Here is a 55,733-nt window from a genome sequence, read left to right on the forward strand (position 1 = left end):
CCATCGTCGTATCGGGACGGTTGCACTCGTCGCGCGAGACGACATAGTCGACGATGCTCTCCGCCTTCGTCGCCTTGTCGACCACTTTCATCTTGGTCTTCATCGGGACGATTTCGTCCTTGAACTTGTTGGCCTGCTGGGCGGCGGCCATGCGGCGCTGCGATTCCAGCGAAAACTCGTCCTGGTATTCGCGGCTCAGCTTGTAGCGCTCGGCGACGATGTCGGCGGTGTCGATCATCGCCATGAAGATGTCGGGCGCGGCCTTCAGGAGATCGGGATCGATCGAGTCCTTCGGCGAGCCGCCGCCGGGAATCGAGATGCTTTCGACGCCGCCGGCCACGATGCAGTCCGAGCCATCGGAGCGGATCGAATTGGCCGCCATCGCAATGGTCTGCAGGCCCGACGAGCAGAAGCGGTTGACCGATACGCCGGCGGTCGATTTCGGCAGGCCCGCGAGCAGCGCGGCCTGACGGCCGATATTCGGCGCGCCATGGGCGCAATTGCCGAGATAGCAATCCTCGACATATTCCTTGTCGACGCCGGCGCGCTCGACGGCGTGCTTGATGGCATGCGCCGCCATCGACATCGGCGGGGTGATGTTGAATCCGCCGCGGCCGGATTTTGCGAGCCCGGTGCGGGCATAGGAAACGATGACGGCTTCACGCATTTTTTTGGATCTCCCTCTGGGCCGGCCGATGTCGGGATTGGCCGATGTTGTCGTTCAAGAAACTGTAATCGTACATAATCATCGCCGGGGCAATGAAAATACCCTTGGTCCGGGCTTTCCGGCTGCCGGAATTACCGGCCGGGTTTATCCAAGACCCGGCCCCTGGAAACGCCTGGATTGCGTCAAATATGGCACGCGTCATACAATCCGCGAATTCTTGTTGCCCCAATAGCGGTCGCGCAGCAGGCGCTTGTAGAGCTTTCCGGTCGGCAGCCGCGGCAACGCGTCCTCGAAATCGATCGAGCGCGGCACCTTCTGGCGCGACAGCGACTGGCTGCAGAACGAAATCAATTCCGCGGCCAGCGCCTCGCACGGTTCGATCCCCGGCATCGGCTGCACCACCGCCTTCACCTCCTCGCCGAGATCGGCGTTGGGGACACCGAACACGGCGGCGTCGGCGATCTTGGGATGGGTGATCAGGAGGTTCTCGCATTCCTGCGGATAGATGTTGACGCCGCCGGAGATGATCATGAAGGTCGCGCGGTCGGTGAGGTAGAGATAGCCGTCGGCATCGACATAGCCGACATCGCCGACCGTACTCATGCTGCCGTCCGGCGAGCGCGCCTCCCTGGTCCTGTTCGGATCGTTGAAATATTCGAACGGGGTCGCGGTCTTGAACCAGACCGTGCCCGGCGTGCCCATGGGGCAGGCTTTCATTTCTTCGTCGAGAATATGCAGGTCGCCGAGCAGTACGCGACCGACGCTGCCCCGGTGCGCCAGCCACTCCTCGCTGTTGCAGGCGGTGAAGCCGAGGCCTTCGGTGGCGCCATAATATTCGTGGATGATCGGTCCCCACCATTTGATCATGTCTTCCTTGACCGCGGCCGGACACGGCGCCGCGGCGTGGATCGCAATCTCGAGCGACGACAGGTCGTAGCGGCTTCGCACCTCCTGCGGCAGCTTCAGCATGCGCGAAAACATCGTCGGCACCAGCTGGCTGTGGGTGACGCCCCATTTTTCGATCAGCGCGAGATATGCTTCCGGATCGAAATGCTCCATGATGATGACGGTGCCGCCCTCGCGGATCGTGAGATTGACCGCGGCCTGCGGCGCCGAATGATACAGCGGCGCCGGCGACAAATAGATCATGCCCTCACGGTAGTGCCAGAGCTTTTGCAGGAAGTCGAAGATCGGCAATTGCTGCGCCGGCGGCAGTTCCTGCAGCGGCCGCAGGATGCCTTTCGGTCGACCCGTGGTGCCCGAGGAGTAAAGCATCGCGGTGCCGTTGCATTCATCCGCTATCGGCGTTTTGGGCAGGCCGCGCGTGGCCTCCTGCAGGCCGACGATGCGCTCGCTCTCGCCCTCGCCGTCGGCGACGATGCAGAGTTCGACCTCGGGACATTGCTTGAGCGCCTCGCGGGCGACATCGAGCTTCGCTACCGAGGTGATGAGGACACGCGACTGGCTGTTGTTGACGATGTAGGCGAGCTCGCCTGATGTCAGGTAGGAATTGACGCAGGTAAAATACAGCCCGCTCCGCTCGCCGGCGCCGCAGGCCTCGAGGTAACGGCTGTTGTTCTCCATGAAAACAGCATAATGGTCGAGCCGCTTCAGCCCGAGCTTGCGCAGCAAATGCGCCAGCCGGTTGCTGCGCGCCTCCAGCTCGCGATAGGTCACGGCCTCGCCGGTTCCAGCCATGATGAAGGCGGGCTGCAGCGGACGAAGGTTGGCGTGCTTGCCGGTATACATTGCGTCTCCCGTGTCGTTATGCGGCCAGAATGAGGATCTCGCGCACCTGCGCGGGGCCATCGATCTTGCGCGGATTGCGCGGCACCCATGGCGTTTTCATCGCCTGCTGCGCGATGCGGTCGAAATGTTCCGGTCCAACCCGCACATCTGCCAGGCTGCGCGGCATGCCGAGCCCGGCAATGAAAGCGTCCAGAACATCGCCGGCATCTTGGCCGGGATGGCCCATCGCCGCCGATACCAGCGCCTGCCGCTCGGCATTGGCTGATTTGTTCCAGCGCATCACCGACGGCAGCATCACGCAGGAGGTATAGCCGTGCGGCACGTTGAATTCGGCGCCGAGCACATAGCCGATGCCGTGACTTGCGCCCATCGGCACGCCGGAGGAAAGCGAACCCATCGAAAGCCAGGTTCCGATCTGGCATTCCATCCGCGCGTCGAGATCGCCGCCGTCGGCCTTCACCCGCGGCAACGCCTGCACCAGCATCGACAGCCCCTTGAGCGCCTGCGCGTCGGCGTAAGGGTGCGATTCGCGCGCGCAAATGCCCTCGACGCAATGATCGACCGCGCGGATGCCGGTCGACAGAAAAAGCCATTCGGGCGTGTGCAGGGTGATGGCGGGATCGAGGATCACTGCGCGCGGCATCGCCAGCCGATGGCGCACCGCCTCCTTGACCCGGGTCTTCTCGTTGGTGACGCCGGCGCTGGCGCTGAAATCGCCGCCGGCGATGGTGGTGGGGATGCTGATCTGGCGAAAGGTCGGCGCGGCCATCGGTGGCGGCGCGCCACCGACGGCGCGGATCCGGTCGATGCCCTCGACGGTGTCGATGCCGTTGGCAAGGCAAAGCTGCACCGCTTTGGCGCCGTCGGTGATCGAGCCACCGCCGACCGTGACGATGAGGTCGGCGCCGGCGGCGCGGGCCTGCGCGGCGGCGCCGATGACGGCCTCGCGCGGGGTATGCGGCGGCATTGCATCGAAGGTGCCGACGCAGCGGGGTCCCAGCGCTTTGCGAATTTTCTCGATCTCGTCGGTATTGCGGTTGAGGGTGCCGCTGACCATCAGGAAGGCGCGGTTCGCGCGCAATCGGTCGATTTGCTCGACCGCGGCCTCGGCCGCCGGACGGCCGAACACCACCTCGTCCATGGCGCCGAAAACGACACGCCCCTTGTGCACGATTGTCCTCCCGGACGATTTGGCTTTGTTATGGCCTTGCGCGCAATTTAGCGGAGGAGGCGCGGGGAGGGGAACACAAAAATGGCCTCGTCGTCATTCCGGGGCGCGCGTTAGCGCGAACCCGGAATCTCGAGATTCGGGTCTGGTCCTTCGGACCATCCCGGAATGACGGTAAAGCGACTAAGGCGCCGCGCTACGCCGCATCGCGCGCATCCTCCTCGACAATCCGCTGCCACAGCCCCCGCACCATGTCCTTCATGACCAGCGCATCCTGCCAGCGGTCCGACAGCTCGGCGCCGTCGGGGCCGGTGATGGCGTAGGGCGGCGGACCGAGTTCGCACAGGAAGGTCAGCACCGCATCGGGGCCGGCGCGCCTGCGCCAGGAGCGGATGGCGTATTCCCACCAGCCCATGAACAATTCGACCCAGCCCTGGTGCTGCGGAAAGCCGAGCGAAACCTGCACCTGCTCGCGGCTCGCGATGCGGCCGTGAATGCCCCAGCAATGATCGAGGATGCGATGGATCAGCGCGTGGTTGACCTGGTCCACGGGCCAGGCGAATTCGCGGCCGACCAGGTAATGCGAAACATCGGCGGTCAGCCGCAGGTCGGGAAAGCAATCCAGCAGTTGCAGGGTGAAGAACAGGTCCGTGGTCATGCGGTCGCGGTGGGTCTCCACATGCACCGCGACGCCGGCCTCGTCCGCCAGCCGGCGCCAGCCCTCGAGCAAGGGAATGCAGTCCTCGATCCGGTGCGGCCGCACATTGGGCTGCAGGTTGACGTGGTCGGCGCCTAGGCGCGCCACCAGCTCCAGCACCGGCTTGAGATCGTCGACATTGGTCGGGTAGCACTGCGCCTGCCAGATCATGCCGTGTGCGCCGAGGTACGAGGTTACGTCAGCCGCGAAAGCCGGATCGATGAAGCGGACGCCGGCGCCGTCGAAGCCGGCGTCGCGGATCATCGCGAGCTGGGTCTGCAGCGGCCACTCGGCTGCATCGGACCGCCGCCGCTCCATCGCCCACAGCGATTGCAGCACGCGCAATTGCTGCGGCATCGATCAGGCTCGCGCGGGCAGCGCGGCCGCGGCCAGCATGGCGCCATCCGTGGTGTTGTCGGTCGTGATGTTTTCCTCATAGGTCTCCGGACCGAACCAGATCGCGACCACCGTGCAGACCGACAGGAAGATGGCGTAGCATGCCACCGGCCACCAGCTGCCCGACCATGCCACCAGCGCGGTGGCGACGAACGGCGCCGGACCGCCCGCCAGCAGCGAGCCGAGTTCGCGGGCGAAGGCGAAGCCGGCAAAGCGGCGTTGCGGCGGGAACAATTCGGCGAAATACGCCGCCTGCGGTCCGAACATCGCGGCCGTCACTACCGCGCGGGCCAGGATGAAGGCGATCGCGATCCAGATCCACTGCTTGGTCCCGACCATCCAGAAGAACGGAAACGCCAGCGCAATGCCGCAGAGCGCGCCGAACATGTAGACCGGCCTGCGTCCGATGCGATCGGACAGCGCGGCAAAGCCGAGAATGGCGAACAGCTCGATGACAAAGGCCAGCATAAGCGCGCTCAGCGCGTCGGCCTTGGGCACGCCGACCGTGTTGATCACATAGCTCAGGCCGAACACCGGAAAGAAATAGCCGAGGCCGTTCTCCGCCATTCGCGCGCCCAGCACGACAAAGAAGTTTCGCGGATGCCGGCGCAGCGCTTCCATCGCGGGATTGCGCTCGATCTTGCCGCGTGCCAGCACCGCTTCGGTAAACACCGGGGTTTCCGATACCCGCAGGCGAACGAAGATGCCGACCAGGATCAAGAGGAAGCTGGCCAGGAACGGCAGCCGCCAGCCCCACGACATCAGGTCGTCGTGCGGCAGCAGGGTGACGAGCGCAAACGCGGCGGCGGCGAGCAGATTGCCGATCGAGACGCCGAGCGGGGCAAAGCCGCCCCAGAATCCGCGATGGCCTGCCGGGGCATTCTCGACCAGGAAGATCACGGCGCCGCCATATTCCGCGCCGGCGCCCAGCCCCTGGATCACGCGCATCGTGACCAACAGCAGCGGCGCCCAGTAGCCGATCTGGGCATAGGTCGGCAAAAGCCCGATTGCGGTGGTGCCGATGCCGATCATCAGCAGCGTCGCCACCAGCACGGGCTTGCGGCCGAAACGGTCGCCGAGGATGCCGAACAGCACGCCGCCGAGCGGCCGCACCACGAAGCCGACGCCGAAGGTCAGGAACGCCAGCATCGTGCCGATGACCGGATCGCCCTTGGGAAAGAACAGGTCGCCGAATACCAGCGCCGCGGCGGTGCCGTACAGGAAGAAGTCGTACCATTCGAGCGCCGACCCGACGCTGGCTGCAAGGATCACGCGCAGGCTCGGGCGCGTGGCGCTACCGGCTGTTGTCTCCGTCATGGTTTCCCCCGTCATGCTTTTTCATTGTTTTATCTGCTTTGGATCTTGGCGCGCGCGCCCGTTCGGGGCGCGCCCGAAGCTTATGCCGCGCGCGTAAAATACGATTTCTTCGCGATCGACTGGGTTTCGTAGATCGAACCCTGCCGCCTGGCGGGCGGCAGCGGCATCCGCACCGGCACGTCGACGAGCCGCGGCGTCACCACGACATCGCCTGCCAGGAGGCGGCTGTTGAACTCGTCGAAATCCTTGACGCCCATCAGCGGCCAGGCGTCGCTGGCGGCCACTTCGTAGAGCAGCAGGTTGCGTGGCCGGTCGGACGTGTTCTGCGCCGATCCGTGCAGGGCACGAACGTGGTGGAACGACATGCTGCCGGCCTTGCCCATGCAGGGCACCGCGCGATCGATCTCGCCGCGAACCAGATCGGGGTCGACCAGGCCGGCGAAGCTACCGTCCTCGCCATGATGACTCCAGACTTCGCCGGTGTGCGTGCCCGGCGTCACCAGCATCGGACCGTTGGCGAGATCGCAATCGTCGAGCAGCACCCCGATCGCCAGTACGTCGTCATTGGTGTGCGGATAGAACGCCCAGTCCTGATGCCACTCGACCGGCGAACCATATTGCGCCGACTTCATGTTGAGTTTCGAGCCGTGCAGCCGCAGGGCGGGGCCGAGCAGTTTTGTCAGGATGTCGATGACGGGGGCGCTGCGAACGATCTCGTCGAAGATCGGATGCACCTTGTGCGGCGTCTTGATCCGCCGCACCCGCGGATTTTCAGGCGTATGGCCGGGTTCGAGGTCGTAGACGTCGGTATGCTGGGTGACGTTGGCCGCGCCGGCGACCAGTTCGGCGATGACCTGGCGCACCCGCCCGAGCGTTGCGCCATCCAGCACTTCCGGGACCACGATGACGCCGTCGCGGCGATAGGTCTCCACGTCCTTTTCCGAAATCATCACGGGCTCCATTGGTTGCGCCACCACCTCTGACAGCGCTGTCATTCTTGATGATAGCGCTATCATTATGTCTTCGCAAGTGGTTTGATGTATGCAGATTCGTCCCTGATGACAGCGCCCCGAGATGCCGCCCCCTGATTCCGAACTGCAAACCGCGCCCACTTTGTCTGCTGTCGCGGAGCTCGCGGGCGTCTCCGCGATCACCGTCAGCCGCGTGGTGCGGCTGCCCGACATGGTCGCGCCGCAGACCCGCGCCCGGGTGGAAGCGGCGATGCGGGAGTTGGGTTACGTGCCGAACCAACTTGCGGGCGCGCTCGCCGGCGCCCGCAGCAATTCCGTCGGCGTGCTGGTGCCGACCATCGCCAATTCGATCTTCGCCGATACCGTGCAGGGGCTGTCCGACGAGTTGGAGCCGCTCGGCTATGCCGTGATCCTCGCGCAGTCGCGCTACGACGCCGCACGGGAGGACCGGATGCTGTCGGCGCTATTGTCGCGGCGTCCCGAGGCGATCGTCATGGTCGGATCGCCGGCCACGCCGGACGGCGCCCGGCTATTGCGGCGCGCCGGCATTCCGGTGGTCGAGACCTGGGAGTTGCCGCCCGAGCCGATCGACGCGGTGGCGGGATTTGACAATTTTGAAGCTGGCATCGCGGTCGCGCGACACTTCGCAGGCCAGGGCCGCCAAAGCCTCGCCTTCATCGGCGGCGACGACCCGCGCGCCACGCGGCGCTGGAACGGGTTCAATCAAACCGCGCTGCAGGCCGGCCTGAAGGCGCCGCGCCGGCTCACCCTGGACCGCAACGCCTCGGGCAGCGTGGTTGCGCTCGCCAACCTGCCCGGCGTCGATGCGGTGTTCGCGGCCAATGACGCGCATGCCATCGGCTTCATGTCCGGCCTGCGTTCGGCGGGATTGCTGCGCATCGGCCCGGCCACGGAGCAACCGGTCGCCGTCATCGGCCTCGGCGACCTCGAAATGGGACGGCTGATTTCGCCCAGCCTCTCGACCGTCCGCGTTCATGGCGACGCCATCGGCCGCACCGCCGCCAAACTGATGCTGACGCGCGAGGGGCCGCGCCATATCGATCTCGGGTTCGAACTCGTGCTGCGCGACAGCGGCTGACGGGTCAGCTTTCGAGCAGCCTCGCAACATCGGCCATGGCAACCTGCCGCTCCGAGAAAGTGAGGTCCGCTGCCTCGCGCTCCCAATCGCCGGCGTCGGGCTGCAGCGGATCCTGCGCGCTGAGGCGATGCTCGAGCACCAGCCGCGCATAGAGCGCGCGGCGCGCATCCGCTTCGGGACGGGCTCCCTCCCACGTCATCAGGATCGCGCTGGTGATGTGATAGAGGCCGCTCGCAGCCTGCCGGCAGCTTGCTTCCAGCGCCGGCTCGGCCGCGACGCGTTCGGCGAAGGCAAGCGTCCGGTCGAGCGCAAGCCGCAGGCGATCCCGGAATCCCGCCGGGACGCCAGCGGCATTGTCCAGCAATTTCGTCAGCGCGGTGCCCAGCGTGCGATGGGCGCGGCTCTTGCCGACCGCGCGGGTGACGATATCGAGCGCGTTGATGTTGCTGGTGCCCTCCCAGAGCACGCCGACCTGGGCGTCTCGGATCAGCCGCGCATTCACCCATTCCTCGATGTAGCCGTTGCCGCCGCGCACTTCCATGGCGCCGGTCGCCACCGGAATGTTGTCGCGGCAGGCGCGGAATTTCAACAGCGGGGTGAGAATCCGCAACGCGCCTTCCGCCTCCTTCGAGCCGGCATTGGCGCGATCCATGGCGCTGGCGGCGAACAGGAACATCGAGAGCGCTTGTTCCGTCGGCACCGCGATCTTGAGCAGTTGCTTGCGCAGCAGTGGATAGTCGATGATGGGTTTGCCGAACGCTGTACGGCTGCGCGCGCACACCATCGCCTCGTTGACGCAGCGCCGCATCATGGCGGCCGCGCGCACCCCATGCGACAGCCGCGACAGGTTGACCTGTTCCATCATCTGCTTGAGCCCGGCCCCGACATCGCCGACCAGGTAGGCCACCGCGCCCTCAAGCAGGATTTCGCCTGATGCCATCGAGCGGGTGCCGAGCTTGTCCTTCAGGCGAACGATGCGGTAGGCGTTGCGGCTGCCGTCCTTGAGCCGGCGCGGCAGCGCGAACAGCGCAAGGCCTTTTGTGCCGGCGGGCGCGCCTTCGGGCCGCGCCAGCAGCAGCCCGACATCGGCGTCGGCATGCGAGCAGAACCACTTGTCGCCGGTGAGCCGCCACACGCCGTCCTCGCAGCGCGCGGTGGTTTCGATGGCGCCGACGTCGGAGCCGCCGGCGCGCTCGGTCATGAACTGCGTGCCCTTCCACTGCACGGCCGGATCGGCCGACAGCATTTTCGGCAACAAATAATCCTTCAGCTCGGGGCTTGCGAATTTGCGGATCAGATGGATCGAGGTGTCGCTGACGCTGATCGGGCACATCAGGCCGAACTCGGCCTGCACGAACAGATATTGCAGCGCATATTTGGCGACTGCCGGCAGCGGCCGATCCATGCCGAGCGTGCCGGCACGATGGCTCATGGCGTGAAACTGGAAATCGCCGAATGCGATGCTTTCCATTTCGCGATAGGACGAATGATAGTCGATCCAGTCCTCGTCGCGGCCGAAACGATCGCGTGGGTTGAGCACCGGCGCGTGCCTGTCGGCGATCCTCGCCAGTTCATCGAGCCGGCCGCCGGCCAACTCGCCGAGGCGATCGAAGTGCGGCTGCAGCCGCCGGAAATCCGCCGGCTGCAGATAAAGCCCGAGCAGATCGCGCAGGCCGCGATCGAGGGCATAGAAATTCATGCCGGCGCAATCCGGTGCGATGCGATCGGCGCCGCGAGCCTGCACTGCTGCGTCGACGAACGATTTCTGCGATGGAGGTGCGTGCATGTTTGACCTCTTTCCCCGGCCGATCGGCCGGGCAGGCGTTCCCCGTGAAACGCGATATGGCGGCATTTCACCGCTCAATATCGCCTTCCAGCAAATTATTCCAACTCTATCGGTCGGCTCGAAAGGACTTTAGTTGGTCGCATCGCCGCTGCATAATGATTTTGCTTGATCCCGGCAGGTTCTTGAACAGACTGGCCGCCGGTCTCATCTTGATCGGGTCCGCGGATCGGCTGCCGGTTTCGTCAATCGCGGCCAGAGCGCAGGGGAGATGGAATTGAGCGCGACTGAGAAATCGGGGCGTCCGGCTCCAGGATCGAACTTCAATCTCCGGTCGCTCCGCGTGGTTGGCCCGCTGGTCGTCCTGCTCGCCGTCGCCTTGTCCGGCTGCGGTGACAAGCCGCCGCAACCGGCCGCCGCCGCCGCCCCGCCGGTTACGGTGGCACAGCCAACCAGACGCACCGTCACCGACTGGGACGAATTCACCGGCCGGTTCGATGCGGTGGAAGAGGTCCAGGTCCGCGCCCGGGTCGGCGGCTTCGTCACCAATGTCGAGTTCAAGGACGGCGACATGGTTCATACCGGCGACCTGCTTTACCTGATCGATTCCCGCCCCTTCGAAGCCGTCTCCGAGCAGGCCGACGGCCAGCTTGCGGATGCGCGCGCCAAGGCGGAGCTTGCCAAGCGCGACCTCGACCGCGGCCTGACCCTGGTCCAGACCAGTGCCGTCTCTGAACAGGTCGTCGACCAGCGCCGCCAGGCGTTGCAGGCGGCGCACGCCGCCGAGACGGTGGCCGAAGGCGCGTTGAAGGCCGCCCAGCTCAATATCGAGTTCAGTCATGTGCTGGCGCCGATCACGGGCCGGGTTAGCCGCCACCTCATCAGCGTCGGCAACCTCGTGCAAGGCAGCGACAATGGCGGCGGCACGCTCTTGACCTCGATCGTCTCGCTCGATCCGATCTACATCTATTTCGACATGGATGAGGCGACCTATCTCAAATACAACCGGCTGTATTTCGAGGGCAAGCGGCCGAGCTCGCGCGAGAATCCGAACCCGGTCCAGGTGACGCTGACCGGTGAGTCAAAACCGTCGCACGACGGCAAGGTGGATTTCCTCGACAACCGGCTGGATCTTTCGACCGGCACGCTGCGTGCCCGCGCGGTCGTTCCGAACAAGGATCTTTCCATTCTGCCGGGGCTATTCGGCCGGGTGCGGCTGATCGCAAGCGCGCCCTATGAGGCGCTGCTGTTGCCGGATACCGCCATCGCCACCGATCAGTCGCGCAAGATCGTTTTCGTGGTCAACGACGACGACACCGTGGAGGCAAAGCCGGTCGTGCTAGGGCCGCTCGACGAGGGCTTGCGCATCGTCCGCGAAGGTTTGAAACCGGAAGACCGCGTCATTGTCGACGGCCTCCAGCGTGCGCGCGTCGGCGCAAAGGTGAGCCCGCACGCCGCTACAGCCGGTAACAAGACATGAACCTCGGCCGTCTCTCCATCAATCAGCCGATTCTGGCGATGGTGTTGTCCATCGTGCTGCTGATCGTCGGCGCGATCGCCTACACCACGCTGCCGGTCGCGGAATATCCGCAGGTGGTGCCGCCCACCGTCGTGGTCACCACGCAATATCCGGGCGCCTCCGCGCAAACCGTCTCCGACACCGTTGCAGCGCCGATCGAGCAGCAGATCAACGGCGTCGAGGATATGCTGTACCTCTACAGCCAGGCCACCTCGGACGGCCAGCTCACCATCACCGTCACCTTCAAGCTCGGCACCGATCTCGACAAGGCGCAGGTGCTGGTGCAGAACCGGGTCGCGATCGCGCAGCCGCAATTGCCGGACGAGGTGCAGCGCAACGGCGTTGTGACGCAAAAAAAGAGCCCGGACATATTGATGGTCGTGTTCATGCTGTCGCCCGACGACAGTTTCGATCAGCTCTACATCTCCAACTACGCGCTGCTGCAGGTCCGCGACCAGCTGCTGCGGCTCGACGGCATCGGCGACATCACGATTTTCGGCGCGCGCGATTACTCGATGCGGCTGTGGCTCGATCCCGACAAGATCGCCAATCTCGGAATGACCGCGGGCGACGTGGTGGCGGCGATCCGGGCGGAGAATTTGCAGGTCACCGGCGGCCAGCTTGCAGCGCCGCCGATCGCCGACCGCGCGTTCCAGCCGAACCTCACCTTCACCGGCCGGTTGAAGGACGTCGCACAGTTCGAGAACATCGTGGTCAAGGCCGGCGCCGACGGCCGCACGGTGCGGCTGCGCGACGTGGCGCGGATCGAGTTGGGGGCGCTGGACTACACCACCAACAGCTTTCTCTTGCGGAAAACCGCGGTGGCGATGCTGGTGACCCAGCGCCCCGGATCGAACGCACTCGCGACCGCAAAAGGCGTTTCCACCACCATGGCCAAGCTCAAGGCGAGCTTCCCCAAGGGGCTCGACTACAATATCGGCTACAATCCCACCGAATTCATCGCGCAATCCATCAACGAGCTGATCAAGACGATTTATGAGGCGATGCTGCTCGTCGTCATCGTGGTGCTGGTGTTCCTGCAGGGCTGGCGGCCCGCGATCATTCCGATCGTGGCGATCCCGGTGTCGCTGGTCGGCACTTTCGCGGCGATGGCCGCGCTCGGCTTTGCCGTCAACAACCTGACCCTGTTCGGCCTCGTGCTCGCGGTCGGCATCGTGGTCGATGACGCCATCGTGGTGGTCGAGAACGTCGAGCGGCATCTTCGCGACGGCATGGGTCGGCGCGATGCGGCGCTCAAGACCATGGAGGAAGTTGGCGGCGCGCTAGTATCGATCGCGCTGGTGCTGTGCGCGGTGTTCGTGCCGACCGCGTTCCTGGGCGGCATTTCCGGACAGTTCTTCCAGCAATTCGCGGTCACCATTGCGGTTGCGACCGCGATTTCCTGTTTCTGCTCGCTGACGCTGTCGCCGGCGCTGGCCTCGCTGATCCTGCAGCCCCATGACGAGAAGCGCCCGCCGGCAAGCTGGAACGTGATCGGGCGGCTGTGGGAGAAGTTCACCCACCTTTTCAACCGCGGCTTCGATTGGGCCTCCAATCGCTACGCCGCTGCCGCCGACTTCGTGATCCGGCATTCGGCGGTGATGCTGGTGATCTATCTGGCGCTGATCGGCAGCGCGGGATGGCTGCTCGCCACCACGTCGCAAGGCTTCATTCCGGCGCAGGATCGTGGCTACATCATCGTCTCCGTGCAATTGCCCGGCGCCGCCTCGCTGGCGCGGACCACCGAAATCGTCCGGCAGATCGAGAGGATCGCGCTCGACACGCCCGGCATCATTCGGGTCGCGGCGTTTGCCGGGCTGTCCGGTGCGACGCGCACGCAATCCAGCAACGCCGCCGCGCTGTTCCCGGTGTTCGAGGAACCCGAGGTGCGGCTGAAGAAGGGTCTGTCCGCGGGGGTCATCACCGGCGAATTGCGCAAGCGGCTTTCGAGCATCGAGGGCGCCTTCATCATCGTGATTCCGCCGCCCCCGGTTCCCGGCATCGGCACCGGCGGCGGCTTCACCATGCGGATCGAGGATCGCGGCAGCCGCGGCCCGGAGCTTTTGGCTTCGGTCACCGATGAACTGGTGGCGGCGGCGCGCAAGGCGCCGGGCTTGACGCAGGTGTTCTCTCCGTTCAGCGCCAACACGCCGCAGGTGTTCGTCGATATCGACCGGGTCAAGGCGCAGGAGCTCGGCGTGCCGATCGCGAACGTCACCGACGCGATCGAGACCTATTTCGGCTCGACCTATGTCAACGACTTCAATCTGTTCGGCCGCACTTATCACGTCACGGCGCAAGCCGACCTGCCGTTCCGCAAGGAAACCCCCGATCTGGCCCGCCTGCGCACCCGCAACGCCGCCGGCGACATGGTGATGCTCGGCAGCATCGTCGATTTCCGCAATATTTCGGGGCCCGATCGCGTCGCGCGCTACAACCTCTATCCGTCGTCGGAACTGCAAGGTGAGACGGTGCCCGGAACGAGCTCGGCGACCGGCATCGAGATCATGAAGCGGCTGGCGGACGAGATCTTGCCGAGCGGCTTCTCCTATGAATGGACCGACCTCTCCTATCAGCAGGTCACCGGCGCCAGTTCCGGTCTCTACGTGTTTCCGATCTGCGTGCTGTTCGTCTACCTGGTGCTGGCCGCGCAATACGGGAGCTGGAGCCTGCCGTTTTCCGTCATCCTGATCGTGCCGATGTGCCTGCTGGCCGCGACCATCGGCGTGCGGATCATGGGGCAGGACGTCAACATCCTGACCCAGATCGGCTTTGTCGTGCTGGTGGGACTGGCCGCCAAGAACGCCATCCTGATCGTGGAGTTCGCCCGCGACATCGAGCATGAGGGCAAGGCTCGCCTGGCAGCCGTCATCGAAGCGTGCCGCCTGAGGCTGCGTCCAATCCTGATGACGTCGTTCGCCTTCATCCTCGGCGTGCTGCCACTGGTGGTGTCGACCGGCTCCGGATCGGAAATGCGGCAGGCGGTCGGCGTCGCCGTGTTCTTCGGCATGCTGGGCGTCACGCTGTTCGGGCTGGTGTTCACGCCGATCTTCTACGTGATCGTCCGCAATCTGGCCGATGGTTCGCACCGCAAGGCTCCTGCGCCCGAATAGCCGACGGCGATCATTGGTCCCTCGCGGCAGCCTGAAATAGATGGGCACATCCAGGGTTATCCAATATCATGCAGCGAACAAAACCTTTGGGGGAGTCGTCCATGAAATCGGCATTGTTGTCGGCGGCCGCGGCAATATGCGGCCTGTTGCTTGTGGCGCCTGCATCGGCGCAAGGCGTCAAGATCGGAATCCTCAACGATCAGTCCGGCGTCTATGCCGACTACGGCGGCAAGTGGTCGGTCGAGGCCGCCAGGATGGCGGTCGAGGATTTCGGCGGCAGCGTGCTGGGCGCGAAGATCGAGGTGGTCTCCGCCGACCACCAGAACAAGCCGGATCTGGCCACCGCGATCGCGCGGCGCTGGTACGAGGTCGAAGGCGTCGACATGATCACCGAGCTGACGACGTCCTCGGTCGCGCTGGCGATCCACGATCTCTCCAGGCAGATGAAGAAGATCGACATCGTCGTCGGCGCGGCTACATCGCGGCTGACCGGCGATGCCTGCCAGCCCTACGGCTTCCACTGGGCCTACGATACCCATGCGCTCGCGGTCGGCACCGGCGGCGCGCTGGTCGAGGCCGGCGGCGACACCTGGTTCTTCCTGACCGCCGATTATGCCTTCGGCTATGCGCTCGAAAAAGACACCGGCGATCTCGTCAGGGAAAAGGGCGGCAAGGTGCTGGGCTCGGTCCGCGTTCCCCTGAACTCGTCGGATTTCTCCTCGTTCCTGCTGCAGGCGCAAAGCTCGAAGGCAAAGATCATCGGGCTTGCCAATGCCGGCCTCGACACCACCAACTCGATCAAGCAGGCCGCCGAATTCGGCATCGTCAAGGGCGGCCAGAAGCTCGCGGCCCTGCTGATGACGCTCGCCGAGGTCCACGGTCTCGGCCTCGAGGCCGCCCAGGGCCTGGTGCTGACGGAGGGCTATTACTGGGATCGCGACGACAGGAGCCGCGACTTCGCCAACCGTTTCTTCAAGCGCACGGACCGGATGCCGAACATGATCCAGGCCGGCACCTATTCGGCGACGCTGCAATACCTCAAGGCGGTCAAGGCCGCCGGCACCAAGGACACCGAGGCGGTCGCCGCCAAGCTGAAGGAACTGCCGGTCGACGATGATTTCGCGCAAGGTGGCAAGGTGCTGCCCAACGGGCGCATGGTGCACGACCTCTATCTGTTCGAGGTCAAGAAGCCGCAGGAATCGAAGAAGCCGTGGGATTACTACAAGCAGCTCGCGGTGGTGCCGGGCGACAAGGCGTTTCTCTCGGCCAAGGACTCTGGCTGCCCGCTGACGAAGTGATCGCAAGTGAAGCGCTTGCCGGGCACGCTAACCAGACTTAGCCGTATTTGAGCGCGATCCAATGGTCGAGCGAGAGCCAGCCGGGGCCTCGCGCGATCACGACGAGAAAGCAGGTAGCCCACACGCCATGGGTCGGCCATGCGTCCGGATAAACGAATATCTCGATCACCGCCGTCATGCACAAAAGGGCCAGCGCCGAAAGCCGGGTGGCGAGACCAATGACGAGCAGGATCGGGAAAACATGCTCGCAAAGCGCTGACACATGGGCGGCGGTCGTGGGATCGATCAACGGTAGCTGATATTCGTTCTGGAACAGCGCGATCGCGCTGGGCTTGAGGTGATAGCCTGCGACCTTGGTCTGGCCGGACTGCCAGAACACCGCGGCCGGAAAAACGCGCGCCGCCAGCGCGATGAACCAATTGGGAATCCGATCCAGCGCGGCGATGATTGGTTGCACGATCCGTCCCGGAACGGATCGGGAGTGCATGGCCGCGGGCGACAGATTGGTCATGGCTGCTGTCAGCTCCTCATCCCGGAATGACGATGTTCCGCGCCAGGCCCGCGCCGATCAGCCCCGCGATGTTGACGGTAAGGTCGAAACCGGGGTCGTCGGCAAGCGCTGCCTCGGCCGCCTCGCCCAGCGGAAGGCCTTTGGCGAGCGCGAGCAGGAAGGCCGCCCCGCCCGGCAGCAGCGCGCGGACTTCTACGTCGAGATGGGGCCGAGAAACGAGCGCATCCTCGCCTCGCCAATTCTCGATGGGCTCAAGCTCCCGCTCGCCGTTGTTCATTGCCCAGATCGTGACGATCGGATGCGGCGAGCGAACGATTTCGATCGAGGGATGCAGCTCGATACGGATGTGGCCGGCGTCGCGCGCGTCCAGTGCCGCGAACCGGGTGGCGTCGGCCGGTGTGGCGTCGGCCGCATGGTAGGATCGTGTCCGCGCGGCCTCGAGCCCGGCGACGTCGGCGAGATAGGGGAGTTCGCGCGCCGGTTCGAAGGCGGAGATGAAGTCCGCAAGCTCGTTGCCATAGGTTGCAAGCACGGGCGAGCGCGGCGGCTGCTCCAGCACGAAGCGGTGCGCCATCGCCGCGAAAAATTCCGGGCCTACGATTTTCTCGACGACGGGGAAACGGCTCTCCAGCACCTTCACAAGGCCCGCCACCACATTGTTGCGGTAGACGGCAAAGCGCCGCGCCGGAACCGTCGCATTGTGAGCGATAATGCCTGATGGGATCGGCTGATCCGCGCTCAATAGCGCGTCCGCAAACGAGGTCTCGAACGCGCTGAGCAAGGCTTTACTCATGCTGCCGAAGCGCGCGCCGCGCGGCCAAGGATACCCTGTGCCACTACCGCTTCGGCCCGCAATGTCGACCAGTCGGGAACCTCGTTGTCCCACTCGATCAGGGTCGCAATCGGCCCGGTGCGGGCGATGACGTGCGCATAGAGCGTCCAGACCACGTCGGCGACCGGTGAGCCGTGGCTGTCGATCAAGAGCGGCGCGCCTGCGTCGTCGGCTTCCTCGTGATGTCCGCCGAGATGAATCTCCTTCACGGTATCGAGCGGAAACGAGTCGAGATATGGCAGCGGTTCCGTGCCGTGGTTCCTCGACGACACGAAGACGTTGTTGATATCGAGCAACAGGCCGCAACCGGTCCGGCTCGCCACTTCGGCGAGAAAATCGACCTCCGGGATCGTGCTTTCGGCAAAGCGGAGATAGGTCGACGGGTTTTCCAGCAGCATCTGGCGGCCAAGCACAGTCTGCACCTCGTCGACATGTTCGACAACCCGCGCCAGCGTCTGCGACGTATAGGGCAGCGGCAACAGGTCATTGAAGTAGACCTCCCCGTGCGAAGACCACGCCAGATGTTCCGAAAAACTCTCCGGCTGGTAGCGCTCGCACAGCGCTTTCAGCCGCGCGAGATGTACGCGGTCGAGCGGCCGCATCGAGCCGATCGACAGTCCGACGCCATGGACCGACAACGCATGGCGCTCGCGCAGCGCGCCGAGCTGGGCGTGCGGCGGGCCGCCGGCGCCCATGTAGTTCTCGGCATGGACCTCGAAGAATCCGATCGGCTGCGCTGCGGCAAGGATGTCGCGAAAATGCGCCGGCTTGAAGCCGATGCCGGCGGAGGCGGGCAGGCTGGACATTCTCTGCATCGGCGGGTCCGCGCTTAAGGAGAAAGCATGAGGCGCTCGCGCAGACGGCGCGCGCCTCCTTGAGTTCAAGACTTGCAGCTCACGACTTGATCGGTTCGAGCGAACCGGTGCCCTTCGGCGTCTTGATGGTGTCGCAGGTGCCCTTGGCGACGTATTTCCAGGCGTTGCCTTGATAGTCGGCGGCCGCAGTACCGGCGCAGGTGGTGCCGGCGCCAGCCGCGCAGTCGTTGTCGCCCTTCAGTGCGATGCCGAAGCACTTGTCCATGGTGGGCTGCGGCGGTTTCGGCGCGGCGAATACCGGCGTCGCAATCATGGTCAGCGCGGCGGCCAGCGAGCCGGCGATGGTGGCGTTGGTGAAGGCGGTCTTCGAAGTCATCGCAGTCATCCTCTCCCTGGAATATTTGTCCGGTGGTTGAACACGGCTTCCATCATCGGCCGGCGACGGCAAGGCTCAAAGCGGCCCAGTCGATGTTACGAGCGTCCCGCTGCCGCATTACGGGCCGTCCCGTCACGATACCGTGATGGAAATCAGTCCTGGCGGCAACCCTTGGATTCAGGTTTGCGGCGACATCACTTATATTGCCGCGAATGCGTGGAGGGATAATCGACCTCGCGTATCTACTTTGCCTTCATTTCGTTGGTCGCTGCCCAATCGTCTCCCGGCGGCGCCTTGAGGAACTGGCTGCATCGCTCGTGCATCATGCGCGCCGGCTGATCCGACGCGCGCGCATCCAGAACCTGCTGAAAAAAGCCCATGGCGTCGGCAAAATTGCGTGCGCGGTAGGCCGCCAGGCCGCAAGCATACCGCGCCACCCAATCCGGCGGCACGGTCCCGTTTTCGGCCACGTCAAGCAATTCGTAGACGGCTATCCCTCCCGCGCGCCCGTAGACCATCAGCCGGTCCAGTTCGCGCACCTGGATCTTGTCGCCGGCGAGGCGGCGCGTTTCCTCACCGATGATGATTTCGGTGCCATATTCCTTGTTGGCGCCTTCCAGCCGGCTCGCGACATTCACGGCGTCGCCGATCACCGTGTAGTTAAGGCGCACCTCCGATCCAATATTGCCGACCAGCATATCGCCGGAATTGATGCCGACGCGCACCCGCAGCGGCCGGCCGCTGTCATCGGCCAGCTCCGAGGTCCGCAGCGCCCGCTGGCAGGCCAGCGCCGCGCGGCAGGCGTCGACCGCATGATTGGCATTGGCCGCGGGCGCACCCCAGAACGCCATCACCGCATCGCCGATGAATTTGTCGATGGTGCCGCCGTGGGTAGCGACCTCGCGCGACATGGTGTCGAGATAGCCCGACAGCAATGGAATGATCCGATCGCCGAGCCGCTCGGACAACCCGGTAAAGCCGGCAATGTCGGCGAACATCACCGTCAGGGGCCGGATCGCGCCGCCGGGACGCGGTTCGACGCCCTCGCTGACCAGCATCTTCACGAGATCCGCCGGAATGTATTTGCGAAAGGCCGCAAGCCCGCCTGCCATGTCGGCGATGGCATTCGACAGATTCTCGAGCTCGATCACGCGCGAGGCGTGTCGCCGCACCTTTTCGAGATCGAAGCGCGCCACGTGGCGCAGCTCATCGGCCACCACGATGAGCGGGTTGGCGATGGCGTGCCGGGCAATCCAGGCCGAGATGATGCCCGCGGCAAGAATGAGAATCGCAAGTCCGATGAGCAATTGTCGTATCGTCCTCTCGATCGGGCCGAGAAACTCCGCTTCCGGAATCACGGTCGCAAGCGTCCAGCCGGGAAAGGCGAGTGGTGTCAACGTAACCGCATAACCACTGCCCGCGGCGACCAGCCTTACCCGGCGCGCTGCCTTCTTATCGTCGCCGGAAGCGCCGCCGGCTTGTTGCATGGCTTGTTTCATGGCGCTTTGGGCGATCGGCAACAACGGCTGATCCGACCGCTGCATGTTGACCTCGTCGGCATCCGGATCCGGTGCGGCGACCGTCGTCCCATCCTGACGGAGAATGAATGCTGCGCCGGATCTTCCGACCGAAAGCTCTGACAGGAATTGCGCGAGCCGCGTGTATTCGATGATGACGGCGAGCACGCCCTGGCGTTTCTGGTACACGTCGACCGGGCCCGCATAGGCGATCGACGGACGCAATCCCACCGGATGAACCGAGACTTCGAACCAGCGTGGCTCGTCGATGCCCATGCCGGTCCGGAACCATTCCTGTGCGGTGACGTCGTAATCGGTAGGTTCGAAGCGGCGCTTCTCGAACTCGATGTCTCCGACCACCACCTGATATTGATCGACGCGCCGCTTGACGACGCCGTCGACGGGTGCGATTTCCATCATCTCAAGCCCGAGATCACCGAGCTTGTGCGAGGCGAAGAATGTCCCGTCAGGCCAGCCGAACGCGACCCACGATATGTTCGGTTGCGACTGCAGCTGCGACAGGAAAACAAACTCTCGCTTGTCGGCCTCGCGGGTCTCGAGCACATGCTGAACGAACAGCGTGCGGATCGCGGTGTGCGCCGCGCGCGCCTCGGCGGTGATGGTGGAGAGCTGTTTCTCGACCGCGGACACGATCTGTTCGTTGATCGTGTCCGCAAGTTTGTGGCTGTTGGCTTCCGCTGCCCGCCACCACAGCACATGGACGCCGATCGCGCTCACCAGGATCGATGCGAGGACGAGAGCGGAAATCGCCAGGCGAATGCCGATTCGCATGTGTGTTGCAACCTCTCATCCCATGTAGCGAAAAGGCGCCATCGACGCAAAGCAAGTGGCCCTGACGAGCTTCAAGTCAGGCATCGTTCAAGCGTTGCTGCCGGAATTGCAACCATAGGCTACGACGATCATGTGCCGATGAGATGCGAGCCGATCGCATCCGACGTGCCGGGCCGGAGGACGATGCGCACTTTTTGTTGTCGGAGACAGTGCGAACCGCGTCAGCCGCCGAGGCTCTCGCGCAGCCGCTGCAGCTGCGGCCGGATGTGCTCGCAGCCCAGTTCCCGCTCGAATTTCGTGATCGCGGCGATGCTCGGATCGGCACGCAGGCTCGCCAGCCGCGCCGCGTCGCGCGTGCATGGATCCTCGACCGGGACCGGCGCAGCCTGCGCCTGCTGCCTGGCCGCTGCCCCGGGGTCGCCGTCGGGACGAGGAGCCGGCGCCGTGGTGGCGACGCTTTCGTACAAGCGCTGCACCTGCGCCCGCAGCCGGACGCAGGTCAGTTCGCGCTGGAACCTGGCGATTTCGTCCGGCACCGGATCGGCGCGCAGACGTTCCAAACGCTGTTCGTCGCGATTACAGGCCGCGACCGGATCGACCTCGATCGCGGCGACGGCCGGCGCCGCCGGTTTGGCGGGCTCGGCTTTCGCCGCGGCGGGCGGCGCGGCGTTGGCGACGGGCTCGGCCCTCGTCGGCGCGAGCGCAAGGTTCGGCTGGACCGCAGGGGCTGCCGCGACGGGAGGCGACGGGCTCGCGGCTGGATTGGGTTTTGCCGGCTGAACCGCCGGATTCGGCTGAAGCGGGGCAGCCGGCTCCCGCTTGGCGACGATCGCCGGCGGGGCCGGCGCCGGTTCGGGCTTTTTGGCGGGCAGCGGCACCAGCGGAATGGTGGCGCCGCCGAGCGAGCCGTAGATGAACGGCTCCTGCCGTCCGTGGGTCATGCTCAGCACCTCGTCGCGGACCCGCCCCAGCGCAATGCGGATATCGAGGCCGGGCTCGGCGAGATGCCGGAGCAGTGCGGTGGCGTAGGGGCTGTTGCCGCCGTCGCCATCGTAGGAGATCGAGCCGGCTTTCGCGGCAAAGGCCACCAGCGTGTCGGCGCTGACATCCTCGATCTTGGCAAGCCCGCCGGTCACCGTGGCGCGGGTCAGGCCGGCGGAGCGTATCTTGGCGGGAAACGGATTGTCGCGGCAGGCATCGAGCAGGATCAGGCGCAGGCGCTTGACCGGCTGCAGCGCCCAGATGATGCGCTCGAGCGATACCGCCTCGTCTTCGACGTCATAGTCGCGGCCGAGCCTGGCATCGACCGGAATCAGATAGTTGTTGCCGCCGACCTCGATGCCGTGGCCGGCATAATAGACCACGGCGATATCGGCGGTTTCCGCCGTGAGCAGGAATTCGCGCACGCTGCGCTTGAAGTCGACAACGCCGAGATCGTTGCGCGAGATCACGACCTCGAAGCCGACCGACTTGAACAGGTTGGCGATCGCGGTCGAATCGTTGATGGTATTCGACAGCGTCGAGGCGTTCTTGTAGGCGGCATTGCCGATCACCAGCGCGACGCGCCGGTCCGCGGCGGCGGCTGTCGCAAACAGCGCTCCCGCCGCGAGACAGAAGCCGTAAATCAGAAGAGATCGTAATTTCATCTCTGCTTCAGTATCTCATCCCTGCATCAATAATATCTGTTTCGCAAATAGTGATGGTGTCTGATCCGGCGATGCGGCGGGCGGCCGCTCTCGTTCACCGTCACATTGATGACCTCCGAATAGACCGGCGGATCGTGCGGTACATGGTTGGCGTCGGCAAACAACAGGCGCAGCTTGTGCGGCCCGGCCGGGAGCGTGATCTTCGCCTCCGTCTGGCCGGCGCCAAAATGAAGGTGATTGAAATCGTTGGGGATCGGCTGGTCGAGCGGCGGCAGCTCCGCATCGACGAGCAAATGATGATGGCCGGTGTTCGGCTTGTCGAATCCGGCCGGCGCGACGCCCATGTTCAACAGTCCGAACCGGATCACCGGATTGGTCGTGATGTAGGCGCCGTCGGTCGGATAGATGAAATAGACCTTGGCGTCCTTGGGCGAAGGATGACGCGTCGTCGTGGGGGCAGCCGCCTGCGGCGGCGGCGCGGCGGCCTGGTCGACCACCTTGACCTTGATGCGGTCGGAGACCAGCGGCGGCGAATGCGGAATATGGTTCTTGTCGCCGAACACCAGCTGCAGGGTATGCTCACCCGGCGTCAGCGTCAGTTCGGTTTCGGTCTGGCCGGCGCCGAAATGCAGGTGCTGGAAGTCATTCGGGATCTCGGCATTGAGCGGCGGCGTCGGCGCGTCGACGATCAGGTGGTGATGGCCCGAATTCGCCCGGTCAGAACCCGCCGGCGCGACCCCCATGCCACGCAGGCCGAAATGGATGGTAGACTTGGTCGGCAGGGTGTCGCCGTCCTTCAATCCGATGAAATACACCGCCGCGCCGGGCGGGGACGGCGTCGGGCCGCCGGTCTGCGAGAGGGCTGCGTCGCAAAGAATCAGGCAGCCGAACAATGACAAAAATATCGAGGCGAGTACTCTATGCATCGCAATTTGCCCCAGCGGTTGGACCGCGCCTGTGCGGTCGTTCTCAGCCGTCAAACGATATTCGTTTGCCCTGCGATGTAAACCAAAATCCGGCCGACCCTCTCCAATTGGAGGGGGTCCCGGGCGCCTCGTCTTGCCGATGATCGCCAAATGAAGCAAGCTACTTTCCCTGTATTTGCCACCGCGCGTCGGAGGGAGTTTCGGGGATGCCACCGGAAACGACACCATGAAATGGCGGCTGTTGTTTGTGATTTCCCTCACAGTTCTGGCGGGGACGGCGCGCGCCGGAGCCGAGGAACTGCGCGGTTTGAGCACCGCTCCCTCCGCCGAGCGGCCGCCGGCCGCCGCGCCAGGCCTGGTGTTTGCGCAAAAGCAGACCAACCCCGAGCCCGGGGAACTGTTTCGCGATTGTCCCGACTGCCCTGAACTCGTGGTTGTGCCGTCCGGCGACTTCGTCATGGGGTCGAACGACACGCCGTACGAAAAGCCCGAGCGCACGATTTCCATCAAGCGCCCGTTTGCGATCGGCCGCCGCGAGGTGACGTTCGCGGAATGGGATCAGTGCGCCGACGCCGGCGCCTGCAAATATAAGCCGGAAGATCATGGCTGGGGACGCGGCGACCGGCCGGTGATCAATGTGAGCTGGGACGACGCCAAGCTTTACGTCGGCTGGCTGTCGCAAAAGACCGGACAAAAATATCGGCTGCCCAGCGAGACCGAATGGGAGTATGCCGCGCGCGCCGGCACCAAGACCCCTTTCTGGTGGGGCAAGGACGCGGGCTCCGGCCATGCGCAGTGCGACAATTGCGGCAGCCCGATCAAGCAGCAGGTTGTACCGGTGGGTTCGTTCCGGCCGAACGGGTTCGGCCTGTACGACACCGCCGGCAACGCCGCCGAGTGGGTCGAGGATTGCTGGAACGACAATTATCGCAACGCGCCAAAGGACGCCGCCGCCTGGACCACCGGCGATTGCCGTCTGCGCGTCCTGCGCGGCGGCAATTTCAACAGCAAGGTGAACGAAGTGCGATCCTCGGCGCGGTTTCGCTACGACGAAGACGTGCGCTACTACGCCAACGGCTTTCGGCTTGCGCGGGACTTGCAGTGATCATGGAGTGGGCGAGGGGCTCATGAGAGCGCTTGTGGCCGCGATCCTTGTCTGCACAAGCGCGCCGGTGGCGCTGGCGCAATCCTATTCCGCGAGCGGTCAGGTCGGCTATCTCCAGGAGTGGGAGATGAAGGCGAGCCTGAACAAAACCGTGAGCGGAAGCGCGCAGGATTTTGAGGGGACGGTGACGCTGCGCCATGTCGGGCTGTGCAGCGTCAACGGCGTCGAGGAAAAATCCGGCACCATGCGGCTTCAGGTTTCGCGCGGGAATGTCGAGGGAAGATTGGAGATGGCCGACGACAGCTGCAGCATCAAGGCTGCCGCGTCGGATCCCCATACGGGACTGATGAGTTGCCGCAATGGCGAGGGCATCCCGATCCGCATTTCCATCGACCAGACGGACGCGACGGACCGGACCGCACTGGCGGCCGGAAAATAGCGCCGAGCGGGAGCGGCGCTGCGCTATCTCTGGTCCGCGTGAGCTAATCTTGGTGCCCCCGGCTCCTTCCACAGAGCAAGCAGCGCAACGAACAGGGTTCCGGTGACCAGCGTCCCCAGCGCAAGTCCGAGCATATGGCGCCCGGCCACCAAATCTCCGACGACCGTCCCGGCCGCCCTGACCGTCACGATGGTCAGCCAGTAATACGGCAGCGCGCGGAGCAGCCCATTGCGGGCGATCGCAAACAACAGCGCCAGCAGCGGCACCAGCAACAAGCATGCGCCGCCGTCGCCGAGGCCGAGATTATGCGAACAGTAATCGCCGATCACCGTGCCGAGGGTGCCCGCGATGAACATGCTGAGCCAATAGGGCGCATCGGCGCGGAGCACCGAGGCGCCGCCTTCGTCCGACCGGTGGCGCCAGACCAATTGCCAGCCTGCGAACACGGCTGCAATCAGCAGCGCCGTAAGCGCGGCGATCACCAATAGTCTCGGCTGTTTCATGTCACCGCAGGTGAAGTCGGCAAAATTCGTCGCCGCGGTCCTGACGATAATGATCGCCGTCCAGTAGTAGACTTGATGAACGGAGCGGTCGAAGCGCTCGGCCAGTACGACGATGGCCAGCGCGAGCGCGAGATACGGCAGACCTGCGACATGTCCCAATCCCAGATTGTGCGCACAGAAGTCGCCCATGTTCGCGCCGAAAATGCTCGCAAGGCAGAGCGCGGCCCAGTATCGCGCGCCAAGTGTCGGCAAGTGAATTTGCTGCATCGGAACCGTTCGCTTTCGGCTGGGATTCGGTTAGACCGCGGGAACGCGGCCGAGAGCCATCTATGAGGGATGATAATGGCTTGAGCAAGATTGCGCCGTCTCGCTTTCCTGCCGCAAAAGCCCGCTAAGTATCGCAACGAAACCCGGCAGTTCCGGTGGCGACCGGCAGCGATGTTACGGATGTTTAACGGTGGGTAAGGGGAAAATCATCGCGCTTGTGACGGTGTTGCTGGCGCGCCCCGCGCTGGCCGGTCCGCCCTACGTGTCCGATGATCCGGAGCCGACCGACTACAAGCACTTCGAAATATATACGTTCAGCAATGGCACGGCCACGCGCGGCGACATCGGCGGTGCTTCGGGGATCGATTTCAACTATGGCGCGGCGCCCGATCTGCAATTGACCGCGACGTTGCCGGTTGCCTTCGACAATCCCGCGGCGGGCAATGCCGGTTTCGGTCCCGGCAACGTCGAACTGGCCGCAAAATACCGTTTTCTGCATCAGGACTCCTTCGGTCTCGACGTCAGCGTGTTTCCCCGCGTGTTTCTTCCGAGCCCGACCAAAAACATAGGCAACCCCAACGCGTCGCTGCTGCTTCCGGTGTGGGTCCAGAAAGACTGGAGCGGGGGATGGTCCGCATTCGGCGGTGGCGGGTGTGTCGTCAGCGGCCGCACGGCGCAGGACTTCTGCCTGACGGGAGGCGTCGTCACCTATCAGTTGCTGCCGAAACTGCAGCTCGGCGTCGAGCTATTCCACCAGACCGCCGACGGCAGCGGAACGCCGGCGACCACCAGCCTCGGGCTCGGCGCGCGCTACGACATCAACGAAACCTATCATCTGCTCGGGTACATCCGACGGGGAATTGAGAACACCGATGCGACCGACCAATATTCGTGGTACGCCTCGGTACTCTTCACGTTCTGAAATTGCCGGCGCAGCTCAGCCGCGCCGCACGCTGGAGCCGCCGTCCACCGGCAGCGTCACGCCGGTGATGAAGTTGGCCTCATCGGAGGCCAAGAACAGCGCGGCGTTGGCGACGTCCCAGGCGGTGCCCATTTTTCTGCGCAGCGGCACCTTGGCGTCGCGCTCGGCCTCGACCTCGGCGCGGCTCTTCTTGAATTCGCGGGCGCGGGTGTCGACCGCCATCGGCGTGTTCATCAGGCCGGGCAGGATAACGTTGGCGCGGATGCCGTATTGCGCGTTCTGGTAGGCGAGCTGCTCGGTGAAGGCGACCATCGCCGCCTTGGTCGCCTTGTAGGCCACATAGGGATAGGTGGTAATGACGGCCATCGAGGAGATGTTGATGATGACCCCGCTTTGTTGCGCCCGCATGATCGGGATCACGTGCTTGGCGGCGAAGATACAGCTCTTGAGGTTGATCGCCACGCAGCGCTCCAGCGCCTCTTCGGTGAAGTCGAGCAATTCGGCATCGCCGCCGGCGAGGCTGACGCCGACGTTGTTGTGCAGGATGTCGATGCGGCCCCAGCGCGCGTGAGCGTTCTCCACCATGGCCTTGAGTTCGGCATTTTTGGTGACATCGGCCTTGAAGGCCGCGGCCGTGCCGTCCTTGGCGGCGATCATGTCGACGGTTTCCTGGGCCGAGGCCAGATGATGATCCACGCACAGCACTTTGGCGCCCTCGCGCGCAAAGGTCAGCGCGGTGGCGCGGCCGTTGCCCATGCCCTCGCCGGGGCCCTGGCCGGCGCCGACGACGATGGCGATACGATCTTGCAGACGCATGTCAGTTCACTCCCGGGATCGGGTACTGCGCGAGTACCTCTTTATAATAAGGCTCGTTGTCGATCTTCATGGTGGCGAGCACGCGCACCACGGCGCAATAGAAGGCGATGGTGAGCACGAGATCGGTCATGTGCTCGTTGGAGAGTTGCTGCTTGATCTCGGCGAAGGTTGCATCCGACATGGCCAGTTCCCGCACCATCTCGCGGGCGCCCTTCAGGATCGCTTTCGCCAGCGGCTCGAGTTTCGAGGGTTTTCCTTCGGTCTCCGCCATCAGCGCCTCGATGTCGGCGTCGGTGACGCCGAATTCCTTGCCGATCTTGACGTGGTGGGTGAATTCGTATTCCGACTTTTCCATCCAGCCGACCTGCAGGATCGCCAGTTCCCTTAAGCGCGGGTCGAGTTTGCTCTTGAAGCGGATGAAGCCGCCGACGCCGTTGAAGGCGCGCGCCATGTCGGGCGAGTTGACCAGCAATTTGTGCAGGTTGGTGTTGCGCTTGAGCATGTCGCGATATTCGGGCGCGACCTGGTCGGCTTCGAGATAGGGCAGGCGGGCCATTTTGCTGGTTCTCTCTTGCTGAGCCCAAAAATTGGGCGGCTCATTTCAGGGCCATTGGCTGTTCTGTCAATGGCCGGCTTGCGCCGGATGACGCCGCTCGGTAGCAATAAGTCTTCGGAACGAATGGGTAGAGTGACACTGATGTCCCCGAGCGACCGGGTTGAAGCCGCCTCCGTCAAGACAGGCAATCTTTCGGTCTTGCTCGTTCCGATCTTTACCGCGGCGGTTTTCCTCAGCGCGGCATTGTTGTTCGCGGTGCAGCCGATGTTCACCAAAATGGTGTTGCCGCGGCTGGGCGGCTCGTCGTCGGTATGGTCGGTGGCGATGGTGTTCTTCCAGGGCATTTTGCTGCTGGGTTACGCCTATGCCGATATTCTGACCCGCTTCGTACGTGGTCCGTTCGCTTTGCTGATCCACCTTACGGTGATGGTGGGGGGTGCCGCTTTCCTGCCGATCGCCGTCGCGCAAGGCTGGAGCGCGCCGGCAGCGGATCGCGAGCAGCTGTTCCTGCTTTATCTGTTCGGCGCTTCGATCGGCTTTCCCTTCTTCGCGCTGTCCGCTAACGGCCCCTTGCTGCAGGCATGGTTTGCCCGCTCCGGTCTGGCGCGGGCCGAAAATCCGTATTTTCTGTACGCGGCGAGCAATATCGGCAGCCTGCTGGCCTTGTTCGCCTACCCGTTCGTCGCCGAACCGTTTTCGACGCTCGGCTTCCAGAGCAGCATCTGGCGCGCCGGCTATTACCTCTTGATCGCGCTGATCGCATGTTCTGGAAGTCTGGTGTTCCTGCGGCGCGGCGGCGGCGAGGCCGTGTTGTCGCCGGCGCAATCGACCGAAGCCTCCCCGCCGCTCAGTCGGATGGCCTATTGGGTGGCGCTCGCCTTCGTGCCGTCGGCACTGATGATCGCGGCGACCACCCACATCACGACGGATGTGGCGGCGGCGCCGTTTCTTTGGGTGCTTCCGCTGTCGCTCTATCTGATCAGCTTCATTCTGGTGTTCAGCCAGCGCAAATTTGTCGAACAGGCCACCTGGTTGAAACTGCAGCCGTTCCTGCTGGCGCTGCTGGTGTTGACGCTGGCGCTCGACATCCGCACCTGGCTGACCGTCGACGTCGCGCTGCATCTGCTGACGTTCTTCGTCACGGCGATGATATGCCACGGCCTGATGGCGGCCACCCGCCCGCAAGCGGCCTATCTCACGCGATTCTATTTCTGCATGTCGCTCGGCGGCGTGCTCGGTGGAATCTTTTCAGGCCTGATCGCGCCCCATATTTTTTCCTGGACCGCGGAATACCCGCTGCTGGTGGTCGCGGCCGCGCTGGCGCGGCCGGGGCTGGCCTGGCCGAAGGGAAAAGAAGCCCGCTACGTTGCCATCTTCGTCGCGTTGGTCGTGATCGTCGCGCTGCCCGGCTTGCACGAAGGTTTCTCGATCGTTCCGCCCTATAACTGGATTGTTTGGGGAGCGGTGGCGATCCTGGTCGCCTGCGCCGTCGTACTGCGCGACGTGCCGTTGCGGCTGGCCTTGTTGTTTGCCGCGGTCTTCGTCATCGCCCGGATTTACCCGCCGAATGTGAGGCAGCTGGAAACGGTGCGCAGTTTCTTTGGCGTTCACAAGATCGAGGTGACGCCGGATGGCCGCTTTCGCGTGCTGCGCCATGGCATGGAGCTGCATGGGGCGCAGCGATTGACCACCGACGACGGCCTCCCCGTCACCGGCCGGCCGCAATTGTCGACCTATTACCATCCGGATTCCCCGATCGCGGAAGCGATCGACGCGGTTCAGACCAAAAAGAACGGGCCGATCAACGCCGCAGTCATCGGTCTTGGCGCTGGTTCGATCGCCTGCCTGATGAAGCCCGACGACCATCTCGACTATTATGAAATCGACGCCGAGATCATCCGCATCGCCCGGGATCCCAGGCGCTTCACCTTCCTGCGCGATTGCAAACCGGACGCGAACATCGTTCTCGGCGATGCGCGGCTGACGATCGCCGCCGCGACGGAAGCACGCTATGACGTGATCGTGGTCGACGCCTTCTCGTCGGATTCGATTCCGGTTCATTTGCTGACCCGGGAGGCGCTGCGGATTTATGTGTCGCGGCTCAATCCCGGCGGCATCATCGTCACCCACATCTCCAACAATCACCTCGACCTGACGGGCGTGGTGACGGCGACCGCCGCGAGCGAAAAGCTGATCGCGCGGCTTTATGACGAGGACGAAATCCCGGGCGGCGACCCCATGATCAAATTCTCGACCGTCATGGTGCTGGCGAGGAACGACGACGATTTCAGTCTCTTGAAGGACTGGGACTTGCAAACGCCGGAGCCCGACGAACATCCGTGGAGCGACGATTTCTCCAGCCTGTTGGGTCCGCTGATCGCCAAGTTTCGGGAAGACGACTGAGGGCGCGAGCCGATCGGCTCACCCATGAATGAGGCTCCGGATGATCGCGCCGAGTGCGCCGAGCCAGAGGACGCCGGCCGCCAGCGCCTGAATGCCAAAGCCCCGTCCGCGTTTATCGGCGGCCTGCGAATAGCCGGTCATGTAGAGGATGCGGCCGGCAATCCAGACCACGCCAATCGCGGCCGCGACGGGATCGCTGATATAGACCGCGAACAGCCAGAGCGAGGGAAGGAAGATCGGCATCCATTCCAGCGTGTTCATCTGCACGCGATAGACCCGCTCGAAATCGAGATTGCCGGTGACGGCGGGCGCCTTGATTCCGAATTTGGCGCGCGCCTTTCCGACCTGAAAGCCGGTGAAGAAACAATAAGCGACGGCGAGGCAGGTAACGAGTGCCGTGAAATGATACATGCGAGAGATTCCCCTTGATGAAACTGTCATTCCGGGGCGCCGCGTAGCGGCGAACCCGGAATCCAGAGGTAATACCTGACCTGTCATGCCCGGGCTTTGACCCGGGCATCCATCAACTTCGCAAGAGTCTTCACGAAGGAGATGGATTGCCGGGTCAAGCCCGGCAATGACGCCATGCTTCGCGCCCCGGAATGACGCCGTCCTCAATACCCTGTCACCTCCAGATATCCAACGCCTGCGTGGCTGCCCCTAAAACTGATCGGCCCTTCCCAGTAGGGAAAGCTCGTGCCCATCCAGCTTTTCGCATTCAGCGGCGCACATTCGATCTTCAGCGCCAATTCCGGAATCGCAATGTCCCATGCGGTCGGAAGCTTCCGGCCTTCGATCTCCGTCCAGCTTTTCGGCGTCATCGCGATGTCGTCTGATGCGATCAGCCGGGTCTTGCCTTCGGGCGAAATCCAGTTGCCGGAAGCGTAATTGCGGCCGTCGGCCTGGCGCAGCCGGAACAGCATCAGTTTTTCACCCGAATTGAAATGCAGCGACAACCAGTCCCAACCGCTCTGGTCTGAGGCGAGCGGCTGGCTGCTCCATTCGCGGTCCATCCAGGCGAGGCCCGTGACCTCGACCGGCTTGTCGTCGATGATGATGCGGCCCGCCGCCTTGAAAAACGGCTGGCTGTAATAATACGAGGCCTGGCCGCGTTCGGATTTCCGGCTGTAGCCGGCTTCGCCCTGCAGCACCAGCGGCCGATCGGCATCGAGGCGCAGGCTGTAGGCGAAATCCGCACCCGATGCGGCAAGCTCGAGCGGCGCGATGGTGTCGGCACGCATTGCTTCACCGCCCCGCATTTGCCAGGAATCGATCCAGGCTAGAAACGGCTTTGCGTCGACACCGGCCTGTCCAACCCCGCCGCGGGCGAATTTCTCGCTAAAGCGGTGAGTGTCGGCGCGGGTGACGGCGGCATGGCCCATCCAGATCTGCTGGTTCGCCCAGCCTTCCGCCTGCGGACCGGGATGCATCGCCTGACGAAACAGGGTCCACTGCGCGCCGTAGGCTCTCCCTGTCGCATCCGCAAGGTTCGCCGTCAGGTACCACCACTCGATGCGATAGTCCGGATGCGGGCCATGATCGGCCGGGAACGAAAAAGCCTTGCTGGGAACGACCGGCGCGAAGCCCTCGGCGTCCTGGCCAAGCCCGGCAAAACCCTGCGCCCGCGCCGCCTTGCGGCCGAGCCCGAGCAGCAACACGCCGGTCGCGAAGGCGCGGCGGGATATCGTCGTTCTATCGCTCATCGGCGAAAATCTTGATCAGGCGTACCGGCTGCATGCGCGCCAGTTTTATGACGGGAAGCAGCGCGGCCAGCAGCGCAGCCGCCATCGCAACTCCCAGCAGCTGCAACAGCTGCAGCGGAAAGACATGAAACGGCAACCGCCAGCCGAAGGCCTTCACATTGACGACCGCGATCAGGCACCACGCCACCAACAGACCGAGCGGCAGCGCCAGCAGCGTCGTGATCAGCGCCACCGATAAAGTCTTCAACAGTTCGATCGCCGCAAGCTTCCGCCGCGTGATGCCGATCGCCCATAGCGGCGCCAGCTGCGGCAGGCGCGAATTGGCAAGCGTCAACAGGCTGGTCAAAAGCGCGATGCCGGCAACCCCAAGGGTGAAGGCGTTCAACGCCGCCGTCACCGCAAAGGTGCGGTTGAAGATCCGTTTCGACTCCGCCTTCAGCGTGGCCTGATCGACGAGGTTGCGGCCGTCGAGCCCGAATTTTTCCCGCAACGATGACATCAGCGCCGGCACCGAAGCGGGCGCGACGCGCAGGCCCAGCCGGGTCAGCGGTATCTGCGGAAAGTGCCGGGTCAGTGCCGCGAAATTGACGGCGATCTGCCCCTTCGGATTGCCGTAGTCGGCATAGATGCCGACGATTTCGAGCGTCCAGTTTCCGGCCGGCGTGGGAACCTCGAGCGTGTCGCCGACCGCAAGCCTCACACGCCGCGCCAGTTGTTCGCTGACGAAACCGGCGTCGCCGGGCAGAAGCCGGGTCCACGCGTTGGCGGTTGCCTGCAGCAGCGGCCAGTGGTCCCGGTAGGTGGCATGATCGGGCAGGCCGAGGATTTCGATCGGCGCGCCCTCCATCTGCGTCTCGGCACGGCCGCCGGGCAGGATCGCCTCGACCTCGGGGCGCTCGCCGAGCCATGCCTTGATTGTCGCGGCCTGCGCGGTGTCGGACGTATTGATGTAGATGTCGGCCGCCAGCCGTCCATCGAGCCAGCCGATGAAAGTCCGGCTGAAGGTTTCGACCATGGTGCCGACGCCGACATTGACGGCGAGCGCGAGCAACAACGCCATCAGCGCCAGCGACAATCCGGATAGCTGCTGACGGCTGTCGGCCCAGAACCAGATCGCGAGCGCACCATGGGCGCGGCGCTGGCCGAGCGACAAGATGCGTTCCAGGATCGCCGGCAAAACGAGCGCCGCGCCAAGCAATAGTCCCGCCAGCACGGCAAATCCCGACAGCAGCGAATCGCCGTACCACAGGAAGAAGCAAGCCGCGGCGAGTACTGCAAGCGCCAGCGCGCTTTGCAAGATCAGCCAGCGGTGCTGTGCCTGCTGCCAGGCTTGCGGTTGCGCTGCCGCCAGCACCGGAAGCCGGGCCGCCTTGACGAGGCTCGTGGTGGCGGCCAGCAGCGCGCCGATCACGGAGATGATCATGCCGGCGATCCACCATTCGCCCTTCAATGTGAGCTGGCCGGGAATCTGCGCGCCATAGAGGCCCCGCAAGGAGGCCGCGACATTGGGCAACAGCGCCGCCGCGATCAGGTAACCGCAGATCAGGCCCACGACGCCGGCGACCAGCGCCAGCGATACCAGTTCGGTCACCATGACAGCGTTCAGCATTCGCGCCGACACCCCGCAGGCGCGCAAGGTCCGCAGCATCGGCCGGCGCTGCTCGAATGCGAGCCCAATGGCCGAGTTGACGATGAACAGCCCGACCACGAATGACAGCAATCCGAACGCGGTCAGGTTGAGATGAAAGCTGTCGGTGAGACGTTCGAGGTCGCTCTCGGCATCCGGCTGTTCGAGACGGAGTTGGTCGCCCACCACGCTTTCGAGCGGCGCTCGTTCGCCCCTGGCCTTGCCGACCAGCAGCCGGGAAATCCGGTCCGGCATTTTCAGCAGCCGCTGCGCGATGCCGATATCGACCACCAGCACATCCGGCACCAGTTGCGGCTGCACATGAAGTGGCGGCAGTGATGCGCCGTCGCTTAGAGAAGGCGTCGCGCCTTCCGCCACATCGAGATCGGACAGCACCTCGGGCGCGACCAGTGTTTCCCCCGGCGGCGTCATGAACGATTGCAGGCCGGCCCTTCCGATCGCCGGCGCGTTGCCGATTTCCGCAGGGATCGTGACCGGCTCGATGCCGAGCAGGCGGAACGACCGCCCGCCGATCTGGGCGCGGCCTTCGAGCACGGGAGATACCGGCCAGCCGGCGCGGCGCAGCTCGACGAAGAGCTGTTGCGGAAAAGTCGCGCCGCTGCGGGGGACCAGCATTGCCGTTCGCGCGCCGCCGAAGGTCGCTGCGGCGCGCTGGTAGCTATCGCGCGCCTGCTGGTTCAGCGCCTGCACGCCACTCCACAGCGCGGTCGCGGAAACGAGCCCGATCAGCAGGGTCGCAAGCTGCATCGGATGCCGCCGCCAGTGGCTCAACAGCACCGCGAGGATCCACAGAATGCGGCTCATGCGATCAATCCCGCATGAAGGTGAATCTGGCGGTCGAGCGTGGCGGCGAGCCGCGCCGAATGCGTCACCATCAGGAAGCCGCAACCGGTTCGCGCCACCAGATCGCGCGCCAGCGCGAGCACGTCGTCGGCGGTGGCCTCGTCGAGATTGCCGGTCGGCTCGTCGGCGAGCAGCAGCAGCGGTTTGACCGCGAGCGCGCGGCCGATCGCGACGCGCTGCTGCTGGCCGCCGGACAATTGCTCGGGATAGCGTTTCAGCAGGCCGGAAAGCCCGAGCCGCTCCACCAATTCGCTGTGCCACGCGGCATCGTGACGCCCGGCGATGCGGGACTGGAATTTGAGATTGTCTTCGACGGAGAGGCTCGGGATCAGGTTGAATTGCTGAAACACCAGGCCCAGCCGGTCGCGCCGCAACGCCGCACGGCCGGCGTCGGGAAGGTCTGACAGCTGCGCGTCGGCGAGACTGATCTCGCCGCCGTCGGCGCGATCGAGCCCCGCGATCAGATGCAGCAGCGTGCTCTTGCCGCTGCCGGATTCCCCTGAGAGCGCGACGCGCTCGCCGGCCGCGATGTCGAGGTTGACGCCGCGCAGCACCAAAACCTCTTCGCCGGCGGCGCGATAGGTCTTGGTCAGGTCACGGACGCGCAGCACGATGGGGTCAGAGCGGCTTCTGGTATTTCAGCACGAACTCATCGACCGGGACGGCCGGACGAAATACCGCGGCATCGCGCGGATCTTCGGGATGCTTCAGGAAATCGGCCGTGGCTGCGAGCTTGAAGCCGGCCGCCTCGATCTCCTGGCGCAGCGTGCTTTCCTCGATCCGATGCAGCGTCTTGGCGACCGAGGTGCCCTCGCCGGGCTTGGCGGAATGATCGGCGATCACCAGGAAGCCGCCGGGCTTTAGCGCCGCGAACATCTTCCTGTTCATCTCGGCGCGATCGGCCGGCATGTAGGTGACGTCGTGATAGGCGAAGAAGAAGGTGATCAGGTCTAGTCCGCTGACCTCGGGCGGAATCGGATCGTCGTAATTGCGGATCAGGTGAGTGGTGTTTTTCATGACCGGATTCTGGGCGCGGATGTCGAACTTGTCCTTCACCCGCTCCATCACCGCCGCCGATTCCTGCGCGTAGACATGGCCCTCGGGACCGACGGCGCGCGCCATCAGCTCGGTGCTGTAGCCGGCGCCGGCCCCCATATCGAGCACCTTCATGCCGCTCTTGACGCCGGTGAAGGCGAGCATCTTGGCGGGCTGGCGGCGGATATCGGTCTGTCGGTCGGCCTCGCTGCGGTCGGGCGCGGCGATGATGGCGTCGTAGTCGGGCGCCTTGTTGGCGTCCTGCGCCGCGGCGCTCCATCCCGCGAGCAGCGAGAGCGAAACGAGAATGCCGAGTGCGCCCGCACGACATTGGGTCGATTTGAACATGAAAATCCCCTGAAAATTTGCTCCGCAACATAGCAAGGCCTGCAGCGGAGATCACGGTCTCAATGATATCGCGACGCAATCGTGATCAGGTTGCAGGACGGTGACGCGACAGCGTCAGGCGGCGTCCGGAGAGGTGATTGCGTTGCAGCGCACGCGGGGACAGCCCGAAATGCCGGGTTGCATTGCCTGAGACGGCGCAGGTAGCATCGGGGCGCGGTCGGTCGACTGGCCGCCAAACAAGAATCGGGGAGAGACAATGGACACGCAGCCGACGCCCAAAGGCGCCTGGAAAATCACCTTCCTGCTGTTCCTGTTCATGCTGGTCAATTTCGCGGACAAGATCGTGGTCGGTCTTGCCGGCGATCCAATCATGACCGAATTGAAGCTGGAGCCGGAGCAGTTCGGCCTGCTTGGCTCCTCGTTCTTCTTCCTGTTTTCGATTTCGGCCATCGTGGTCGGCTTCATCGTCAATCGTGTCGCCACGCGATGGGTTCTTCTTGCGCTGGCGACGATATGGGCGCTGGCGCAGTTTCCGATGGTGGGTACGGTCAGTTTCACCACGCTCCTGATCTGCCGCGTCATCCTCGGCGCCGGCGAGGGTCCGGCGTTTTCGGTGGCGGCCCACTCGGTCTACAAATGGTTTCCCAACGAAAAGCGCACGCTGCCGACCGCCATCCTCTCGCAGGGATCGGCGTTCGGCGTGATCCTCGCGGTTCCGGCGCTGAACTGGATCATCGTCAATCATAGCTGGCATTATGGGTTCGGCGCTCTCGGCATCGTCGGCCTGATGTGGGCGGTGGCGTGGCTGATCCTGGGCAAGGAAGGTCCGCTGGTTCAGACCGTCGCAATGGCGGAGGCCGATCCCCGCATTCCCTATTTCCAGCTTCTGACCTCGCGGACCTTCATCGGTTGCTGCGCGGCGACGTTCGGCGCCTATTGGGCGCTGTCGCTTGGCCTGACATGGTTCACGCCCTTCATCGTCCGCGGCCTCGGCTTCTCGCAACAGGAGGCGGGCTTCGTTTCGATCCTGCCGTGGGTGTTCGGCGCGGCGATCGTGATGCTGACCGGGTGGATTTCGCAGGTGCTGATGGCGCGGGGCTTTTCCACCCGCGGCGCGCGCGGCGTGCTCGGCTCAGCGCCCTTGATTGTCGGCGGACTGATCCTGGCAATGTTGCCCTATCTAAGCGGCGCGGGCTTGCAGATCGCGCTGCTGGTGGTCGGATCCGGGCTGTGTGGATCGATCTATGTGGTCTGTCCGCCGATGCTCGGCGAGTTCACGCCGGTGTCACAACGCGGTGCCGTGATCGCGATCTACGGGGCGATCTACACGCTGGCCGGCATTCTGGCCCCGTCGGTGATGGGCAAGGTGATCCAGAACGCGGGCGGGCTGCTCGAGGGCTACATGATGGGCTTCACCATCAATGCCGTGGTTCTTGTCACGTCAGGACTGCTCGGTCTCTTGCTGCTGTGGCCCAACACCGAGCGCGCGCGGTTGATGGAACAGGCGGCGCAGCCGAAATTCGCGTGAATTCACCTCTCCCGTAGGGAGAGGTCGACGCGAAGCGTCGGGCGAGGGTGGCAGGCTTGGCGTCTCCGGCCTGATGATTGAGCGGTGCCTCAACCATATGCCCGGCGTCGCTGGCATCTATAACCGCTTCGCCTATGCCGCCGACATGGCCGCCGCTTGGAAAGCTCTGGTGCGACCATGTTTGTGCGGTCGTGGCGACGATCCATTAATGGCGTGCCTCAGTCGAAAAGGTGATTACATGGCCGATAGTAACAATCAAACAGAAGAGGCCCGCGAGCCTCACGAGCACGACGCGGCGGCATGGGAAGAGCATCGCAAAGCGCAGCGCCAGCCATATCGGCAGCCGGGCTAGGCGGCCATGGTCGCAGGGAGCACGCCAAGAGGCTAGCCCCTGCTATGCTCCCGGTCTGCCTTGCGATATACCAAAGCCCGAGTAAGCGGCTGCCGACCATGGAAGCCAACAGCAAGCCAAGATTTGCGAGCCATTCCCATTGGAATCGTAGTGCGAGCGCAAGAAATCCCATCGGGACAACACCCACGCCAACGATCACGAGGCCAATGATCAGTCCCAGCCATCCCCAATAGAGAAAAGTCGCAATAGCCCCATAGACCCACAGAATTAAGCCAAACACGTACGATGCGAAGACCAGCGCACCGCCCGCGAATGAGCGCGTAAGACGAAAAATGCCAAGCGGGGCAAAGACAAAAATTGAAAAGAACGTAGTCAACCCGACCACGAGCGGTGCCCAATCAAAAATGGTTTGGAGCGTACTCAACGGTTAGGCTTCCCGGTGGTTGATGCGGTCCCAGAAAAGCATATTGCGAAGCGCGCTCATCACCCGTGAATGCTCGTCGGGATTTTGGTTCAGCTTTTCCCACATGGGGGCCATCGCTTCGGCCTTGAGTTGGGCTTCAATAATGATCGGGTTGTCATCTAGTCGCGCGGCCTTGTAGGAGTACAGCGCAAACAAGGTGCCATTGTTCTCGCCTTCGTCGAAAGATGGCTCGCGCGAGGCCGACCACTCGGCAAACTTCTTGGCAACGATGAGCCCCCGATCTGGCACAAGCTCAAAAATCATATCGACCCAAGCGGAGTTCACGTCAGTCGGCTTTACAGCTTTGCCGCCAACGTAAGCGCCGACACCCATCGTGTAGCCAAAGAAAAAGCCTACGACGTAGGGATCATCAAAGAAGTCCGGCGGCATGCCGGACGTGTTCTCCAAAATATTCAGTAAGTGCTTAAACTCTAAAAGCGCAATTTTCCGGATTTGGGATTTCTTTGTGAGTGCAAGCCAAGCCAATTTCCCCTCCCCCAGCATTCGCTATTTGCAGGACACCTCAAGTTCGTCAGCATCGCGTGTGCTCTCGTCCCTATCGGTGGACTTGGCGCTCACAAATTTCATATTGACCCTCGGCGGCACGGCGAAATCAACGTCTAGAATTGCCGTTCCTAACTTCATGTTGCTCTGTATTCTCTTGGTCGTCACCGCGCTGCTTATCAGTGCGTTCGCCAACATGCCACCGTTGGGCGCTTTAGCGGCAATCGCCGTTACCTTGATCATATCAGTATCGCCTTTAGATCGCAGTCGCAGCCTCGCCCTCGGCGGCAAGCCCCAAGTGACCTTGAACGTCACCACTTCATAGCCCATCGCTTCCAAGATCGGCAGCGTATCGCCTATCTGTTGCGTGAACGAATTAAATTCGGTCATGAGCCTGCCCGTCGCATCGGAAAAATCCGGCATCGAAAGATCGGGCATCGACGGCAGAGACAGCGACGGCAAAGAGGGGACCGCTGGCATCATGTCCCTCGTCGATTTGGTGATCGCATCGATGCGGCTAGGCGCGGCATCTTCCGCTCTGGCGACGTGAACGCCAGCGACTACAGCGACCAATATAAAGAGTGCTCTCATACATCCCTCTCATTTCCCGCGTGACAATTGATCGGCGGCATTTGTCGCCTTGTCGGAAATTTCAGGTGACGCTGGATGAGGACCAAAGCGTCGATAGATCGTGACACTCCCGCCGCTACCGTCGCGCGCGAAAGCTTGGCATTCAATCTTGACGCCACGGATTTCCCGGTCAGCAATTTCGGCCGCGTTCGGCTTGAGCGCGTCGGCGACGCATGCCGACGTTTCGGCTATGATCTCCGCGCGAGTGGCTCCCGTTACAAACTCGCCGCCCTTGGCGATAAGAGCAACAGTGTTGGGCGATGGCCGTGCCCTTCCATCCCAATAGACTGCAAAGTCGGGCTTCTGCTTCGGACCGAATGGACAGCCGTACGTCACATTATCGGCTCCAACGTGGGCGATCTCGACGTTCATGCTTCTCTGCTGCCCCGTCCCGCCTCCAAGGTACGCGGCAAGCTTCTTAGCGCCAGCGAGACAGTTCGCAGCTTTTGCCGCATCGTCGAGTGAGGTCGGCTCGGGTCGAGCGATTGCTTGAGTAACATCAGTAGTCAAGATGGCTTCAACACTGATGTCGTCAATCAATTTGCCAATCTCAATCGGAGGCCGCACCGTGGGGATGGGGTAGTCGAGCACATCGTCGATGACGAAAACATGATTATCCGAGGAGCGTTTCATTGCTTCGGTCCCGCCTGCGCCGGTCAGCATTTGCACCTTTGCTTCTGCGCATGGTTTGCTCTGCCGCAGCGAGACCGCTGTTAAAGTCAAAAATTGAGCGCGAAACTTGAAGCCCTCTTTGACTTCATAGCCCCATGTTGACGGGTCCTCGGGCTTCCCGGTGTTTGGCCCATCGTCCTCGAAGACAGTTGTCGCCGGAATGACAATTTCTTCTTTGGGCCTGAGATGAACGTCGCTGTCTGTGAGGCATATCTTTGCAATGCCGGGCGAGCCCACTGTTGAGTTGGGTGACGCGGCGTGCGCCGGGCTCAGCAAGGCCAATGCCACGACGGTTGCGAGCAGAAGATGCCTCATGGTTGTGACGCTCCCCGCTGGCAATCGTAGCGGGGCGCAGCGGACGCGCAAGCGTTCATTGCAGCAATGCCGACGTTGGGTTAGCGTAGCGGGTTCGCGACCGCCGGCGACGACGAGCGCTTCGAGGCGCTACGCTGGATATTGTTCGACAATCACAAGTTCACGAACAATTATGCGATGCATCGGTTTCAATATTCATTGACGCCGGACCCGGTGCATCCGGCGATCCTGTCGTTCCTGCGCGCGTGCAGGCGAGCTTTGCTATTGCCGAGAAGCATCTGGTCGATCGCGCCTTCGTGCTTGGCAATAAGCCGACCATCGCGGATTTCTCCCTGGCGGGCTACGTGTATTACCCACCGGAGGAGACAGGTTTCGACACCACCGCCGATTTTCCGGCTATCGATGCTTGGCGCCAGCGCCTCGCAGCGCTGCCGGGTTGGAAGTTGCCATACGAACTCATAGGCGTGGGATCGACTCCGCCGGTCCGGGTGGTCCGCACCGCCTACATCGGGATGAGATTGGGGTAGCGACGTTCTCCCGCCCCAGACGCCGCGCAGGAAGAGTGCTGCTAGCGGGGGTGCACTCTACTTTGCATGGGGTTGTTTTCGCGATTTTTTGTCCAGGCCCTGCCTTGCGGGACGAATCGATCCAACTGCAGCACATTATGCTCCAGAGTATCTCGGCTGCAGCGTACTAGCTCGCCGCCGCGCCAAACTGGGGCTGGCTGCCTTTCGCGCCGCGCACCAGGCGGCCCGGTCGCGCGCCGGTGGCCGCGCCGCCGCGCCGCGTCACCACGCCGGAGACGATGGTGGCATCATAGCCGTCGACCTGCTGCATCAGGCGCCGGCCGCCGACCGGGAGGTCGTAATGCACCTTCGGTGGATGCAGATGCAGTCTGTCGTAGTCGATGATGTTGACGTCGGCCTTGTAGCCGGGCGCGATCACGCCGCGATCCAGTAGGCCGACCGAGAGCGCGGTCTTGCGCGACTGCGCCGCCACTACGAAGGGGATCGACAGCTTTTCGCCGCGCTTGCGGTCGCGCGTCCAGTGCGTCAGCAGAAAGGTCGGGAAGCTCGCGTCGCAGATGATACCGCAATGCGCACCGCCGTCGCTCAATCCGGGCACCGAATGCGGAGCACTCAGCATCTCGCGGGTCGCATCGAGATTGCCGTCGACGTAATTGAGGAATGTCACATAGAGCATGCCGCGGCCTTCGTCCGCGAGCATGGCGTCATAGGCCAGTTCTTCCGGCTGCCGGCCCTGGCGGCGCGCCTGCGGCCCGAGCGCATTTTCCAGCGGCTGTTCGTAGTCCGGCGGATTGCCGAGCAGATACATCTTGTCGTAGTTCGGCCGGAAGAACAGCGGATCGTCGGTCGAGGTCGCGTGTTCGCCGAGGATGGCGGCGCGCATCTCCGGCTGGCGCATCCGCTTCACCCGCTCCGCCAGCGGCAGATGGGCGATCGCCTGGTAGCTCGGATGGGTCTGGAACGGGTTGCGCGACAGCTCGAGCCCGAGCATCAGCCCGACCGGGCGCGCGGCGATCTGGGTGGTGATCGACAGGCCGCGCTTCGAGGCTTCCGCAATGGTGTCGAAGGTCTGGCGCCAGCGCTGCGGCGCCTTGTCGTTCTGCGTGACCGAGAACGTCACCGGGATTTTGGTGTTTTCGGCCACCCGCAACATCATCGGCAGGTCTTCGTGGATGGTCGACAGATCCAGCACGAACTGGAACACGCTGCGACCGGCGCCGTGCATCGCGCCCGCGATCGCGGTCAACTCGTCCTCGCCGGCCTTCAAGGTCGGTGTGTAATCGCCGGTCGAGGTGCGGTGATTGAGCGTGCGCGAGGTCGAAAAGCCCAGCGCGCCGGCGCGGACCGCGTCGCCGGCGAGAGCCGCCATCGCCTTGTTATCGTCCGCCGTCGAGGGATCGCGCCGCGAACCGCGCTCGCCCATGACATAGACCCGCAGCGCCGCGTGCGGCAGTTGCGCGCCGATGTCCATGTCGAATTGCCGCTTGGACAGCCAGTCCATGTAATCCGGAAAACTTTCCCAGGCCCAGGGAATGCCGGCGCTCAGCACCGGCTCGGGGATGTCCTCGACGCCTTCCATCAACTGGATCAGCCGGACGTGATCGGAGGGACGGCAGGGCGCGAATCCGACCCCGCAATTGCCCATCACCGCCGTGGTCACGCCATTCTGTGACGAGGGCGTGATGTCGTGGCTCCAGGTGACCTGGCCGTCATAATGGGTGTGAACGTCGACAAAGCCCGGCGCGACCAGTTTGCCCTTGGCGTCGATCTCTTCCTTGCCATGGCCAGCGACACGGCCGACTTCGCTGATGCGGCCGTCGGTGATTGCCACGTCGGCTTCGAACAGCTCGCCGCCAAGCCCGTCGGCAACGGTGCCGCCGCGAATCACGAGATCTGGCTTATTGGCCATGGCAATTCACCTCGGGTTTGATTTGTCGACGGCATCATCGGTTGTCCCGCTGACCTGTCAACCGGTGCGGGCGAGGTTCAGGGCTGCATCAGCCCGCTATCGAGCGCTTGGCGGCGCTCCCGCGGACCGCGATCGGTGACCAACGACAACACCACCGTGAGGATCATGAACAGTACGGAGCCGCCGAACACCCAATGCGGCGCGCCCTGGTCCATGATCCAGCCGAACAGCAGCGGACCGATGATGCCGCTGACGTTGAACCCGGTGGAGACGATGCCGAAAGCCCGGCCGGCCGCGCCCGGAGGGGCGGCGTCCCGCACCAGCATGTCGCGTGATGGCGCGATCACGCCGCCGAGGAAGCCGGCCATCGCCATCAGCGCCGTCAGCAGCAGCGACGGCAAGGCGAAGGCCGCAATGATCAGCACGACGACCGCGTTGACGGCGAAACAGGCGGCCGCGACCTGGCCGTGCCGCTGGGTGCGGTCGGCCAGAACGCCGCCGGCCAACACGCCGATGGCGCTGGCGGCGAGATAGAAGGTCAGCGCCGTGTTCGCCGAGGAGTATGTCACGCCGTAGCCGGTCGTCAGGGCGACGATGCCGAAACTGGAGATCCCCGCATTGGAGAGGCCGAGCAGCATGAAAAAGATTGTCAGCACGATCAGCGTCGGTGTGAGGATGCTCTGCCGCGGCGGGTGCGAGCCGTCGGCGCCGACGCGGTCTTTGGCGCTGGCGTCGGGGATGCCCATGACGAGCAGCAGCAGCGCGACAAGCAGTCCGATGGCGCCTGCCACCATCAGGGCGCCGAGGCCTCCGATAGTTGCAACCAGCACGCCCATGATGGCGGGCGCCATTGCACCACCGAGGAAGCCGGCAAAGGTGTGGATCGAGAAGGCGCGACCCATCCGCGTCTCGTCCATATGCGCCGCCAGGATCGCATAATCGGCCGGATGATAGACGCTGTTGGCAACGCCAAGCAGCGCCGCGCTCGCGATCAGCCAGGCGTAGCTGAGATGCATTCCGAGCATGATCAGCGCGAAGCCGCCGAGCACGAGACCCATCAGCAGGACTTTGCGCGCGCCGATATGATCGGCGAGGTAGCCGACCGGGACCTGTGTCAGGGCGGATACGACGCCGAATACGGTAATCGCGAAGCCGAGCTCGATATAACCGACGCCGAGCTGTGCCCTGAGAAACAGGAACAGCATCGGCAGCACCAGCAGATGGAAATGGCTGACCCAATGGGCGGTCGAAATCAGCACCAGGGTGCGCAGCGAGGAATCCGCCTTCGCTTCTTGTTGCGGTGCGGCGAGAACGTCGACCATCGTGTCGGAAAACCCCGTTTGAATGAACGCCCGGCAGGGCGTTGCCGAAAATACCGGCTAGCGGTTATTTGTCCATGAATACCGCTGCATGGCAGCCCTCGCCGGGAGTGCCGGGAAAGCTGGAATACGCCGTTAAATTGAGAGACAAAGTGCCGGAGGTAGGGATGATCCGGCATGACTGTTGCCGCGCAAGTCACAAAACCGCTGCGGGTGCTGGTTTCCGAGGGAAACAGCACCTCGGCGCGGGAGGCGATCACGATTTTGGGATTGTCGGGGCATCTCGTCGAGGTCTGCGATCCCAGTCCTTGGTGCCTCGCGAGATTCTCGCGCTTCGTGCGCAAGTTTCATCATTGTCCGGGATTGCGGGACGATCCCGCCGGCTTTCTCCGATTCGTCGAGCGGTTATTGATCGCACGGCATTTCGACGTGCTGCTGCCGACCCATGAACAGGGGTTCCTGTTTGCACGCGTTCAGGAGCGACTTGCGGATCGTGTCGGGCTGGCGCTGCCGGGTTTTGCCAACTACCGCATCGCGCACGGCAAGGCCGGATTCAGCCGGCTGCTCGACCAGTTGAGCCTGCCGCAGCCGGCGACGCGGATCGTCACCTCCGAAGCCGAGTTGGTGGCCGCGATAGGATTTCCCTGCGTCGTCAAGACCTCCATCGGTACCGCGAGCCGCGGGGTCTGGTTCGTGCGCAACGAGCGCGACCTTGAGGGGGCGCTGCGAGCGTTGAACGCGAGCGGCGCGTTCGAGGGCGAAGTGCTGGTGCAGGACCTTGTCTCCGGCGCGACGGAGAAGGCGCAAGCCGTGTTTTGCCGCGGCCGTCTGCTCGGGTTTCACGTCTACCGGCAGATCGCCGCCGGCGCCGGCGGCGGCGAGGCGATCAAGCAGGGTGTCGAGAGGCCGCGCACACGCGCGATGCTCGCTGCGATCGGCGAAGAGCTCGCCTGGCATGGCGCGTTGTCGGTCGATACCATCCTGCCCGATGATGACGCCATGCCGCTCCTGATCGATTGCAATCCGCGCCTGGTCGAGCCGATGAGCGCCTATCTTGCCGGCGTCGATCTGGTCGGCCTGCTGCTGAAGGTCTCGCTGGGCGAAACGCCGCAGGCTGTGGCCAACGGCCGCGCAGGGGTGCGAACGCATCTCGCCATGCAGGCGCTGCTCGGCCGTGCGTCACGCGGCGGCACGCGGCGCGAAATGCTTGGCGAGTGCGGACGGCTGTTTGCCGGCAGCGGCGCCTATACCGACAGCACCGAGGAACTGACGCCGGTGCGGCTGGATTGGCTCAGCGCGGTGCCGCTGTCGATGCTTGCGATGGTTCTGCTCGCCGCACCGAAGCGCGCGGCTTCGTTAGCGCGCAGCGGCTGGGGCGCGCATCTGCTCGATCGAACCAGCATCCGGCAGATCGAGAGCGATGATTTTTACAAGGGTTCGTCGTCGGTGCCATAGCGATCGCGCTTCGGCGTGGCGATGTCGCCATCCTCATAGTCTTCGTCCTCGACCGGTTTTGCCGGCGATTTCTTCGACTCCTTCTCGTCCTTTTTGGGAAGCTCACCCTTTTTGCCGGTTTGACCCATGCTCTTCCCCTTGATCGACGAATCGAGGCACGCGGGTGAAATCGTCAGCTGACGCGGCGACCTCAATCTGACTGCCTTTGCCCGCGATATTAGCCCCACTCGACGATTCTTTCCTGCCTTTTTCCACCGTTCAGTGTAAAGCGAGGCGCAACCCGAGCGTGATCCGGAAGAGTGGGAACCGGGTTTCCGATAGCGTCATGCTCAAACAAGATGAGGGCATGATCCGATGCAATCGGATCATGATCCGGGAGCCGATATGAAGAAACCGAAGCTGGATACCGAAGAACAGGCGCCACGCAAGATCCTTCGCGCCGACAAGGCGCCGACATCAGGCTACTCGCTGGTGGTGGATGGTCACTTCAAGTCGCACCACGACACCGTCGAAGCCGCCGAGGAGACCGGAGTGGCGTTGAAGAATCAGTTCCCGATGCTGCAGGTGCAGGTCTACGACGCCGTGACCAAGACGCGATCGATGGTGCCGTGGCCGATGCCGGCTTAGTCAACCTGGGATCAAGTCCGGCGTCCGCCGCTTTGCTGGCCCGCCAGCCAATCCGCCAGTGCCGGCGCTTTTTCGTCCGGTTTCTTCCTTGATTTGCTGCTGCTCTTTTTGACCACCGCGGGGCGTGGCGGCTCGGCGGCTTCGCGCGCCAGCCGCAGCGCCTTCAATTTCGCCATGTTGTCGAGGACCGCTTTGGTGGCGAGATCGTGTTCGGACCTGCCGGGTTTGGCAAGCTTGGCCTTGTTGAAGCGCGCGTCGGCGCGGTTGCGATCGTCTTTTGTCATAAGATGGTCTTCTTTTTCTTCGGCCTGGCTTTGGCCTTGGGTTCCGCCGGCCGGTCGCGATCGGCGGCTTCCTTGGCCAGCCGCAGCGCGCGCAGATCGGCCGTCCGCTTGCGGATCGCGACGTCGGCCGCCGCGATCTCCGCCATCGCCTTGATGCCTTCGGCATCCTGGGCGAGCTTTCGGTTCAGCCTGATCTCCTTCAACTCGGCGGGGCTTTTCGGTTCGTCACTCATCACTTGCCTCTGGATTGACGGGGCGCGCATTGCGACGGCCTGTTGCCCGATCCTACCATGCATCGCGGGGCAGGGGGCGATTTTAGCCCGGTTTGCGCGGGAAAAGCGCTGGTTTTGAGACGGAATCCGCAATCGTGGTGAAGGGCGGTCATTTTGGGGCCGGATCGGCACCGAACGCACCAGGTCGTCCGGGATCACCCGGTCAGGACCGGGCCGCCGGCCTTTTTCCAGGCATCGATCCCGCCGGCGATGTGGGCTGACTTGGCAAGGCCCGCCTCCTTGGCGGCGGCGACCGCCATCGCGGAACGCTCACCGAAGGCGCAGAAGAACACGATGCGGCGCCCGGTCGCGGCGGCAACCTCGCGCAGCATGCCGCCGGGTTTCAGGCTCTCGCCGATCGAAGGGTATGGCGCATGCAGCGCACCCGGCAGCATGCCGTGCTTGGCGCGCTCGCTGGCTTCCCTGAGATCGACCAGCAAAATATCCGGCCGGCCGAGACTGTCGATGCCCTCGCGCGCGGTCAGGGCGAGGCCTTGTTTGGCCAGATCGTCCTGATGCAGTCCGACATGCATGTTGGCCGGGACAGCGACGTCCATCATCTTCGGATTGGGCAATTTCAGATTGCCCATCAGCTCGACATATTCATCGACCGAGCGCGCCTGCAGCCGCGGATTGAAGCGCTTCTCCTCGCCGATGGTGGAGACGGTGTCGCCCTTGTAGTCATGGGCGGGAAACACTATGGTTTCGTCGGGCAGTTTCAAGAGCCGATTGAAGATCGAATCATATTGCGCCCGCGCGCTGCCGTTCTGGAAATCGGTGCGGCCGGTGCCGCGGATCAACAGCGTGTCGCCGGTGAACACCCGGTCGCCCATCAGGTAGCTATAGGAATCGTCGGTGTGGCCGGGCGTGTACATCACATCCAGCGTGATGCCCTCGATCGTCACCTTGTCGCCCTCGCTGACCCGCATCGCCACCACGTCGGCCATGCTCTGCTCGCCCATGATGGTGACGCAGTGGGTGCGGTCGCGCAGTTCGCCGAGGCCGGTGACATGATCGGCATGCAAATGGGTGTCGATCGCCTTGACCAGTTTCAGATCGAGCTCGCGCAACAGCTGGCAGTAGCGGTCGACCTTCTCCAGCACGGGATCGAGGATCAGTGCCTCGCCGCCGGCGCGGCTGGCCATCAGATAGCTGTAGGTTCCCGAAACGCTGTCGAACAGCTGGCGAAAGATCATGGCAAAGCGCCCGCGAATCGATGCCCGACAATGGGCTACGGCCTCACATAACTCCAGCCCTGCTCCTGCAATTCCATCAGATGGACCACGCCGGAGGGGACGACGGTGGCATCCGCCACGATCGGAATCGGATGCCCCTCGGCCTTCTCCATGCCTTGCCTGGTGTTGTTGCAGGCGGAGAACTGGATCTTGCCGGGAAACACCATGTCCTTGAGCCGCTTGATGCGGTCTTGCACCGGTGAGGTGTCGGACCGCAGCATATGCAGGCCGGGGCCGTAGGCGACGACATCGATATCGACGTCCTCGTTCCTGGCGCGATAATATTCGATCACGGCGTTGACGTTGTTGAGCGCCAGATTCATGACCTGCGGATCGTTCTGGTCGATCTGGATGGCGATGTGGTGCGATTTGCCGTCGGCGGCGAGGGCAGGTGACGTAAGGAAAACCGACGTTAGCAACACGGCGGCCAAGCGAAGAAAGTCGCGCATACAAGAACTCCTCTATAATAGGCTTCCGTCATTGCGAGCCAACGGGTCAGCGCAAAGCGCCGCCCCGTTGGCTCGCAATGACGTTCATGGTCGAACCAGGGTATAGCCGTTTTCGGTCAGCGAAAGAATTTGCCCGACGCCTACCTGGACCGGCGTTGCCGCTCCGATGATGTCCGGCCGCTTGCCGGTATTGCGCTCGATGGTGTCCAGCGTGTTCAGGCAGACGTCGAAGCGCACGCCCTGTGCGACCAGGCTCTCGACCAGCTTGCGATTGGCATTCTCCGTCCGCAATAAATCGATCCCCGGGCCGAACGCCACCACCTCGATCGCGACCTTGTCGGGATCATAGGCCTTCAGCAGATTGTAAGCGACGCTGATCACGAGGCTCTGCTTCTTCGGGTCGTCGTCGGAAAGCTGCAACGCGATGCGGTGTTCGGCGAACGGCTTTTCAGGCAGCGGCGCCGGCTGGGCCTTTGCGAGCGGGGTGAGCATGGCCGCGATCGCGGCGACGCCGAAAACGAGCAGGATCGACCTCCGATATCCGGAAAAATCCATCATCCCTGTCCCGCCATGCCCGGATTGTTGTCGACGCCCTTCAGGTTGACGCCGGTGCCGCGCTGGTCGGCCAGCTTGCCCGAGCGCAGATGGCCGGCAAATACATCCCACACCGGCTTGCCCTGCTGCGCGTTGACGGAGGCCCATCCGGCGACCTTGTAGCTCTTGCCGGCTTCCAGCTGATGGCCGTTGTCGAGCGTGAGATCGGAAATGCGCCGGCCGACGGATTCCGCCGGCGTGCAGGTATAGGCAAAGCCGCCGACGCGGACCATGTCGCCGCCCTGCTGGTAATAGGGATCGGCGTTGAACAGATTGTCGCAGACGTCTTCGAGGAGGTCCTTGATCTGGCCCCCGGTCATGGCCTGCAGGTAGGTCTCGGGATAGGTGATGGCGGTCTCGGTCAGCACATCTTCCATCGTCACCGGCTGGCCCGGCAGCATACTGTTGCCCCAGCGGAAGCCCGGCGACAGCGCGATCTCGGCGTCGAATTCGCTGCGTAACGCGTCGCAGATCAATTGGTCGACGCTGCCGCCGAAATTGCCGCGGCGATATAGCAGCCGGTCGGCGGTTGCGATCTTCTCCGCATAAACAGCGGCCTGCGGCTCGCGCACCTTGTCGATCAGCGCCGACATCGCCGCATCAGGCTTGAGCAATTCCGAGAAGACTGGCAGCAGCCGGTAGCGCAGATCGGCGAGGCGGCCCTTTGCGAGGTCGAGATCGAGCACGGCGAGGAATTTTCCGGATGAGCCGGCATTGGTGACGAGCGTGGTGCCGCCGGCATTGGTCACGGGAATCGGCTGCGGCACCGCGTCGTGGGTATGGCCGCCGAGGATGACGTCGATGCCGGTGACGCGGCTGGCGAGCTTGAGATCGACATCCATGCCGTTATGCGACAGCAGCACCACGGCATCGACCTTGTCGTTGTTGCGCAGGCCGTTCACCAGTTTCTGCAACTCATCGTCGCGAATGCCAAACGTCCAGTCCGGCGTGAAGCGCTTGGGGTGGGCGATCGGCGCATAGGGAAAGGCCTGCCCGATCACCGCGACGCGGTATCCGCCGATTTCCTTGATGGTCGCGGGCTTGAACACGCGCCCCGAAGTCGAATCGAAGGCTTTGGCGTCGTTGAACGCGGCCTCTTCGGTGAGGAAGACGTTTTGGGCCAGGAATTCGCCCTTGAAGCGCTCGAGGTTGGCGCGCAGCGCTGCCTCGCCATAGGTGAATTCCCAATGGCCGGTCATCGCTTCGATGCCGAGCAGATTCGCGGCCTCCACCATGTCGGCGCCCTGCATGGTATTGGCGAGTCCGGTGCCCTGCCAGAGGTCGCCGCCGTCGAGCAGCAGCGAGCGGCCGGCGCCGGCATCGCTGCGCAAGCGGTCGATCAGCGTCTTCAGATGCGCAAACCCGCCGAGCTTGCCGAAGCGGGCGGCGGCTTTCTCAAAATCGAGAAAGGTAAAGGCGTAGGCGTCGGCGCTGTCCGGCTTGATGCCGAAGCGGTCGAGGAAGGCGCGGCCGACCAGGTGCGGCGGTTGGCCTGCCATCGCGCCGATCCCGAGATTGACGCTCGGCTCGCGGAAATACACTGGTTTGAGCTGCGCATGGGTGTCGGTCATGTGCAGGATGCGCGCATTGCCGAACCGCGGCAAATCGTAGGCGCCGGTGCTGTCGGCGGCGCGCGCGAACCGCGGCAGCGCCGGCGAAAGCGCGGTGGCGCCCGCAAGCGTGAGAAATTCCCGGCGGCGGATGGTCATGCGAGGTTCTCTGCAGCCAAATACCGTCATCGCGAGCCAACGGGTCGGCGCGAAGCGCCGCCCGATGATAAACTCCACGAAGCAATCGATAGTCTGGATATTGTAGTCATGGATTGCTTCGTCGCTTCGCTCCTCGCAATGACGAAAATGTAAATCAGTGGATTTCGAGCGCCTTCCAGGCGTCTTTTTCGCTCGTCGCCTGGTAGATCGACGCCTTCGCCAGGGCTTCGGCCTCCTTCGCCGATGCGGTCCCCGCGTCGAAGTCGCCCTTGTCCGCGGCCTTCTTGGCATCCGCCAGGGTGGCCGCCGTAGTCGTCCATTGATTGCGCAAGCTGCCGGCTTCCTTGTTGGCGGCCTCAGCTGCGGCGTAGGCGGCCTTGAAATCGGTCTCCGAGCTTGCTGCGAACGCGGCTGTCGCGCCTGATATCAGCAACGCCGATGACAACGAGAGGATCGATGCCCGCACAACCTTTCTCATGGCCGCGCTCCCGGGCCCGAGATCGGCAATCCGTTGCTGACATAGGACAGGTAATATTCGAGATCGCGATATTCGTCGGATTGTGGCTCCAGCGGCACGCCGCGGATCTGGCTGTTGCAGGTGGTGAAGCGCCGGCTGATCGTGCCCATGCCACCCCATTCGGAACGGTAGATCGGCATCGCATTGAGGATACCGAGCGCGGGCGCGAGGATCTCGGCGCGAATCCGCTCGCCCGGATTCTGCACATGGCAGCTTGCGCAGGAGAAATTGAGCTGGCCGCGCCGGGTGTAGAAATAGCGCTTGCCGTTGTCGTAGGCTTCCAGCGCGCGCGGATCGGCGGGGATCTTGATGTCGAACGGCTTGCCGCGCGAGGTGAACGCCATATAGGCGGTCAGCGCCGCCATGTCGTCCTTAAGATAGGAGATCGGCGCCTCGCCATTGGCCTCGCGGCAGCGGTTCAGCGCGAGTTCGAGCGTGACGACCTTGCCTTCCTTCTCGTCGAAATAAGGATAGTTCTGGCGGATGCCGATGCCCCCGTTCGCAAAGCAATCGGCATAACTCTTGCCGTTCTTGAAGGGTTTTGAAAACAGCTCCTTGCCGAGGTCGAGCCCGAAGTCATAGGGCGGGAATTGCTCCTTCTCCTCCCACTGCCTGTGCATGTCCTCGTTCATCGAATACGGGCCGTTGACGAAGTCTTCCAGCTTCAGCTTGGGGAATCTGTCGGTGAAATATTTCTGGAAGGCCTTCGCGTCCGCAACTGGATCGGGCGTGTCCGCGGCGATCGACGGTGCGGCGCCGAACGCAAACGCCGTCAGTGCGAGGGCGGCCAAGCCAAACTGGATCGCGGATCGCAGGTTCACGCTTTTCAATCCTTACTGAATCTTCGCCGTAGTGGTGTCGCTCGCGCCCTTGTTGTCGACCCAGCTGATCTTCAGGTCTTCGCCCTTCTTGCCGCCCTTGAAGGCGAACTTGACATAGGGGTCCTTGGAGACTGCCGGTCCCCAGTCCGCTGTGAATACCGCCTTGCCGTCATATTCGAAGGTCAGTTGCTGGATGAAATGCGGCGGGATCAGCTCGCCCTTGGCGTCCTTCACATAGCCGGAGTCCATGGGGTGCTGGATCAGCGCCTGGACTTCGGTGTTCTCGCCGCTCGAAGTCGCGCGCACGCGTATGGTCGATGCCATCGGAATACTCCCCTATATCTTGCGCAGGATCATGCGCGTCAACCGCCGCAGCCGCCGACGGTGACTTTGACTTCCTTGGTTGTGCTATAGAGCTTGCCGCCGGCCTCCACCACCGCGATCACGTTGGTGGTCTTGGCCATTTTGAGGCGATTGGCCACGCTCGGCAGCGTGCCAGCCGGAATGACGTAGGACGCCGCGAGCGCGTTGGGATTTTCGGCGACCAGGATCGAGATCGAGGTGACATCCGGCAATGTCGAGCTGACCGAGATCGGCACCACCGCGCCGTTCTCGGCGATCTCAGGCGCATCCATCTTGACCTTGTCCGATGGTTCGGCGGTCTTGCCGTAGAGCGCCTTGATGGCGTCAGTGTCGCTCTTCGCCTTGAACGCGTCCTCCGGATATTTGTCATTGGCGGCAAACGCCGGCACAAGACCGAACGGAAGATTGCCGAGGCCGACCAGCGCGACCACGCCGGCGCCCTGCAGGATCAGCCGTCGGGTGGCCGGAAAGCCGCTTTGGGTTGTTCTCATCGAAATTCTCCTAGAGGCGGCTTGCCGTTCACAATGTCTGCAGGAAATCCACCACCGCGTTGATCTCCTGCTCGGTCAAGATCCGGTTTCGTCCGAACGGAGGCATCACGGTCTGCGGATTGCGTTTGGTTTCGTCCGACACGATGGCGACGAGGTCGTTGCGATCGGGGTACTTGCTCTTGATGTCCTTCAGTGCGGGCCCGATGGTGCCGGGAAGATCGCCGCCCTTGATGTCGTGGCAGGTCAGGCAATTGCCCTTGCCGCGGTCGAACGCGATCTTCTGGCCTTCGGAAACGCCGGATTGCGCCAGCGCCGGGCTCGACGAAGTGAGCGCGCCGATCGCAAGCGCCAGCGCAAGGGCTGCAACGGGCCTGGTCGAGCGATGATCGGTCAAGGGCGTTTCCCGCTTGCTCATTTCGGCTGCATGGTGTCGAGCGGTCCGGTGGTGCGCGGCGTCAGGCCGTTGCCTTCCGCCGTCGACATGATCTTGACGCCGGCTGGGTCGGTGCATGCGTTCATGCAAGGCTTGGCCGTCGTATCAGGTCGCGGGTCGGTCCAGATGAAATGGTCGCGATTGGGCATCTTGACTTTCGGCAGACTGTCGCGGTCGGCAACGAATTCGTTGGGAACGATGTCGTTGAGGTTCAGAATATAGGCCGTCAAAGCATAAACGTCATCCGCTGACAATGTGTGCGGCGTCGGCATCGGCATGGCGCGGTTAATGTAATCGAACAAGGTCGGCGCAAACGGCCAGTAACTGCCGACCGTTAGCTCCGGCCGGTCGTCCCGCAGCGTTCCGCTGCCGCCCACGAGTTTCGGGAAGCGGCCCTCGCCTTCGCCGAAAGTTCCATGGCAGGCGGCGCATTGCTCGGCGAAAACCTCCGCTCCCCTCTCGATGGTGCCTTTACCGGGAGGCAGGCCGGCGCCGTCGTCGCCGCGCGCGTCGATGTTCCATCCCTTGATCTCTGCGGGTGTGGCGATTTGTCCATAGCCGAAATGCCCGGGCTCTTCTGCGCGCGCCAATGGGCTAGCCGCCAGCATCAGGCCGGCGCCGAGCAGCAGCACCGCTTTATGCGAGCTGGACATCGAACACGCTCCCGTCCGGCTTGACCTGCCAGGTCTGGATCGAATTATTGTGATAGACCGAATTCGATCCGCGCTGGCTTCGCAGCTGCGCGATCGTCGGCTGCACATAGCCGCTCTCGTCGATCACCCGCGACTCCAGCAGCGCCGGCTGGCCGTCCCAGCGCCAAGCAAACGTGAATTTCGTCAGCGCCTTCGACAGCACCGGCTCGTGCAGCCGCGCGCTCTGCCAGTTGACGCCGCCGTCGGCGGAAACATCGACGCGCTTGACCTTGCCATTGCCGGTCCAGGCCAGTCCTCTGATCTCATATTCACCGGGGCCGGAGAGCGGCTTTTCCGGGCAGGGGAAGGTAATCACCGACTTGGCGTCAATCAGCCACGTAAAACCGCGCGACGTGCCATCCGGCATCAAGTCGGTATATTTCGAGGTCTCCTCGCGTGAATACCAGGGTTTGTCGCCGAGCTTTATTCTGCGCAGCCATTTGATGCTGACGTTGCCTTCCCAGCCCGGCACCACCAGCCGCAGCGGATAGCCCTGCTCGGGCCGCAGCGCCTCGCCGTTCTGCGCATAGACCACGAGGCAATCATCGAGGCACTTGTCGAGCGGCAGGCTGCGGTTCATGTGCGCGCCGTCGGCGCCCTCGACCATCGCCCATTTTGCTTCTTTTTTGACTCCGACCTCTTCAAGCAGGGTGGAGAGCCGCACGCCGGTCCATTCCGCGCAAGAGATCATGCCGTGGTTGAACTGCAGCGAATTGACCTGGGCGGCGCGCCATTCCATGCCGCCATTGGCCGGGCATTCGATGAAATGAATCCGGGACACCTGCGGAAACCGCATGATGTCCTTCATGGTGAGAATGAGAGGGCGCTCGACCAGGCCATGGATCATCAGCCGGTGCTGCTCCCGGTCGATATCGGGCCGTCCGGCATGATGGCGCTCGAAAAACAGCCCGTTGGGCGTGATGATGCCCTGCAGATCCTGCAGGGGCGAAAAGCTGACCGAAGATTCGGTGCCAGCCGTCAGCCACGGCACGTTGCGCCTGATGACGCCGGCCTCGGCGTCGGCGGGCCGGCCATAGGGGCGATCGACCACGCCGGCGCCGAGCGATTGCGACCATGGCGCATCGGCGGGTGGCGAGGCTTGCACGGGTTCGGCGTTGCCGGGCCTGGCGCCGAGCGCGAGGCCGCCGGTCAGCGCCGCGCCAAAGCCCAGGAACGAACGCCGGCCCAATGTCGCGCGGGCGCCGGCGGGCTTCGAGAGCAAGGATATGCTGCGCCAGAGATCGGGTCGCACGTTTCTTTCCCTTCACGGCCCTGCCGCCGCATCGTTCATTGCTTTTTCGCAGCCCTATCGGCATCAGCTAATTTAGTCAATGCTAAATTAGTGCGGACCCGGTAAAGTGATATGACCGCGCACAGCTCCGATTTGGATGCCAGCCATGACAGCCCTTGCAACATCCGCCAGACGCCTGCCCGTCGCGACGCCGGCCGGGCAGGCCGCCGATCTGAAGAAACTCGCCAGACAGGCCGGCGACGCCGCCCAGTTGTTGAAACTGCTCGGCAACGAAAAACGCCTGCTGGTGCTTTGCTTCCTCGCCGCGCGCGGCGAGATGACGGTGGGCGAGATCGTGGACGTGGTGAACCTCAGCCAGTCGGCGCTGTCGCAGCATCTGGGAAAACTGCGCGCCGACGGCCTCGTGACATTTCGCAGGACCTCGCAGACGCTGCATTACCGCGTCGTCGACAAGCGGGCGTTGCGCGTGCTGCAGGTGCTCAAGGAAATCTATTGCGGGAACCTGAAGTGAAGCGATTGCTGTTCGCCGCATTGCTCGCC

The 55,733-nt window shown here is 63.7% G+C and carries 57 protein-coding genes (1 of these 57 running past the window's edge); 16 read left to right on the top strand and 41 right to left on the bottom strand.

Annotated elements, in window-relative coordinates:
- The 6 genes from VK804_RS03090 to VK804_RS03115 form a co-directional block, all read right to left on the bottom strand.
- Positions 1-667: beta-ketoacyl synthase N-terminal-like domain-containing protein (locus VK804_RS03090; RefSeq protein ID WP_325367715.1), on the bottom strand; the 667-nt coding region annotated here is incomplete at its 3' end.
- Positions 668-865: 198 nt separating this feature from the next.
- Positions 866-2,416 (bottom strand): AMP-binding protein, encoded by a 1,551-nt coding sequence (locus VK804_RS03095; RefSeq protein ID WP_325367717.1) that lies wholly within the window; start codon positions 2,414-2,416, stop codon positions 866-868.
- Between the two features lie 16 nt (positions 2,417-2,432).
- The gene (locus tag VK804_RS03100; protein ID WP_325367719.1) at positions 2,433-3,587 is read right to left on the bottom strand and encodes an iron-containing alcohol dehydrogenase; all 1,155 of its coding nucleotides are present in this window, start codon (positions 3,585-3,587) and stop codon (positions 2,433-2,435) included.
- 193 nt (positions 3,588-3,780) lie between these two features.
- On the bottom strand, positions 3,781-4,638 hold the full coding sequence (locus tag VK804_RS03105; protein ID WP_325367721.1) for a sugar phosphate isomerase/epimerase: 858 nt from the start codon (positions 4,636-4,638) through the stop codon (positions 3,781-3,783).
- Between the two features lie 3 nt (positions 4,639-4,641).
- On the bottom strand, positions 4,642-5,994 hold the full coding sequence (locus tag VK804_RS03110) for an MFS transporter (protein WP_325367723.1): 1,353 nt from the start codon (positions 5,992-5,994) through the stop codon (positions 4,642-4,644).
- 80 nt (positions 5,995-6,074) lie between these two features.
- Positions 6,075-6,944, bottom strand: coding sequence for a phytanoyl-CoA dioxygenase family protein (locus tag VK804_RS03115; protein ID WP_325367725.1), 870 nt, complete (start codon positions 6,942-6,944; stop codon positions 6,075-6,077).
- A 163-nt stretch (positions 6,945-7,107) separates the two neighbouring features.
- On the opposite strand from VK804_RS03115, the gene VK804_RS03120 reads away from it, so the two are divergent.
- Positions 7,108-8,064, top strand: a complete 957-nt coding sequence (locus tag VK804_RS03120) for a LacI family DNA-binding transcriptional regulator (protein WP_325367727.1) — start codon at positions 7,108-7,110, stop codon at positions 8,062-8,064.
- Between the two features lie 4 nt (positions 8,065-8,068).
- Here the strand turns inward: VK804_RS03120 and VK804_RS03125 are convergent, their stop codons facing one another.
- Entirely contained in the window at positions 8,069-9,850 is a 1,782-nt protein-coding gene (locus tag VK804_RS03125; protein ID WP_325367729.1) for an acyl-CoA dehydrogenase family protein, read from the bottom strand.
- On the opposite strand from VK804_RS03125, the gene VK804_RS03130 reads away from it, so the two are divergent.
- From VK804_RS03130 to VK804_RS03145, 4 genes are all read left to right on the top strand, one after another.
- On the top strand, positions 9,849-9,983 hold the full coding sequence (locus VK804_RS03130; protein ID WP_325367731.1) for a hypothetical protein: 135 nt from the start codon (positions 9,849-9,851) through the stop codon (positions 9,981-9,983). The two genes, VK804_RS03125 and VK804_RS03130, sit on opposite strands and share 2 nt — an antisense overlap.
- Before the next feature lie 135 nt (positions 9,984-10,118).
- On the top strand, positions 10,119-11,327 hold the full coding sequence (locus VK804_RS03135; protein WP_414642702.1) for an efflux RND transporter periplasmic adaptor subunit: 1,209 nt from the start codon (positions 10,119-10,121) through the stop codon (positions 11,325-11,327).
- Entirely contained in the window at positions 11,324-14,479 is a 3,156-nt protein-coding gene (locus VK804_RS03140) for a multidrug efflux RND transporter permease subunit (RefSeq protein WP_325367733.1), read from the top strand. The genes VK804_RS03135 and VK804_RS03140 overlap by 4 nt, the downstream gene beginning before the upstream one ends.
- 101 nt (positions 14,480-14,580) lie before the next feature.
- On the top strand, positions 14,581-15,777 hold the full coding sequence (locus VK804_RS03145; protein ID WP_325367735.1) for an ABC transporter substrate-binding protein: 1,197 nt from the start codon (positions 14,581-14,583) through the stop codon (positions 15,775-15,777).
- A gap of 37 nt (positions 15,778-15,814) precedes the next feature.
- Here VK804_RS03145 and VK804_RS03150 read toward each other — a convergent pair whose 3' ends face one another.
- The 7 genes from VK804_RS03150 to VK804_RS03180 all read right to left on the bottom strand — a co-directional run bounded on the left by VK804_RS03150 (position 15,815) and on the right by VK804_RS03180 (position 23,192).
- Positions 15,815-16,288, bottom strand: a complete 474-nt coding sequence (locus tag VK804_RS03150; protein ID WP_414642703.1) for a DoxX family protein — start codon at positions 16,286-16,288, stop codon at positions 15,815-15,817.
- Between the two features lie 16 nt (positions 16,289-16,304).
- Positions 16,305-17,081, bottom strand: coding sequence for a DNA-binding domain-containing protein (locus VK804_RS03155; RefSeq protein ID WP_325367737.1), 777 nt, complete (start codon positions 17,079-17,081; stop codon positions 16,305-16,307).
- Positions 17,078-17,935, bottom strand: coding sequence for a DUF692 domain-containing protein (locus tag VK804_RS03160; protein WP_325367739.1), 858 nt, complete (start codon positions 17,933-17,935; stop codon positions 17,078-17,080). Before VK804_RS03160 ends, VK804_RS03155 begins: the two co-directional genes overlap by 4 nt.
- A 79-nt stretch (positions 17,936-18,014) precedes the next feature.
- Positions 18,015-18,311 carry a DUF2282 domain-containing protein gene (locus tag VK804_RS03165; protein ID WP_325367741.1) on the bottom strand — a complete coding sequence of 99 codons (297 nt, stop codon included), beginning with the start codon at positions 18,309-18,311 and terminating at the stop codon, positions 18,015-18,017.
- A 242-nt stretch (positions 18,312-18,553) separates the two neighbouring features.
- Complete coding sequence (locus tag VK804_RS03170; RefSeq protein WP_325367743.1) at positions 18,554-20,620, bottom strand: adenylate/guanylate cyclase domain-containing protein; 2,067 nt, start codon at positions 20,618-20,620, stop codon at positions 18,554-18,556.
- Positions 20,621-20,841: 221 nt separating this feature from the next.
- Complete coding sequence (locus VK804_RS03175) at positions 20,842-22,266, bottom strand: caspase family protein (RefSeq protein ID WP_325367745.1); 1,425 nt, start codon at positions 22,264-22,266, stop codon at positions 20,842-20,844.
- 26 nt (positions 22,267-22,292) lie between these two features.
- Entirely contained in the window at positions 22,293-23,192 is a 900-nt protein-coding gene (locus tag VK804_RS03180) for a DUF4399 domain-containing protein (RefSeq protein ID WP_325367747.1), read from the bottom strand.
- Between the two features lie 226 nt (positions 23,193-23,418).
- On the opposite strand from VK804_RS03180, the gene VK804_RS03185 reads away from it, so the two are divergent.
- Both VK804_RS03185 and VK804_RS03190 read left to right on the top strand, forming a co-directional pair.
- Complete coding sequence (locus tag VK804_RS03185; RefSeq protein WP_325367749.1) at positions 23,419-24,297, top strand: formylglycine-generating enzyme family protein; 879 nt, start codon at positions 23,419-23,421, stop codon at positions 24,295-24,297.
- Positions 24,298-24,319: 22 nt separating this feature from the next.
- On the top strand, positions 24,320-24,736 hold the full coding sequence (locus VK804_RS03190; RefSeq protein ID WP_325367751.1) for a hypothetical protein: 417 nt from the start codon (positions 24,320-24,322) through the stop codon (positions 24,734-24,736).
- Positions 24,737-24,759: 23 nt separating this feature from the next.
- On the opposite strand, the gene VK804_RS03195 is transcribed toward VK804_RS03190, so the two are convergent.
- Positions 24,760-25,506, bottom strand: coding sequence for a hypothetical protein (locus VK804_RS03195; RefSeq protein ID WP_325367752.1), 747 nt, complete (start codon positions 25,504-25,506; stop codon positions 24,760-24,762).
- Positions 25,507-25,696: 190 nt separating this feature from the next.
- On the opposite strand from VK804_RS03195, the gene VK804_RS03200 reads away from it, so the two are divergent.
- Positions 25,697-26,428, top strand: coding sequence for a hypothetical protein (locus VK804_RS03200; RefSeq protein WP_325367753.1), 732 nt, complete (start codon positions 25,697-25,699; stop codon positions 26,426-26,428).
- 15 nt (positions 26,429-26,443) lie between these two features.
- Here the strand turns inward: VK804_RS03200 and VK804_RS03205 are convergent, their stop codons facing one another.
- Together VK804_RS03205 and VK804_RS03210 are read right to left on the bottom strand one after the other, a co-directional pair.
- Positions 26,444-27,244 carry an SDR family NAD(P)-dependent oxidoreductase gene (locus VK804_RS03205; protein ID WP_325367754.1) on the bottom strand — a complete coding sequence of 267 codons (801 nt, stop codon included), beginning with the start codon at positions 27,242-27,244 and terminating at the stop codon, positions 26,444-26,446.
- 1 nt (position 27,245) lies between these two features.
- Positions 27,246-27,800, bottom strand: a complete 555-nt coding sequence (locus tag VK804_RS03210; RefSeq protein ID WP_325367755.1) for a carboxymuconolactone decarboxylase family protein — start codon at positions 27,798-27,800, stop codon at positions 27,246-27,248.
- A 141-nt stretch (positions 27,801-27,941) separates the two neighbouring features.
- Between VK804_RS03210 and VK804_RS03215 the strand changes: the two genes are divergently transcribed.
- Positions 27,942-30,203, top strand: coding sequence for a fused MFS/spermidine synthase (locus VK804_RS03215; protein WP_325367757.1), 2,262 nt, complete (start codon positions 27,942-27,944; stop codon positions 30,201-30,203).
- Positions 30,204-30,221: 18 nt separating this feature from the next.
- Here VK804_RS03215 and VK804_RS03220 read toward each other — a convergent pair whose 3' ends face one another.
- The 5 genes from VK804_RS03220 to VK804_RS03240 all read right to left on the bottom strand — a co-directional run bounded on the left by VK804_RS03220 (position 30,222) and on the right by VK804_RS03240 (position 35,780).
- Positions 30,222-30,614 carry an MAPEG family protein gene (locus VK804_RS03220; RefSeq protein WP_325367759.1) on the bottom strand — a complete coding sequence of 131 codons (393 nt, stop codon included), beginning with the start codon at positions 30,612-30,614 and terminating at the stop codon, positions 30,222-30,224.
- Between the two features lie 203 nt (positions 30,615-30,817).
- Positions 30,818-31,906, bottom strand: a complete 1,089-nt coding sequence (locus tag VK804_RS03225) for a lipocalin-like domain-containing protein (protein ID WP_325367761.1) — start codon at positions 31,904-31,906, stop codon at positions 30,818-30,820.
- Entirely contained in the window at positions 31,896-34,358 is a 2,463-nt protein-coding gene (locus tag VK804_RS03230; protein ID WP_325367763.1) for an ABC transporter permease, read from the bottom strand. Before VK804_RS03230 ends, VK804_RS03225 begins: the two co-directional genes overlap by 11 nt.
- Positions 34,355-35,008, bottom strand: a complete 654-nt coding sequence (locus VK804_RS03235; protein ID WP_325367765.1) for an ABC transporter ATP-binding protein — start codon at positions 35,006-35,008, stop codon at positions 34,355-34,357. The genes VK804_RS03230 and VK804_RS03235 overlap by 4 nt, the downstream gene beginning before the upstream one ends.
- A gap of 7 nt (positions 35,009-35,015) precedes the next feature.
- Positions 35,016-35,780: a class I SAM-dependent methyltransferase gene (locus tag VK804_RS03240; protein WP_325367767.1), complete on the bottom strand. Its 765-nt coding sequence runs from the start codon at positions 35,778-35,780 to the stop codon at positions 35,016-35,018.
- A gap of 256 nt (positions 35,781-36,036) precedes the next feature.
- Between VK804_RS03240 and VK804_RS03245 the strand changes: the two genes are divergently transcribed.
- Complete coding sequence (locus VK804_RS03245) at positions 36,037-37,308, top strand: MFS transporter (protein WP_325367769.1); 1,272 nt, start codon at positions 36,037-36,039, stop codon at positions 37,306-37,308.
- Between the two features lie 73 nt (positions 37,309-37,381).
- Positions 37,382-37,660, top strand: a complete 279-nt coding sequence (locus tag VK804_RS03250; RefSeq protein ID WP_325367771.1) for a hypothetical protein — start codon at positions 37,382-37,384, stop codon at positions 37,658-37,660.
- Between the two features lie 427 nt (positions 37,661-38,087).
- Here the strand turns inward: VK804_RS03250 and VK804_RS03255 are convergent, their stop codons facing one another.
- From VK804_RS03255 to VK804_RS03265, 3 genes are read right to left on the bottom strand one after another with little or no spacing between them, the layout of a single operon-like run.
- Entirely contained in the window at positions 38,088-38,609 is a 522-nt protein-coding gene (locus VK804_RS03255) for a hypothetical protein (RefSeq protein ID WP_325367773.1), read from the bottom strand.
- Positions 38,610-38,630: 21 nt separating this feature from the next.
- Positions 38,631-39,218: a hypothetical protein gene (locus VK804_RS03260; RefSeq protein WP_325367775.1), complete on the bottom strand. Its 588-nt coding sequence runs from the start codon at positions 39,216-39,218 to the stop codon at positions 38,631-38,633.
- Positions 39,219-39,227: 9 nt separating this feature from the next.
- Positions 39,228-40,244, bottom strand: a complete 1,017-nt coding sequence (locus VK804_RS03265; protein ID WP_325367777.1) for a hypothetical protein — start codon at positions 40,242-40,244, stop codon at positions 39,228-39,230.
- A 245-nt stretch (positions 40,245-40,489) separates the two neighbouring features.
- On the opposite strand from VK804_RS03265, the gene VK804_RS03270 reads away from it, so the two are divergent.
- Entirely contained in the window at positions 40,490-40,771 is a 282-nt protein-coding gene (locus tag VK804_RS03270; RefSeq protein ID WP_325367779.1) for a glutathione S-transferase family protein, read from the top strand.
- Between the two features lie 166 nt (positions 40,772-40,937).
- On the opposite strand, the gene VK804_RS03275 is transcribed toward VK804_RS03270, so the two are convergent.
- Together VK804_RS03275 and VK804_RS03280 are read right to left on the bottom strand one after the other, a co-directional pair.
- Positions 40,938-42,680, bottom strand: a complete 1,743-nt coding sequence (locus VK804_RS03275) for an N-acyl-D-amino-acid deacylase family protein (protein WP_325367781.1) — start codon at positions 42,678-42,680, stop codon at positions 40,938-40,940.
- Between the two features lie 77 nt (positions 42,681-42,757).
- A complete protein-coding gene (locus VK804_RS03280; RefSeq protein WP_325367783.1) occupies positions 42,758-44,002 on the bottom strand; it encodes an MFS transporter in 1,245 nt (414 codons plus the stop codon).
- Between the two features lie 174 nt (positions 44,003-44,176).
- Between VK804_RS03280 and VK804_RS03285 the strand changes: the two genes are divergently transcribed.
- Positions 44,177-45,454, top strand: coding sequence for an ATP-grasp domain-containing protein (locus VK804_RS03285; protein ID WP_325367785.1), 1,278 nt, complete (start codon positions 44,177-44,179; stop codon positions 45,452-45,454).
- On the opposite strand, the gene VK804_RS03290 is transcribed toward VK804_RS03285, so the two are convergent.
- On the bottom strand, positions 45,427-45,582 hold the full coding sequence (locus VK804_RS03290) for a hypothetical protein (RefSeq protein WP_325367788.1): 156 nt from the start codon (positions 45,580-45,582) through the stop codon (positions 45,427-45,429). The genes VK804_RS03285 and VK804_RS03290 overlap by 28 nt on opposite strands.
- A 256-nt stretch (positions 45,583-45,838) precedes the next feature.
- On the opposite strand from VK804_RS03290, the gene VK804_RS03295 reads away from it, so the two are divergent.
- On the top strand, positions 45,839-46,081 hold the full coding sequence (locus VK804_RS03295) for a hypothetical protein (protein ID WP_325367790.1): 243 nt from the start codon (positions 45,839-45,841) through the stop codon (positions 46,079-46,081).
- An 11-nt stretch (positions 46,082-46,092) separates the two neighbouring features.
- Here the strand turns inward: VK804_RS03295 and VK804_RS03300 are convergent, their stop codons facing one another.
- The 13 genes from VK804_RS03300 to soxC all read right to left on the bottom strand — a co-directional run bounded on the left by VK804_RS03300 (position 46,093) and on the right by soxC (position 55,163).
- A complete protein-coding gene (locus VK804_RS03300) occupies positions 46,093-46,365 on the bottom strand; it encodes a hypothetical protein (protein WP_325367792.1) in 273 nt (90 codons plus the stop codon).
- On the bottom strand, positions 46,362-46,598 hold the full coding sequence (locus tag VK804_RS03305; RefSeq protein ID WP_325367794.1) for a transcriptional regulator: 237 nt from the start codon (positions 46,596-46,598) through the stop codon (positions 46,362-46,364). Before VK804_RS03305 ends, VK804_RS03300 begins: the two co-directional genes overlap by 4 nt.
- Positions 46,599-46,792: 194 nt before the next feature.
- Positions 46,793-47,833 (bottom strand): MBL fold metallo-hydrolase, encoded by a 1,041-nt coding sequence (locus tag VK804_RS03310; RefSeq protein ID WP_325367796.1) that lies wholly within the window; start codon positions 47,831-47,833, stop codon positions 46,793-46,795.
- 35 nt (positions 47,834-47,868) lie between these two features.
- Positions 47,869-48,321 (bottom strand): DsrE family protein, encoded by a 453-nt coding sequence (locus VK804_RS03315; protein WP_325367798.1) that lies wholly within the window; start codon positions 48,319-48,321, stop codon positions 47,869-47,871.
- An 84-nt stretch (positions 48,322-48,405) separates the two neighbouring features.
- Positions 48,406-48,879, bottom strand: a complete 474-nt coding sequence (locus tag VK804_RS03320) for a hypothetical protein (protein WP_414642704.1) — start codon at positions 48,877-48,879, stop codon at positions 48,406-48,408.
- Positions 48,876-50,624 carry a thiosulfohydrolase SoxB gene (gene soxB, locus VK804_RS03325; RefSeq protein WP_325367800.1) on the bottom strand — a complete coding sequence of 583 codons (1,749 nt, stop codon included), beginning with the start codon at positions 50,622-50,624 and terminating at the stop codon, positions 48,876-48,878. The genes VK804_RS03320 and soxB overlap by 4 nt, the downstream gene beginning before the upstream one ends.
- Before the next feature lie 154 nt (positions 50,625-50,778).
- Complete coding sequence (locus VK804_RS03330) at positions 50,779-51,102, bottom strand: hypothetical protein (protein WP_325367802.1); 324 nt, start codon at positions 51,100-51,102, stop codon at positions 50,779-50,781.
- Entirely contained in the window at positions 51,099-51,944 is an 846-nt protein-coding gene (gene soxA, locus VK804_RS03335) for a sulfur oxidation c-type cytochrome SoxA (RefSeq protein WP_414642707.1), read from the bottom strand. The genes VK804_RS03330 and soxA overlap by 4 nt, the downstream gene beginning before the upstream one ends.
- 30 nt (positions 51,945-51,974) lie before the next feature.
- Entirely contained in the window at positions 51,975-52,286 is a 312-nt protein-coding gene (gene soxZ / locus VK804_RS03340; protein ID WP_325367804.1) for a thiosulfate oxidation carrier complex protein SoxZ, read from the bottom strand.
- 38 nt (positions 52,287-52,324) lie between these two features.
- Positions 52,325-52,816, bottom strand: a complete 492-nt coding sequence (gene soxY, locus VK804_RS03345; RefSeq protein ID WP_325367806.1) for a thiosulfate oxidation carrier protein SoxY — start codon at positions 52,814-52,816, stop codon at positions 52,325-52,327.
- Positions 52,817-52,844: 28 nt separating this feature from the next.
- On the bottom strand, positions 52,845-53,168 hold the full coding sequence (gene soxX, locus VK804_RS03350; protein WP_325367930.1) for a sulfur oxidation c-type cytochrome SoxX: 324 nt from the start codon (positions 53,166-53,168) through the stop codon (positions 52,845-52,847).
- Positions 53,169-53,227: 59 nt separating this feature from the next.
- The gene (locus VK804_RS03355) at positions 53,228-53,902 is read right to left on the bottom strand and encodes a cytochrome c (protein ID WP_325367808.1); all 675 of its coding nucleotides are present in this window, start codon (positions 53,900-53,902) and stop codon (positions 53,228-53,230) included.
- The gene (gene soxC / locus VK804_RS03360; protein ID WP_414642708.1) at positions 53,886-55,163 is read right to left on the bottom strand and encodes a sulfite dehydrogenase; all 1,278 of its coding nucleotides are present in this window, start codon (positions 55,161-55,163) and stop codon (positions 53,886-53,888) included. Before soxC ends, VK804_RS03355 begins: the two co-directional genes overlap by 17 nt.
- 175 nt (positions 55,164-55,338) lie before the next feature.
- Between soxC and VK804_RS03365 the strand changes: the two genes are divergently transcribed.
- On the top strand, positions 55,339-55,704 hold the full coding sequence (locus VK804_RS03365) for a metalloregulator ArsR/SmtB family transcription factor (RefSeq protein ID WP_325367810.1): 366 nt from the start codon (positions 55,339-55,341) through the stop codon (positions 55,702-55,704).
- A protein-coding gene (locus VK804_RS03370; RefSeq protein WP_414642705.1) for an MBL fold metallo-hydrolase crosses the window boundary here: on the top strand, positions 55,701-55,733 show its 5' end (the start). It continues 969 nt past the right edge of the window; only the first 33 of its 1,002 coding nucleotides appear in the window; the start codon lies at positions 55,701-55,703; the stop codon falls past the right edge of the window. Before VK804_RS03365 ends, VK804_RS03370 begins: the two co-directional genes overlap by 4 nt.

This window comes from Bradyrhizobium sp. (assembly GCF_035484855.1).
Taxonomy (GTDB): Bacteria; Pseudomonadota; Alphaproteobacteria; order Rhizobiales; family Xanthobacteraceae; genus Bradyrhizobium.

Excerpts from the sequence above, each read along its gene's own strand:
- VK804_RS03295 (WP_325367790.1), top strand. The coding sequence starts at position 45,839 with ATGAAGAAACCGAAGCTGGATACCGAAGAACAGGCGCCACGCAAGATC.
- VK804_RS03310 (WP_325367796.1), bottom strand. The coding sequence starts at position 47,833 with ATGATCTTTCGCCAGCTGTTCGACAGCGTTTCGGGAACCTACAGCTAT.
- VK804_RS03285 (WP_325367785.1), top strand. The coding sequence starts at position 44,177 with ATGACTGTTGCCGCGCAAGTCACAAAACCGCTGCGGGTGCTGGTTTCC.
- VK804_RS03220 (WP_325367759.1), bottom strand. The coding sequence starts at position 30,614 with ATGTATCATTTCACGGCACTCGTTACCTGCCTCGCCGTCGCTTATTGT.
- VK804_RS03265 (WP_325367777.1), bottom strand. The coding sequence starts at position 40,244 with ATGAGGCATCTTCTGCTCGCAACCGTCGTGGCATTGGCCTTGCTGAGC.
- VK804_RS03105 (WP_325367721.1), bottom strand. The coding sequence starts at position 4,638 with ATGCCGCAGCAATTGCGCGTGCTGCAATCGCTGTGGGCGATGGAGCGG.
- VK804_RS03165 (WP_325367741.1), bottom strand. The coding sequence starts at position 18,311 with ATGACTTCGAAGACCGCCTTCACCAACGCCACCATCGCCGGCTCGCTG.
- VK804_RS03155 (WP_325367737.1), bottom strand. The coding sequence starts at position 17,081 with ATGAGTAAAGCCTTGCTCAGCGCGTTCGAGACCTCGTTTGCGGACGCG.
- soxY (WP_325367806.1), bottom strand. The coding sequence starts at position 52,816 with ATGAGAACAACCCAAAGCGGCTTTCCGGCCACCCGACGGCTGATCCTG.
- VK804_RS03180 (WP_325367747.1), bottom strand. The coding sequence starts at position 23,192 with ATGCATAGAGTACTCGCCTCGATATTTTTGTCATTGTTCGGCTGCCTG.
- VK804_RS03190 (WP_325367751.1), top strand. The coding sequence starts at position 24,320 with ATGAGAGCGCTTGTGGCCGCGATCCTTGTCTGCACAAGCGCGCCGGTG.
- VK804_RS03330 (WP_325367802.1), bottom strand. The coding sequence starts at position 51,102 with ATGAGAAAGGTTGTGCGGGCATCGATCCTCTCGTTGTCATCGGCGTTG.
- VK804_RS03145 (WP_325367735.1), top strand. The coding sequence starts at position 14,581 with ATGAAATCGGCATTGTTGTCGGCGGCCGCGGCAATATGCGGCCTGTTG.
- VK804_RS03160 (WP_325367739.1), bottom strand. The coding sequence starts at position 17,935 with ATGCAGAGAATGTCCAGCCTGCCCGCCTCCGCCGGCATCGGCTTCAAG.
- VK804_RS03110 (WP_325367723.1), bottom strand. The coding sequence starts at position 5,994 with ATGACGGAGACAACAGCCGGTAGCGCCACGCGCCCGAGCCTGCGCGTG.
- VK804_RS03355 (WP_325367808.1), bottom strand. The coding sequence starts at position 53,902 with ATGTCCAGCTCGCATAAAGCGGTGCTGCTGCTCGGCGCCGGCCTGATG.
- VK804_RS03260 (WP_325367775.1), bottom strand. The coding sequence starts at position 39,218 with ATGAGAGCACTCTTTATATTGGTCGCTGTAGTCGCTGGCGTTCACGTC.
- VK804_RS03315 (WP_325367798.1), bottom strand. The coding sequence starts at position 48,321 with ATGCGCGACTTTCTTCGCTTGGCCGCCGTGTTGCTAACGTCGGTTTTC.
- VK804_RS03175 (WP_325367745.1), bottom strand. The coding sequence starts at position 22,266 with ATGAAATTACGATCTCTTCTGATTTACGGCTTCTGTCTCGCGGCGGGA.
- VK804_RS03205 (WP_325367754.1), bottom strand. The coding sequence starts at position 27,244 with ATGCGTCTGCAAGATCGTATCGCCATCGTCGTCGGCGCCGGCCAGGGC.
- VK804_RS03225 (WP_325367761.1), bottom strand. The coding sequence starts at position 31,906 with ATGAGCGATAGAACGACGATATCCCGCCGCGCCTTCGCGACCGGCGTG.
- VK804_RS03215 (WP_325367757.1), top strand. The coding sequence starts at position 27,942 with ATGTCCCCGAGCGACCGGGTTGAAGCCGCCTCCGTCAAGACAGGCAAT.
- VK804_RS03275 (WP_325367781.1), bottom strand. The coding sequence starts at position 42,680 with ATGGCCAATAAGCCAGATCTCGTGATTCGCGGCGGCACCGTTGCCGAC.
- soxB (WP_325367800.1), bottom strand. The coding sequence starts at position 50,624 with ATGACCATCCGCCGCCGGGAATTTCTCACGCTTGCGGGCGCCACCGCG.
- VK804_RS03150 (WP_414642703.1), bottom strand. The coding sequence starts at position 16,288 with ATGACCAATCTGTCGCCCGCGGCCATGCACTCCCGATCCGTTCCGGGA.
- VK804_RS03305 (WP_325367794.1), bottom strand. The coding sequence starts at position 46,598 with ATGAGTGACGAACCGAAAAGCCCCGCCGAGTTGAAGGAGATCAGGCTG.
- VK804_RS03245 (WP_325367769.1), top strand. The coding sequence starts at position 36,037 with ATGGACACGCAGCCGACGCCCAAAGGCGCCTGGAAAATCACCTTCCTG.
- VK804_RS03230 (WP_325367763.1), bottom strand. The coding sequence starts at position 34,358 with ATGAGCCGCATTCTGTGGATCCTCGCGGTGCTGTTGAGCCACTGGCGG.
- VK804_RS03170 (WP_325367743.1), bottom strand. The coding sequence starts at position 20,620 with ATGCGAATCGGCATTCGCCTGGCGATTTCCGCTCTCGTCCTCGCATCG.
- VK804_RS03240 (WP_325367767.1), bottom strand. The coding sequence starts at position 35,780 with ATGTTCAAATCGACCCAATGTCGTGCGGGCGCACTCGGCATTCTCGTT.
- VK804_RS03140 (WP_325367733.1), top strand. The coding sequence starts at position 11,324 with ATGAACCTCGGCCGTCTCTCCATCAATCAGCCGATTCTGGCGATGGTG.
- VK804_RS03115 (WP_325367725.1), bottom strand. The coding sequence starts at position 6,944 with ATGATTTCGGAAAAGGACGTGGAGACCTATCGCCGCGACGGCGTCATC.
- VK804_RS03135 (WP_414642702.1), top strand. The coding sequence starts at position 10,119 with ATGGAATTGAGCGCGACTGAGAAATCGGGGCGTCCGGCTCCAGGATCG.
- VK804_RS03300 (WP_325367792.1), bottom strand. The coding sequence starts at position 46,365 with ATGACAAAAGACGATCGCAACCGCGCCGACGCGCGCTTCAACAAGGCC.
- VK804_RS03130 (WP_325367731.1), top strand. The coding sequence starts at position 9,849 with ATGTTTGACCTCTTTCCCCGGCCGATCGGCCGGGCAGGCGTTCCCCGT.
- VK804_RS03320 (WP_414642704.1), bottom strand. The coding sequence starts at position 48,879 with ATGATGGATTTTTCCGGATATCGGAGGTCGATCCTGCTCGTTTTCGGC.
- VK804_RS03095 (WP_325367717.1), bottom strand. The coding sequence starts at position 2,416 with ATGTATACCGGCAAGCACGCCAACCTTCGTCCGCTGCAGCCCGCCTTC.
- VK804_RS03365 (WP_325367810.1), top strand. The coding sequence starts at position 55,339 with ATGACAGCCCTTGCAACATCCGCCAGACGCCTGCCCGTCGCGACGCCG.
- soxZ (WP_325367804.1), bottom strand. The coding sequence starts at position 52,286 with ATGGCATCGACCATACGCGTGCGCGCGACTTCGAGCGGCGAGAACACC.
- VK804_RS03210 (WP_325367755.1), bottom strand. The coding sequence starts at position 27,800 with ATGGCCCGCCTGCCCTATCTCGAAGCCGACCAGGTCGCGCCCGAATAT.
- VK804_RS03185 (WP_325367749.1), top strand. The coding sequence starts at position 23,419 with ATGAAATGGCGGCTGTTGTTTGTGATTTCCCTCACAGTTCTGGCGGGG.
- VK804_RS03195 (WP_325367752.1), bottom strand. The coding sequence starts at position 25,506 with ATGCAGCAAATTCACTTGCCGACACTTGGCGCGCGATACTGGGCCGCG.
- VK804_RS03250 (WP_325367771.1), top strand. The coding sequence starts at position 37,382 with ATGATTGAGCGGTGCCTCAACCATATGCCCGGCGTCGCTGGCATCTAT.
- VK804_RS03125 (WP_325367729.1), bottom strand. The coding sequence starts at position 9,850 with ATGCACGCACCTCCATCGCAGAAATCGTTCGTCGACGCAGCAGTGCAG.
- VK804_RS03290 (WP_325367788.1), bottom strand. The coding sequence starts at position 45,582 with ATGGGTCAAACCGGCAAAAAGGGTGAGCTTCCCAAAAAGGACGAGAAG.
- VK804_RS03280 (WP_325367783.1), bottom strand. The coding sequence starts at position 44,002 with ATGGTCGACGTTCTCGCCGCACCGCAACAAGAAGCGAAGGCGGATTCC.